The organism is Brucella sp. TWI559 (assembly GCF_039674265.1).
Taxonomy (GTDB): Bacteria; Pseudomonadota; Alphaproteobacteria; order Rhizobiales; family Rhizobiaceae; genus Brucella; species Brucella chromiisoli.
The window spans coordinates 1-57,671 of the sequence record NZ_JBDJNE010000015.1 but is presented as its reverse complement, the minus strand read 5'-3'; the positions used below and the strand labels follow the sequence as shown (position 1 = coordinate 57,671).

Genomic DNA, 57,671 nt, shown 5'->3' with positions numbered 1-57,671 from the left:
TTTTTGATGTAAAGCGTGTTGCTGACAGGTTCCATTCATGGTCGATACTGCCGGTCGCAAGCTCACCACGCAAGCCGATTTCACCGGAATATTGCGTACCATCAGACACCTGACGATTGCCTGAAATAGCCATAGTTCCATTATCATCCATAAGAACATTACGGGTGATCAGGGAATCGTAACCACCGCTGCGCCGCCCCCATGAAGCATAGGCAGTAATGGCATCCGTAATATCATATTCGCCCTTCAGCACCACGGTATCCGTGTCATTTTTATTGAATGACCACGGGGCTGCCAACGAGTGCTTGCCATTGAGCGGCCGAGGCAATCTCTTAACACCTGGGGCAATGGACAAACCGAAATAATTCACGCCATCCATATCTTCGCGCTGCTTGTAATAATCAACCGAGAAGCGTGCCCTCTCACCGCGCCAGTCCAGCGCAACAGAGCCGATTTTCATGCCGTGTTTTTCATTTTCAATGGCAGTATTGCCGTCACGTAGCACACCATTAAAACGGATACCCCATTCATTATTCGCGCCAAAGCGTCTGCCAAAATCAGCATGCACGCCCCATTGGCTGTCGGAAGCATAAGTGGTTGTAAGACGCGTAATAGGATCATCCTGCGCACGTTTCGGCACAATATTTACACTGCCGCCGACACTGCCGCCCGGAGGCATGCCATTCAGAAAAGCAGACGGGCCTTTGAGCACTTCAATACGCTCGGCAAATTCTGTTGAGCCGCGCATATTCGGCGCCATACCGATCAAGCCATTATAGCTCACATCATCCGCCGCACCCGCAAATCCGCGAATATAGAATGTTTCATAAATATTGGATGTATTGGAAACATAGATCGAAGGATCAGTCGCGCCGATCACCGAGCCAATATCCTTGGCCTGCCGGTTTTCCATATAATCTTTCGTATAGGAAACCGTGCTGAACGGCGTGGACATCACATCCTTATTGCCCAGCAAACCAACGCGGCTGCCCGTGGCAACCTGCCCACCCGCATAAGCCGACGGAACATCACCTTTACTACCGCCTGTATCAATCAGAATTGGGGCAAGCACCACAGAGCCATCAGCAGCAATACCGCCACCCGCATTAACATGACCGATTACAGCCTGACCGTTTGGCGTAACGCGTACCGGAATATCGGTGCCCGCCAGCATTGTCTGTAAAGCCTGCGCGGAAGAGAAATTTCCCTTGACAGGTCTTGACCGGAGACTACGCGCCACATCCGGCGCAAGCGTAACAGACAAACCTGACTGACCGGCAAAAACATCCAGTGCTGAGGACAAAGACTGCGCCGGAATATCAAAACTCTTTGTGCCCTGAGCCGTTTGGGCAAATGCGGGCATCGTATCGGGGCTGAGCACCACCAAACCGGCAAGCGCACTGGACAACATAAGTTGGGAGAATGTGGCAACCCTCACAGATGAGACTGACCGGATATTCACAGGAAAAACCATAAACTTGACCTCGGCAATAAATTATTATCATACCCCTAAAATAATTTACATATTTAGTCAACAATACGGAATCTGGGCAAATTCATATTAAAAAATATAATAATTACAGTTATTTAAGATAAGTTGCTCTATAACATGAATATAAAATACAAGATTTAGACAATGCAGCGAAAAATTCACAAGCAATTATTAAAATAGCACCACTGAATTTGCTATAATATAGTTGAGTTTTTTAATCATGATTTCGCAAAATTGCCTGCTTTTGGCCATATTTTATTGTTGTTCTAAACAGGCTTTCCTCATTATTAGGCTAAAGTTCTATACGAAACCAAAGAGAACCGGGCATCGATAAGTCGAAAAATATAAAATTTACGCCCGTTAGCAGCTATTTTCTGCCGCACAAAGACGACTATTCAGCATTTTTGCCAACTTGATTCGCGGCCGGTGCGGAGCATCACAAGACAATAATCGGCGCAGATGCTTCTCATAATTAACCACCACTCTGCCACGCGAACTAAGTGAAATCTCTTTTCACTAAAATTCAACTGTTGACGATTTTATTTAACTTGATAAATTGACTCATGATTTAAATCTTCGTTTTCAGTAAGGCTTTCACTGCTCTGCTGATGCGATTCTGCTGGGTGAGAACCCGCAATCTCTATTCGCGTTTACACTAGGAAACGATGCCTTGTGCCTCTGGCGAGAGGCCTGCGGATTAAAGCGAAAACACTTCTTTGTCGCCTGAAAATCATGCTTTCCCAAGAGCATGTTATTGACCGGAGTATGCCCAATGGATGCAATTTCTATTCGAGATAACAGCTACTATCTGCAAAGGCAGGCGCGGCGGGAATCGAATGCCCGCAGCTATCCGCGCCGCTTCCCGATTGCGGTTCAGTCCGCCAGCGGCTGTACCCTGACCGATAGCAACGGCAAAACCTATATTGATTGTCTGGCCGGTGCAGGCACGCTCGCTATCGGGCATAATCATCCTGAAGTGTTGGATACATTGCGCAATGTGCTGAATTCCGGCCTGCCGCTGCACACACTTGATCTGGCAACATCAGTCAAAGACAATTTCATCACCGATCTTATGGATACGCTGCCGGCCGGCTTAAACGGTGAGGCAAAAATCCAGTTCTGCTCTCCCAGCGGTTCCGATGCCATTGAGGCCGCGATCAAACTGGCAAAAACCGTTACCGGCCGCAGTGATATTATCAGTTTCCGCGGGGCCTATCACGGGATGTCGCAAGGCTCGCTGTCGCTAATGGGCTCGCTGTCGCCCAAAGCCGCTATCGGTGCCTTGCTCCCCGGTTCGCATTTCTTCCCATATCCCTATTCCTACCGCTGTCCGTTCGGGCGTGGCGGTGCGGAAACCACTGGGCTTGCCATTGAATATCTGGAACGCGCACTGCTTGATCCGGAAGGCGGCATCAACCGCCCCGCTGCCATTATTCTGGAGGTCATACAAGGCGAAGGCGGTGTAATTGAAGCTCCCGCAGAATGGTTGCAGGCCGTGCGCCGCCTCACTACGGAACTCGGCATTTTGCTAATCATTGACGAGGTACAGACCGGCGCGGGCAGAACCGGAACTTTCTATGCTTTTGAAAAATCGGGAATTGTTCCCGATATCATCGCTCTGTCGAAAGCCATTGGTGGTGGCCTGCCTCTTGCGGTGATCATCTATCATGAAAAATTTGATCTCTGGCAGCCGGGAGCCCATGCCGGCACCTTCCGCGGCAATCAGCTGGCTATGGCAGCCGGTTCCAAAACACTGGAAATCATCGAGCGCGACCACCTCGCCAGCCATGCAGCCATTATCGGCGCTGAACTCAAAGCCGCATTGCAGCATATTGCAACCCAAACGCCCTATATCGGTGATGTGCGAGGGCGCGGCCTGATGCTGGGGCTGGAAATTGTTGATCCGCAAGGTGCTGCCGACCAGCTCGGCCATCATCCGCACGGCCCCGAACTCGCCTCGCTCGTGCAACGTGAAGCTTTTTATCGCGGATTGATTGTTGAAACCGGCGGACGCTACGGCAGCGTGCTGCGCATCTTGCCACCGCTCATAATGACACGGGAAGAAGCGACACGCGTAGCCACCATCTTCTCCGATATTTTCGCCTCACTGGAACGACAGGTTGCATGATGCTTGATACAAAACCCGCCGATAGCGGTCGCTGCAGCACCCACCGCTGTGACGGCAATTACCTCGATTACGTATTTTCTTCCGACATTAAATCGAGCGTCTTTTACAAAAGCATCATGCATTATTCGATTGATCTGCTGCAAACCTGCAATAATGACGCCAAAACCTATTCCGGCGCGACTATTGCCGATATTCGCAAGCTTTTGCAGGATATTGAAATGCTGCCGCAAAACGGCACCGGTGTGATGAAGGCGCTCAGAGAACTTGGCAAACCGTCAGTGGAACATGCGCTGAAAGTGAGCTCAGCGGCAGCTGTGGCGCATCTGCATTGCCCTGTGGCAATTCCTGCCCTTGCTGCTGAAACCCTGATCAGCGCCACCAATCAGTCGCTGGATTCATGGGATCAGTCACCTTTTGCAACTTTGCTTGAGGAACGTGTTATCCAATGGCTGCTTGAGCTGGCCGGCGCATCAGATCAGGCCAGCGGCTGCTTCAACAGCGGCGGCAGCCAGTCCAATATGACGGCGCTTTATCTTGCCATTGAACAGATGCCGGAAATTGAACGCAAAAATTTTGTCATCTTTACCTCTGAAAATGCTCATTTCAGCATCCTCAAAAGTGCACGTATTCTCGGCCTTGCCGCCGATGCGGTTATTCCGGTGCCAACAGACGAAAACGGTCGCATGTCTGCCGCGCAACTGCATCCGGCCATTATCAAAAGCAGGCAGGATCATAAAGTACCGCTTGCAGTTGTCGCCACCGCAGGCACCACCGATCTGGGTGCGATTGATCCTCTGTCCGAGATTGCCGATATAGCGAAATTGCATAATCTCTGGCTTCATGTTGATGCAGCCTATGGCGGCGGACTGCTTTTCACCCCGCACCGCGACCAGCTTAAAGGCATCGAATGCGCGCATTCTGTGACAATTGATTTCCATAAAATGCTATTTCAGCCAATCAGTTGCGGTGTGTTGCTAGTAAAGGATAAGACATTCTTTTCGCCGCTCGCATCAAAGGCTGATTATCTTAATCCGGAAGAGGAAGTCTTTGCCCATGCGCCCAATCTTGTGGAGCGCTCCCTGCAAACCACAAGGCGCGGCGATGCGCTGAAAGTGGCCATCACCATGCGCTCCGTGGGGCGTGACGGGATCAGCGAAATGGTGTGCAAGACGCTGGAAAATGCCAAGGCTGCGGCAATGGCCATCAGAGCACGCGACCAGCTGGAACTGATACAAAACCCGCCGCTCTCCACTGTTATGTTCCGCTATGTGCCGCGTGACAGCAGCCAATGTGGCAACCGCATTGCCCTCAAAATACGCGAGCAGCTTTTCAATGAAGGGACAGCCGCCATTGCTACCACGGTGTATCAGGGGCGTGTCTGCTTCAAGCTCACAATGCTGAACCCGTTTTCCGATGCGCATATCGTCAACCGCATCCTCAACCGCATAGTGGCATTGGCTGAAGAACTGCAACAATCCCCAGACTTTGCGCAGTCACAGCAGGCTTCCGCCTGAATGCTCTGACCCACAAAACATTCTGCATGGAGAAGATATCCATGGATATTTTTCAACCCGACACCACGGAATATGCATATTCCCGCTTTGATCCCCTGATCTGGAAAACCGTCAGTTTTCGCTTATTGGATAAGAACAAAGACATAGAACTGCTCTGGCGCTGGATGAACATGCCCCACGTCGTCACCCAGTGGAAAATGAATGTGCCGATTGAGGAGATTGCCGCCTATATCGACAAGAACTTCGCCGATCCGCATCAGGACCCGTATATTGGTTTCATCGACGGCATAGCAATGAGCTATTGGGAAGCCTACTGGGCGAAAGACGATATTCTCGGACGCTATTATGATGCGCTGGAGAATGATCGCGGCTGGCATATGCTGGTGGGCGAAAAGGCCTATTTCGGTCGCAATACCGCCCGCGCTGTGATTACAGGTTTCACTCGTTTTCTGTTTCTGGACAATCCCGCAACGGAAAAAATTGTCGGTGAGCCCAGCGTGAAGGCGCGCAGTTTGCTGCGCTATGCAGCGGATTGCGCCTTTGAAGAACAAGGCGAAATCGACCTGCCCGACAAACGCGCCAAGCTGATGTTCTGCCACCGCAAGCACTTTACCGAGAAATGTGGACTATAAAAAATGACAGCCTGTAATCTCATCGGCATCGGCCTCGGGCCGTTTAATCTCGGTCTGGCGGCGCTGTTATCTTCCCATGACAGTCTCAGCAGCGTCTTTCTTGAGCGTAAACCGGAATTTCGCTGGCATGACGGCCTGCTCATGGAAGGCACTACATTGCAGGTGCCTTTTCTGGCAGATCTCGTCACAATGACCGACCCCACCCATCCGCTCAGCTATCTCAATTATCTGCGCCGGCATCACCGGCTCTATAATTTCTATTTCTATGAGCGTTTTTTAATTCCTCGTCTGGAATATGATGATTATTGCCGCTGGGCATCACAGCAGCTTGCCTCCTGCCGTTTTGGCGAGACGGTAGAGAATGTGTCTTACGACGACAGACAAAACCTTTTCAGAACAGAAACCGTGCTGACGGATGGCAGCAGCCGTTCCTATCTCGCGCATAATCTTGCGCTCGGCATCGGCACAGTGCCTTATTATCCGGCATGGGCGCAGCAAAATTCCGGCCTGATACTGCACAGCTCGCAATTCAACCATTACCGCGAACAATTGCAAAAATGCAAAACCGTCACTGTCGTCGGTTCCGGCCAGAGTGCGGCAGAATGTGTGCTGGCGCTCTATAGCGCTTTGACACCGGATATGATCAGCAATGGCGCTTCCATTCAGTGGATATCGCGCTCTGCTGGTTTTTTCCCGATGGAATATTCCAAACTCGGGCTGGAATATTTTTCGCCGGATTATATGCAATATTTCCACACAGTGCCGCGCGAAAAACGTCGCGACATTACCCGAAAACAGGGCCTGCTTTATAAAGGCATCAGCATATCAACCATCGCGGAAATCTTTGATCTACTTTATGAACGCTCTGTCGGCGGTGCGACAACCGGCCTGACACTGATCGCCAATTGCAATGTCAATAATGCTGAATACAGCCCACAAAACGGCGTGTTCCGTCTGTCTGTCAATAATCCGGAAAGTGGTGCCACCGGCATTTATGAAGCCGATGCTGTCATTCTTGGCACCGGCTATCATCATGTCTGGCCGAAATGGTTCACCCGTTTGAAAGATACAGTGCTGGCAACGGATGAAGACGGCGACATGCTTGTGGATGAAAATTTCTGCGCCGCACGCTGCGATGACGGCACAGGAAAAATCTTCATCCAAAATGCCGAAACATTTCACCACGGTGTGGGTGCACCGGATCTCGGCCTTGGTGCCTATCGTAATGCCACCATTATCAACCAGCTTTTAGGACAAATTCATTATCCGGTGCCGGTAAATTCATCATTCCAGCAATTCGGCCTTTGATAAGACCATAATTTCAGAGTCCAAAAACAGCGCCGCATTTTTATGCGGCGCTGTTTTAATAATTATCAGGCCTTCAGCAACGCCGACACATCCTGCACATTGCGGCAGCGCATCAATTGTGCCGGCGACAGAGACACAGAGAAACTTTCACTCAGCCGTGCCGCAATCAGTATCAGATGCTGCGGGCGCAATCCCAGCCCGATAAAATCTGCAGTCGCACAGACGGGTTGCGCCGCTTCCGGTTTCAGTACATCCAGATAAATCTCCAGTACCTTGCGCTGTGCTGGCGATATTTCCGGCACGGCCGGTTTTGTCTTCTCTGCTGGTTGCACCGCTTCGAGAATTTTACGGGCAGCAACACGATCCGGCTTGCCATTACGCGAAAACGGCAATTCATCAAGTTGCATAAAATGGGATGGCACATGAGATTGCGGCAGGCGTTCACGGGCAAAATCCCGCAAGGCGACTGACGATAATTGCGCCCCGCTCTCCACCACATAAACTGCGCCCAGCGTCGCCTCGCCCTGTTTTTGATCACCTATATCAACCACTATAATCTGCCGAAGCTGCGGATGTGTGATCAGCTCATTCTCCACATCTGGCAGCGACACGCGCACACCGCGTATCTTCACATAGCCATTGACGCGGCTGTCAAAAACAATCACGCCGTCATGGCGGTAGCGCCCGCGATCTCCGGTTTTAAAGGCCCGCAACTCTGTGCCCTTTTCATCGCTAATCGTCACAAAATCCGTCTGGATAATTTCGCCGCTTTCCAGATAGCCCAACGCCACATTCACACCGGCAGTGTGGATCCGCCCAGCAACACCGGCAGGGCAATGTTCGCCTTGTTCATCCAGTACGAAATAACTGTTTTCAGGCAGCGGGATACCATAAGGAATAATGTGCACATCCTCTGCTCTGATCTCATGCCAGATGCTCCAGATCGTCGTTTCCGTCGGCCCGCCAAGCGATACCAGCCGCGTTTGCGGCAGCAATTCACGTAACCCGGCAATAATCACCGGCTTGATATAATCCCCGCCCTGTGCAATCAGCCTCAGGCTTGTCAATTCATCCCCGCGCCTGCAGGCCAGCAGCATTTCCAAAATTGCCGGCACGGAACACCATAATGTTACCCGATGTTCGGCAACCAGCTGGTTCCAACGGATGGCATTCTTCTCCTCACCGGCTTCCGGTAACACCAATGTGGCACCGACCGTCAATGCGCCCAGAACATCAAAGACCGACATATCATGATGCAGCGGCGTAACAGAAATAAACACATCGCGCTCTGTCGCCTGCCAGTTTTCCAGCGTACAGGTGATTACATTATTGGTGGAGCGGTTGGTCAGCACCACGCATTTCGGCTTGCCAGTGGTACCCGATGTATAAAGATAATAGGCAGGACTTTCACTGAGCGAAAGCGTGGCAGGGCTAAGAGAAGGACTTGCCACAGGCTCTGCCGTCATCAAAACCTCAAACGTGACCACGGGGTGCGCGGTGGTCACATCTTCTGTACTAACCACCAGATCAGGACAGCAATTTTCGAGAAGATAATCCAACCGCTCCTGCGGTGATGCGGCATCAACCGGTACCCAGATTATACCCGATAATGCACAGGCAAGAACCATGGCCGTGTGTTCGGGACTGCGCGGCAGGCAAATAGCAACCACACTGCCCTGCGCCAGCCCCCGCGCCTGCAGACCGCCCGTGATGCGGCGCACAATGCCGCCAAGCTCTGCATAGCTGATACGCTGTTCTCCGCAAATCAGCGCAATCTCGTTGTTATCGGCATTAAAAATATGATCAGCAATACGACGCAGAAAAGGTGCATCCTGCGCTATCACCGACATATTGTTGAAACAATAATGGCTGAGATCAGTTATCGCCCGAATGCTCACTGCAAATTCACCGCTGGCGGCAATCTTATGCGCAGCTTTGCTCAGCGCCTGCAAAATATCCTGCACCATTGCCTGATCCAGCGCTTCACGCGCATAATCAATATCAAATACCAGATCACCGGCAGCATTGACTGAGAAGCGGATATCCATCGCCACCTGCGGCGTTTGCGTCTGTCCGCTATGCAAGTATGCCGAACTATCTTGCCCCAAAACGGGCCAAGATAAACCATTGGTAATCACGACCGGCAAAACCGGCAGGCTTCCGGTATTTTCAAACAATAAACGTGCGATATCTACACCCGAAAATGCGGGATGGCTGAGCCCTTCTAGCACATCCTGCTGTAAAACTGCCGCACGGGTGGCAAAATCGCCCTCTTGTTTCTGCCAGTTTACAGCAATAAAACTGGAATGATTGGCAAGCGTGGCGGTTATTTGTGGCGCAACAGGAATGCCGACACAAAGACTGTTTTCCTCTGTGCGGCAAGACAAAACTTCAAGCACAAGCGCTGTCAGCACCGAGTTTTTAAACAGGCCTTTACGTGCACCGACACGATTCAAGGCACTGAAAATTGCAGCCGGAATGACCATGCTTTCCCGCCTGTAGCGCGACTGCATGACCTGGTCGAGCGGCTTTCTCCAAGGCAGGCGCAGCGGCGCTTCAACCGCTTGCAATTTGTCTTTCCAGTAAGCGGCATCAGCATTGAGCTGCACATCATCATAATGCGCGGCCGCCGTTTCGTCATCCTGATCAGTCCCGCTTCCGCCTTCAAATAATTCACGCATCAGTTGCGCAATTGACCGGCCATCAGCGATCATGGCATCAAACCGCGCAAAGAGAATGTAATCTTCAGCCGCGCCCTCAAGTTTCGGCAGGCGGAACAGCGTGATCTGCCATGGCGCACGCTCCGCCCCTATAATCTCGTGGGCATAAGCTTCCCGTTGCTGCTCAATCCGGCAGATGGCTTCCGCACGGCTCAGACCACGATAATCAATCTCCTCCCAGTTGGCCTGCGCATCAGCCCGTATAGATTGCATGAATACTTGTGGCTCAATCCACGTGCGCAGGCAGGCATGGCGCTCTACCATCTCTTGCAGGCGGCATTTCAGAACTGCCGGATCAAAGATACCGCGATATTCACGAAATTCCTGCATTGCCACGCCGCCGAGCGGTACACTTTCACCCCGTCCCGCCAGATAAGCACGCTGCAATGCAGTCAAAGGCTGATGCTTCTTTTTCGGGGCTACAATCTGCACCGCTTCCAGATAATCAGGCACATCAGCCGCCTTGTCGAGACAGGCAATAAAATCATCAAACAAATCGCTTACCCATTGCGCAGGCAAAGCGTCCAGCCGGATATCCCAATTAACCAGAAGGCCGTCCTCATAAGCGGCCATCTGCACATCCAGCGCCACTTGTGATCCTTGCGAAACTGCCCAATCCATCACCCCGAAGACCTGCCGCACGGTATCGGAAAACAGTGCTCCACCTTCCAGATCAAGGGCTGCGGTAAACACCACCGGCGCCAGTTGCGGCCTGCCGTGATGTCGGGAAAGATCGCGCATCACATTGACACCGGAATAGGCGGAGTGTTCCATCTGGCTGATCAGCCGGGACTGCAGCTGTCGGCATAAATCCGCAAGTGTGGGCGCCGCATCCAGATCAATCTCTGCAATGAGAATATTGGCAAATTCACCGGCAATATTGCCGACATCCTCCACCAGCGGCAAGCGCCAGAACATCGGCACATTGAGACGGAATTGTCGGTCGCCGATCTTACGCCCCAAGGTCGTGGCGAACAGGCCGAGCATCATGGCTGCTGCGGTTACCCGGTAGCGGCGCGCCAGTTTTTGCAAGGACTGCCATTGTACAGCATCGATTTGCCGTGAAAGCCTGTGACTCTGCGGCTGGTCCATATCAGTACGTAAGGGCAAAGTCGGTGCAGGCGGAATGGTCGCAAGTCTGGCACGCCACCAGTTTTTATCACGCTCACGCGTCTTTTTCTGCGCGCTATCCGAACGATACCGGTCAAGCCAGTCAAAATATGTTGCGGCCGGCTGACAGACAGTTTCCGGTGCCTGATAAAGCGCCGCCAGATCATGCATCAACAGACGGAAAGAAGACGGATCAATGGCAATCATATCCGTATCAGCATGAAAGCGAAACTGCCCGTCATCCAGCAAAGTCAGAGAGAATCGTACCACCTGCCCCGAACGCAAATCGAGCTTCTGATGTGTCCAGATCTGCCGCTTTTTCTCCAAAAAGTCTTGCTTTTCGGATAAGGGTTGGCCGCGCAGATCATCAATTTCAAGCACCGGAAATTGTGGCGTGTCAGCGATTGTCTGCTGCCCGTCATCTGTTACGCGAAGTGCCATCATCGGATGCAGTTTTGCAAGGCGCTCAAGCGCCTGTTGCAGTCTGTCCGCATCAATGCCGCAACCGTTAAACTCGGTGTAAAGATGGGAGGCAACACCGCCGAGCATCGTCTGCGGTTCACGGCCGACAAAACAAGCCGCCTGCATCGAATTTAACTCTCTCAACATCGTGCCGTCTGCTGGATGGGTCATGATAATCACACTCGCCTCAAAAACTTGATTGCTTTATTCAAGTTATGAATATATGATGAAAATATTCAAGTTTTAATTTGACCTTTGTGCAGAACAAAACTGAATGGTCTCGCCGGTGCATAGCCTCTTCCAGCCGGAGATTTCCCAATAATGGATATGGGCAGGATATGCATGTCAGCGAAACGAAAACCGCTTATCCGCAAATTCTCAAACCAAAGAACCCGATTGCTTAGCGATAAATTGTGAGGGCGTTTCATTCCGATCTGAAATTTCTGCCCGATACCGCAGCCGGTTCACTCTGCGCTGCAGGTATTTTCCCCTTACATCCGTCACTGGAGTGTAATGAGCATGAGAACAAGTCACCTCAGAACCGATGTGTCTGAAGAACAATCTAATGTTAATGGCGAAAGGTTTTTCTCCTTTACGTCCGGAAATAAACAACTGTGCACCCGCGGTCTACACCGCGAAATTAACACCCCTGCAGAAAACGGTAGCGACACCAACAGTGTTTTTCAACGCACTATAAAAGCCGCATTGGGGGAAGCCCAAAAAAACGGACAGGATAATCCGGTCATTGTCGGCGCTATTCCCTTCAACCCTGCAGAACCATCCTGCCTTTTCATTCCGCAATCCTATGAATGGCACGATCTTGCCCCTGCCGTTTCTGTCGCCGCCCCTCGCATTTTAAAACCCACCGCACAGAAAAGCCTCCCCGATGAAGCCGGTTTCAAACGTGCAGTGGAACAGGCAATTGCCAATTTCCGCCTCAGCGATGTACGCAAAGCCGTGCTTTCCGTGATGCGTGAGATCACGTTCGAACAGGATATCGATACGGAGCAAATGCTCGCCAATCTGCGCGCACAAAACCGCGAGGGCTATCAGTTCAGCTTGTTATTGAATGATGGTGCGGTGCTTGTCGGTGTCAGCCCTGAACTTGTAATCCGGAAAAACGGCCGCAACATCATTTCCAATCCGCTGGCAGGTTCGGCAAAACGCATGCGCGATCCGCTTGCCGATCAGCGCAATGCGCAGCAACTCAACCACTCTGAAAAAGACCTTTATGAACACCGGTTGGTGATCGAGGACATCGCCGCCCATTTGCAACCGGTTTGCGATTGGCTGGATGTGCCGACGCGGCCTTCGCTGATCAGCACAGCCGCGCTCTGGCATCTTTCAACGCGCATTCACGGCACCATTGCCGATCCGTCACTGACAGCCTTGCAGCTTGCCTGTCTGCTGCATCCCACACCGGCGGTTTGCGGCTATCCGACCGAACGTGCCAGACGGCTGATCCATTTTATCGAACCTTTCGAGCGGCGCTTTTTCACCGGCATGGTTGGCTGGTCAGATGCACAGGGCAACGGGGAATGGGTGGTGACCATCCGCTGCGGCAGCGTGCGGCGCAATATTGTGCAGCTTTTTGCCGGTGCGGGCATAGTTGAGGCCTCCGACCCCGCCTCGGAATGGAACGAGGTGCAAACCAAACTCGGCACCATGCTGCGCGCTTGTGGCCTGGATAATTAGAGCACAGTGCAACCAATCGGGCGCACAAACTCACTCTGACGCGTTAAAAGCATAGCATAATTTCACCTTAGACTGGTTCAATTTTAAGGAATTATGCTCTGGTCCAAAACTTTTCGACTGGTAGAATAATGACAATTGAATTCACACGCTGGCCGCAGGAAAGAGCCGATCTTTATCGCCGCAAAGGTTACTGGATTGATCAGCCCCTCACCCGCATTCTCCAGAACCAGAGCCTGACACGACCGGATGCACCGGCCATTCTCTGCGGTGAGCGCTGCATCAGCTATGCCATGCTGGATCAGCTCTCCGGCAACCTGGCGACCCGCCTTCGCCTTGCCGGTATCAGCCAAAGCGATACTGCCTTGGTACAACTGCCCAATATTGCGGAATTTTACATCGTATTTTTCGCATTGCTTAAAGCGGGCATTGTACCGGTTAATGCGATTTACTCCCATCGCAGACTTGAGCTCGCCGCCTATACCAGCCAGATCAAGCCCAAACTGATCATAGGTGCCAAACAGCATGAGCTGTTTAAGGATCACCGCTTTCTGGAAGAACTGGATGCGGAAGGTCTGCGCCCGCAGCTCACACTGCTCGCCGGTGATGACAGCGATGCGCATGAAGCCAACCATCTCGGTAACTGGCTGCAAGAACCGGATGGCGACATCATTGCCCCGACGCTGACACCGACACCGGCGGATGAGGTTGCCTTTTTCCAGCTTTCCGGCGGCAGTACCGGCACACCCAAACTCATCCCCCGCACCCATAATGATTATGATTACAGTGTACGTGCCAGTGCGGATATCTGCGAACTGACACCGCAGACGCGATTTCTCTGCGCGCTGCCCGCAGCCCATAATTATGCCCTCAGCTCTCCCGGCGCACTTGGCGTCTTTCATGCCGGCGGCTGCGTTATTCTGGCGCCAAATCCTGAACCGCTTGGCTGTTTCACCCTGATCGAGCGCCACCGCATTGATATGGCTGCCCTTGTACCGCCAGCCGTGGCACTTTGGTTGCAGGCTGCCCCCGAGCATCAGGAAAAGCTGCATTCGCTCAGGCTGATTCAGGTGGGCGGTGCCAATTTTGCCGAGGTTCTGGCACGCAAAGTTCCGGAAATTCTGCACTGCCGGTTGCAGCAGGTTTTCGGCATGGCGGAAGGTCTGGTGAATTATACCAGAGCGGGGGATCATGACGAATTGGTCTTCACCACACAAGGCAGACCGATCAGTCCCGATGACGAAATCCGCATTACTGATGAAGATGGCAATGTGCTGCCTGATGGTGAGGCCGGTATGCTTGCCACACGCGGGCCCTATACATTTTGCGGCTATTATAACAGCCCTGAACATAATGCCCGTGTCTTTGACACGGAAGGTTTCTATTATTCAGGTGATATCGTTGAACGCAATGCGCAGGGTTATCTGCGTGTTGTCGGCCGTGTGAAAGACCAGATCAATCGCGGCGGTGAGAAAGTCGCCTCAGAAGAAATCGAAAATCTGATCATTCTGCATGATGATGTGACCCATGCTGCCCTTGTGGCGATGGATGACGAGCTTCTGGGCGAAAAGAGCTGCGCCTTTGTCGTCTCCCGTAACCCACAACTGAAAGCACCTGCCCTGCGCCGTCATCTCGCAGCACTGGGTATCGCCGAATATAAATTGCCGGATCGCATTCAGTTCATCGAACATTTGCCGCTCACACCTGTCGGTAAAATCGACAAGAAACATCTGCGTTCGCTTCTCGCACAAAATGCCAGCGCGGTCTGAGCGCTAAGCGTGAAAGCAGCTTAGCGCTGAACTTAAACTTCCCGTATCACTATCAGAAAGCCAGTTATGACAATTCCTAAAATTGCTGATTATGCAATTCCGCTGCCTGCGACCTATCCCGCCAATAAAACTGCATGGACCATCAATCCATCCCGCTCGGTTTTGCTGATCCATGATATGCAGCGCTATTTCCTGCGTTTCTATGATGCGGAAGGCACATTGATGCAGACTTTGGTGCATAATCTGGTGCGCCTGCGCCAATGGGCAAAAAGCCATAACATCCCCGTCATCTATACCGCCCAGCCCCATAATCAGTCCGCTGAAGACCGCGCTTTGCTGAACGATATGTGGGGGCCCGGTCTTACTGTGGCAGAGCCGGAAGCGCAGCAGATTATTGATGAGTTGGCACCGGACAGCAATGATCTGGTGCTGACCAAATGGCGTTACAGCGCTTTTCAGCGCTCCACCCTGAAACAGCAAATGAAAGATTGGAACCGCGACCAGCTGATTATCGGCGGGGTCTATGCCCATATCGGCTGTATGATCACGGCGGTTGAAGCTTTTATGAGCGATATACAGCCTTTTTTGGTGGGCGATGCGGTAGCAGATTTTTCCGAGGATGAGCACCGGCTCGCGCTAAAATATGTCGCCACACGCTGCGGTTGCGTGTTCGGGACCGATAATCTGGTTAAGGAGCCTGCCACAGGCACCACCCGCAACTGGCTGCAGCAGCGTGTACTGCAACTGGTCGAGGATGCCAGCGAGTTTGACGCCGATGAAAACCTGATTTTTTACGGGCTGGACTCGCTCAAAGTCATGAAGTTTTCTGCAGAGCTGAAAGCGCGCAGGCTGGACATCAGCTTTGAGGAACTGGCGCGTAACCCCACCCTGACAGCGTGGTGGGCACTGATTGAAAAGCATCAAAAGGCAGCCTGAAAATGAGCCTTCCGGATATCAGTAAATACGGCTCTTTTGCTGGCAAGCGTGTCATCATCACCGGTGCTGCACAAGGCATCGGGCGCTGTATTGCCGAACAATTTATACGTCAGGGTGCCCGTGTCACCGGCATTGACTGCAAAGCTGCGGATCAGAGCAGCGGCTGCGGTTTCCGGTTGCTGCAAGCCGATATTGCCGATGCGGCAGCGGTGAAAAAACTCTGCGATTATCTGAAAGCAGAAGATGATACGCTGGATATATTGGTCAATGTTGCAGGTGTTTTGAAATCCGGCACCACAGAGAGCCTTTCCGCCGATGACTGGAAAACCTGCATGGATGTGAATGCCAGCGGCGCATTTTACATGCTGCATCACTGGGCGCCGGTCTTTCGCAAGCAAAGACACGGGGCGATTGTCAATGTTGCCTCCAATGCCGCTCATGTGCCGCGCATCAATATGGCGGCCTATTGCGCCTCTAAAGCGGCAATGGCCAGCCTCAGCCATTGCGTCGCTCTGGAACTTGCACCCTATGGTGTGCGCTGCAATGTGGTTTCCCCCGGCTCCACCCGCACGCCGATGCTGGCAGGCATGTTGCAGAACAGTTCCGGTGAGCAGCAGCTGATTGACGGCCTGCCGGCGCAGTTCAAACTTGGCATACCGCTCGGCAAAATTGCGGTACCGGATGACATTGCCAATGTTGTGCTGTTTCTGGCCTCTGATCTGGCAGGGCACGTGACCATGCAGGATATTGTTGTAGACGGAGGAGCAACCCTTGGCTGCTGACGGACATCCCCCTGCTCGACCGGACACGCAACCGTTTAGCCTTGCGCCATGGCCGGAGCTGGCCGGAGATACCAGCCTGTTTATGTGCCGCTATCCCTGCCATGATCTGCCCCTGAACCCGGATTTTCAGGATATGGAAGCCGTGACTTTACCGGATACATTTAAGGCTTTTACCCCGCGCCGCAAAGCAGAATTTATTGCAGGACAATGCTGCGCCCGTGAAGCACTGCGCACAATAACCGGTGTGGTTGCTACCCCGCACCGCGCTGCCAATCATGTGCCGGTATGGCCGAAGGGCGCGACAGGCTCCATCTCCCATTGTGACGGCTATGCCCTTGCCATTGCCGCACAAAATGCCCGCTATTGCGCTATCGGCATTGATATTGAAACACTGCAAACTGAAGACGAGGCAGCAAAAATTGCCGCTCTGGTTTTAACGCCGGACGAAATACAACGCCTGCCACAGCAGGGCAAAGGCCTTGCCGTCACCACAGCCTTTTCAGCCAAAGAGAGTCTTTATAAAGCGCTCTACCCGCAGACAGGCCGTTTCTACGGATTTTATGCGGCCGAAATGACAGCAGATTTCAGCAAGGGCGCAGGCCGGTTAAGGCTCACAAAAGACTGGTCGCAACACTGGCGACGTGGTCAGGAAATTGCTGTACACCTACATTTCATGCAAAATTTTGTGCTGACATGCGTAGCTCTGCCTTCTGGTTCTGTATAAATTATTACAATATTTAAAACATTTATAATCCGGTAGCATATCCTTATGACAGTCATTTTTGCTGGCTTTAATTCATTTCGCACAAAACTGGTATATAAGTTATTCGAATACCACGATGACGCAGTCCTGTGACGGTCATTTGCCTGTTCTAAAAAACTAGAGAATATATGATGAGTGCCATAAAATCAGCCCGTGGCCGGCCACGGCGGGAAATCACGCGGACGCAAATTGCAGATGCCGGAATTGCTATGGGACTGCCAAAGATTTCTATCGTCGGTGTTGCAGCAGCACTTAGCCTCAGTCATATGACGCTTTACACATATGTATCTTCTTTAGATGAACTCAAACAGTTAGTTGCCAGCGAAATTTTCCTACGCTGGCAGCTTCCTGCCCCACATGATGAGCCACTGGAAGAATACATGGAAACTTTCGGTGCTTGTATGTGGCACTTTGTGGAAAGACATCCGGGCATCGCACCTTATTTACTGCGTGAAGATTTGATCACATCAGATATGATTTCAAAAATTCAAAACCACCAAAAATTATTAGTGCAATCCTATAATCTTACAAATGAGCAAGCTCAGTGGCTTTTCCAAACTGTCGCGCATGTGTGTGTTTCTGTTGCTGATACGCTTATTCCCAAAGAAGAAATGAACCAAAACAGTGCTCATAGAGAAAACAGCGAAATTAAAAATAAATACACGCTAGGTGTCAAAGCTTTAATTATTGGTTCTTTATCCATGATATCGGAAAATTAATGCACTCTTATTCGGCATCAACACCTTTGAAACAAACGTAGCTTATTTCGGCTCATCCTAGGTCGTGCACTCATAAATAGTCTAGCTATTTGAATGGATTAGTGATTCAAAGGTCTCGGATTTGGAGATCTTTGATGTCACGTCGCCGCTATGAACTTACAGAACGCGAATGGTCGATTATTGCGCCGCTGTTGCCATGCAAACCGCGTGGTTTACCCCGCGTCGATGATCGCATGGTACTCAATGGCATTCTATGGCGCTTCCGCACAGGATCGTCATGGTCTGAAATCCGTGAGCGCTATGGTGTTGCAACGACTTGCTACAACCGGTTCGTTCGTTGGCGACGTGCTGGTGTCTGGGGTCGACTGCTGGAGGCCGTCTCTCAAGCCTATGACGGTGATATCGTGATGATCGACAGTACCTGTGTCCGCGTTCACCAGCACGGAGCCACAGGAAAAAAGGGGATGCCAACGATGGTTGCATGGGACGTTCCCGTGGCGGTTGTGTTACAAAAATTCGATTTGAACGAAGTGCGGCTTAACTCTGGACACAGTTATGCCGCGAGTGCTTCGAACTGTTGTTTGATAGAGAGTGCTTTTGCAGCTGAAAAGATGCCTTGTTGCTTGTGCATCATGTGAATGAGTTCGATGCCAGAGAGCGTGATGTTGGCTGAGATTTCTGACTTGAAACCAAGCACGGAGCGTGTGCGTCGTTTGATGCGGCGATGATCCTGCTCAATGCTGTTGTTCATGTATTTGCTGGAGCGAATGGCAATCGGTTTGCCAGCCTGTCGAAGCCGGCTCTCTGTATCCCATTGCAATATAGCTATTCTGTTGGTCTGGCTTCCATCGATGGTAATTCGCTCTGGTCTGCGGTGACGGGCCAGAGCTTTGCGCAGAAATCGCTTGGCAGCGCTCAAATCACGTTCCTTGCTGAAATAGAATTCAACCGTATCACCGTTGCTGTCTATCGCACGGTACAGATACAACCAATCGCCTTTCACCTTGAGTAGAGTGAGAAGCGCAATTGCGCTTCTCCTCTCCGAACCGTACGTGCACCTTTCAACGCATACGGCTCTCCATTCAGCCTTGGCCCATGGCTATAGCAACATCATGATAGCATGAGGTGATGGTGTTACGAGTTTCAATCCGGAAGATGTATGGAGTTATCTCCGGATTCCGCTACCGGAACTCCGCCTTTGGACTTGAGACCAGACGGCGCAGTGCCTTGCCAACACGGCTCCCTAGACTTCCCCTTCAAAAGTGGAGGGCTTCTGTTAGACAAGACTGACAGGAGACTTAGAATTGAAGCAGCGAGAATTTACAGAAGATTTCAAGCGCGAAGCCGTTCGGATTTTAACGACGAGTGGTCGAAGCATGTCGTCGGTTGCTGAGGAGCTTGGGATTGGTAAGTCAACGCTTGACCGTTGGCGGCGCAATTTTGCTGAGAAATATCTGCTCTCCGATCCGCATGAAGACATGGGCCAGGAGCTTGCCCGGCTTCGTAAAGAAAACGAACTTCTGCGACACGAACGTGACCTACTAAAAAAAGCGACAGCCTTCTTCGCTCGAGTTGAGGCGGATAAGAAAACAGTCCGGTGAACTGTTTTCCCACCGAACAGTCGATGACGTTTGCGTTCATCGACACGGAGAAGGCCCATATGTCTCTGTCACGGCTGTGCGCTTTCACCGGCGTCAGCATCAGCGGTTATTATGCATGGAAGCATCGTTTGCCCAGTCGTCGCCAACTCGACGATATGATCATCCTGGCTCACATTCGTAATCAGTTTGAGCTGTCACGTGAAACTTATGGCAGCCCTCGAATGCATGTTGAACTGAATGAAGAAGGATCTGGCGATAAGTGCTTTAAAGAGAGCTATTGCAATCCGGCAACCAAAGCCGGGGCTGATCCAGCACTCGGACAGGGGAAGCCAATATGCCAGTTATGAGTATCGCAAAATCCTCAAAGCTCACAAAATGCTTCCATCCATGAGCGGCAAAGGAAATTGCTATGACAATGCAATGGTGGAAACCGTCTTCAAGACCATCAAATCAGAACTGATCTGGCGCACTGTATTCCAGACCAGAAATGACGCAATCAAAGCCATTGGCGAATACATTGACGGACTCTCAAATCCTGTGCGCAGACATTCTGCACTCGGGTATAAATCGCCGATCAAGTTCGAGATGATAGAACGTAAATTATTGGCAGAACCTCTCCACTAAATCGGGGTAAGTCCATTCTGCAACAGACCGGATTATGATAGGATATGAACAAGTGCGCAATTGCCCGGCAAAATGACACTGCCAACAAATCTGACCCGCTTATGATGAAAACTCGAAAAAAACTATCAGTATGAAACGATAGGGTTTATTCAGCGTTTTGAAAATTAAACCCAGTTTTTATTTCACTGGTGTGACTGACTCTAAAAGCCATCTCTCGCGGTATCTTCCGCTTTATAAGAAGCAAATAATACTTTGCCTTCCATTCGCAATCATATGTTGATTTGGTTACGATTGTCTAGTCCTAGAGCCGTTTTGACCCGAATTCCATTGCCCAAGGCAAAAAACATTCGGCCCCTGTTTGTGAGACGTATCGTTGAGTGCCCGGATACAAGCTCAGGCAAAAAGCCGCCTCCAAAGACCGACCAGCTTTGGTGATAATTCGCACCTCCTTTGAAGGCAGGGCCTACCCTATAGATCTGACCGTCGTTCTTTATCTTGCCCCCAACCCAATTCTTAAACGTCCTCCTGTTGCTGCAGCGTCGCGCCTTTTTCGATATCGTTATCGCATAATGGCAATATGTTCGATGGATGAGATTGGTTCAGCATTCGCACAGGCAATGAAGTCGGTCCTCTTCGCACAGCTTACGTTTTGAATGCGCTGACACAATGTTGTCGGAGGAGATGACCCGCAAAATACGCTTTCACAGCAAGACGTCAGGAAACGCATTGCTAAAGAGCCCCAATCGAAGCGTTCCAATATCTTAACCAAAACCGATTGGCTGGTGATTCCTCCACAGCGGAACCGCAGAGCAGAGCTTGAGATTTGCTCAAACAAACGCCCATAAACGGGTATGCGTTGAACTGATTCCGATAGACTGCCGTCTATTTTCGACAAAACTCATAAGTTTCAATGTGATAGATGAAAACCGATTCGTAGGAAGGCAAACAATGAAATGCCTAAATTGCGTGGAGTAACGCTTTGTTAACAGAGCCTCTTGCGACAAAATAAGAATCGGACATAATGACGGTATTCAGGCGGTATTAGTTCCAGTGCCGTCACTAGGGACCTTAAGGTAATGAATATCGCAAATTCGACAGCACCGATGTCGTTCGACGACATGATATTGATGCAAGGGCGCGAAATATCGCACAAGCTCAATTTGCTGCGCCATGAAAACTTCCCTCCGGATGCGCGCAAGCAGTTGCGGCAATTTTCTATGGCTGAAGCTGCGTATTTTCTTGGTGTATCTCCGAGCAATCTCAAAAAGCTTCATCTGGAAGGCAAGGGCGTTGAGCCTACCATCCTTTCCGGCGGACGCAGAGCCTATTCTATCCAGCAGATGCAGGAACTGCGCCATTGGCTTGATCGAAATGGTCGTGCTGAGGTTAAGCGTTATGTACCGCATCGGCGCGGTGATGAGAAGCTCCAGGTCATTGGTGTTGTGAATTTCAAGGGCGGCTCGGGTAAAACAACGACTGCCGCGCATCTGGCGCAGCATCTTGCCCTCACCGGCCATCGTGTTCTGGCTATTGATCTTGATCCGCAGGCATCAATGTCAGCCTTGCATGGCATTCAGCCGGAACTCGACAATTTCCCATCGCTCTATGAGGCCATTCGTTACGACTCCGAGCGCAAGCCGATCCGTGACATCATTCGTCAAACGAACTTTCCGGGGCTTGATATCATTCCTGCAATGCTTGAGCTGCAGGAATATGAGTATGATACACCGCTTGCCATGCAAAACGGCGGGGAGGGTAAAACCTTTTTTAGCCGTATTGCCATGGCGCTGGCGGAGGTCGATCAGGATTACGACGTCGTTGTGATCGATTGTCCGCCGCAGCTTGGTTATCTCACGCTCACCGCCCTTTCAGCGGCAACATCGGTTCTGATTACGGTTCATCCGCAAATGCTCGACCTCATGTCGATGTCGCAGTTTTTGCTGATGCTTGGCGATATTCTCAAGACCGTCCGTCAAGCAGGTGGTGCCGTGCATCTCGACTGGTTCCGATATCTGATCACCCGCTATGAGCCAACAGATGTGCCTCAGGCGCAGATGGTTGGCTTCATGCAAAGCATGCTGGCATCCCATATGCTCAAGCATCAAATGCTCAAATCAACGGCAATCTCGGATGCAGGCCTTACCAAGCAAACGCTTTACGAAGTTGAGCGCTCGTCCATGAACCGCGGAACTTATGATCGCGCCATGGAAGCCATGGAGCTGGTAAACTCGGAGATACGTGGGCTTATACATGAAGCCTGGGGACGTTAGACTGCCGTCTAATTTTGAAATAATGAAGTAAAATCAGTCTTATGCCTGGTTTGAGGATATGAGAATGGCACGAAAGAACATATTTGAAAGCGTCATGCGCCCGGAAGCAACGGAAGAACAGCCCGAAGCCCCCGTAGAAAGCGTGACTCGTCGTTTCGGTGCCGCAAAGTCTCTCTCCGCGTCTATTAACGAACTCGCAAAGCAGGCTGCACAGAAGCTGGATGGTGAAACGATCGTTGAACTGGACCCGGCAGTTCTTGATGTTTCTTTTATAGCGGACCGTCTGCAAGAAGCGAACGATCAGGAATATGCCGAGCTGCTGGAAGCCATTCGGGAAAGAGGGCAGGACAGTCCAATTCTTGTTCGCCCTCACCCGCAGACCAGCGGCCGCTATATGATCGTTTTCGGTCATCGTCGCGCCCGTGTCGCTCAAGAGCTCGGTATCAAGGTCAAGGCCGTCATCAAGCCACTGGAAGATCTTGAACATATTCTGAGCCAGGGGCAGGAAAATTCAGCCCGTGCCAATCTCAGCTTCATTGAACGCGTACTGTTTGCAGCGCGCCTTGAAGCGATGAATTTTGATCGCGAAGCGATACAGGCAGCCTTGTCGGTAGATTATCAGACCTTGTCGAAGATGCTGACAATCCCGCGGTCTATTCCCGAAGATATGCTGGTGGCCATTGGGCCTGCAAAGGGTATTGGACGGGATCGCTGGCTGGAATTGCGCAAGCTGATCGAAATGCCCGGCAAAGCGGATGCCGCGCGTGAACTGATCGCAACAGATGCTTTTAAAAATGCGCAGTCTGCCACACGCTTTGAGCAGCTCTATGGCTATTTGAAAGGGGCACGGCAAAACAAGCCTGTCACAAAGGCTGCTTCGCGCGCTGGAATCACATGGGCACCAGACGACAAGAGCATCAGTGTCGTGGTCAAAAAAACAGGTAAAACGGCCACACTGGCGCTTGGTGCCGCAAATGGACAACGTTTTGCTGAATGGATTTCCCGTAATCTCGATACGCTTTATGCGTCATTTCGGGATGAGGAAAAGTGAGTGCGTAAGCGTAATCCCAGTTCGGACAAGCACATAACCTATTTCAGAACTGGCCAGTATAAAGTTTTCATCGCATCGCCCAGATATCAAGAGGCAGTGCATTTAAAAAATTCAGGGAAACTTATCCCTGTCTTCTGAGTAGCGGGTAAGATTGAGTTGGATGCAAGTGATGGTCATTTGCACGAACGATCGAAAAGGAAACCGAAGCAAAAGAAAAAGGCCCCCAAACGTCGCCGCGTGGAAGCCCTTCTCATTGGTTTAGCAGCTAGAGAATCGCAAATCTACGAATCACTGTCAAGTGTAATTAGCGTCATTTTGGCGGTTGAATTTCTTTTGCCTTGTGGAAGGTGGAAGAAAATGGAGTCTCAATTCGGCTTGACGCCCTTTGGTCGTCAAAGGATGACTCATGCCTTGCTGACAATGCAGCAAAAGGCACGGGAAATTCCTGAAGGTTCAGCTGTCGATAAATGGCAGCTTCATCGTTGGCTCTGCGAAGGCAAGAGCATTCTTGGTATCAGTGACCGCACGCTTGCAGTTCTTGCAGCGCTGCTATCCTTTTATCCTGAGAATATTTTGAGCGAAACCAATGGCCTCATTGTGTTTCCTTCCAACAAACAACTCGCCTTGCGCGCCCATGGCATGGCCGATGCAACCTTACGCAGACATCTTGCAGCGCTGGTCGATGCAGGTCTTGTTGCGCGCCAGGACAGCCCCAATGGCAAACGCTATGCCCGCCGTACGAAAACAGGCGATGTCAAACTTGCTTTTGGTTTCTCTCTTGCCCCACTGCTTGCACGCAAAGACGAAATTGAAGCTGCCGCCGAAAAAGTCAAAGCCGATAAGACCCTGCTACGCGAATTGCGTGAGCAGCTAACTTTGCTACGCCGCGATATAGCCAAAACACTTGAATATGCCGTCGAACAAAAACTGGACGGATCATGGACTGATATCAGTACAGTTTTCAGAACTGTCGTGGACACAATTCCGCGCCGTGCCAGTGCACAAGAACTGCTTGTTTTAATCAAGAAGCTGAATGAAATTTACGCCACTGTTGATAACGCTCTGAAAAACAACGAAAAAAATCAAAATATGAGCGGCAGAGAGTCTCAAAATGAGCGGCAATATTATGAATCAAAACCAGATTCCTATATTGATAGAACCGTTGCAAACATGAGAACTAAACAGTGTTCCTCAACTGACAAACCGTTACCAGAAAGGACTGTCTCGCTTGATTTCGTCCTACGAGCCTGTCCTGAAATAACATCCTATACTCAACAACCGATTACTCAATGGCAGCATCTTGTAGATGCAACCGATAAAGTTCACGGGTTTATCGGCATCGATACCCGACTGCATCAATTCGCTCTGAAAATTTTAGGAAGAGAAAACACAGCCATTGTTATTGCTTATCTCCTACAGCGATATGGCGAAATTCGCTCCATCAGCGGTTATCTGCGTATCCTGGTGGAAAAGGCCGCTGAAGACGGATTTTCTGTAAGAGCTTTGATGAGCAGCGCTCTGCACGGCAAACATCGTGATATGCAAGCACAACTGCAATGAAAAAGGCGTCAGAGTTCTCCCTGACGCCCGAAATAGACAAAAAAACTGCTTAAGACTGTGTGTCTATAACAGCCTTGTTATCGTCCTTGGTTTTGACCAGCGAAACCACAATACCAGCGCCCAGAATGGCAAAGGTAATACCAAGCGACCATGCTGGCGGGAATTTCTCCCAGCCCATCAGGTCTGCAATGAACATCTTGGAGCCAATGAAGATCAGCAGAATGGACAGTGCATATTTGAGATAGGCAAAACGATGCAGAATAGCCGACAAGGCAAAGAACAGCGCTCTGAGGCCAAGGATTGCAAAGATATTGGAGGTATAGACGATGAACGGATCGGTGGTGATTGTGAACACAGCTGGCACTGAATCGACTGCAAAAATCAGATCGGCAAATTCGATCATGACCAGCGCCAGAAAAAGCGGCGTTGCAAAGCGCAGCATCTTACCCGTTTTGCTATCCTTGATGCGCACGAAAAATGCATTGCCATGCAGCTCATCCGTCACACGCATGTGTTTGCGGGCAAAGTGAAGAAGCGGGTTACGGCTTAGATCAGGCTCTTCATCATCACCAGAGAAGAGCATCTTGATCCCTGTGCCAATCAGGAAGATCGCAAAGAGATAAAGAACCCAGTGATAATTTGCGACAATTGTGGCACCCAGACCGATCATGATGCCGCGCAGGATGATAACGCCAAGAATACCCCAGAACAGCACGCGATGCTGATATTTTCTCGGGATTGCAAAGAAGCTGAAGATCAGCGCAATGACAAAGATATTATCAAGCGCCAGCGTCTTTTCGACCACAAAGGCCGTGAGATACTGTGCTGTCGCCTCGCTGGTCATCTGCCACCAGACGAAACCGGAGAAAGCCAGGCCAAGCGTTATATAGAACGCTGACATTTTGAGGCTTTCGCCAATCTCGATCTCATGGTCTTCTTTGTTGAAGACACCAAGATCCAGCACCAGAAGTGCAAGAACAATGCCGATGAACACCAGCCACATCCAGAGCGGTGTTCCCATAAAGAGTGTTGTGAAAATTTCCATTTCCGACCTCTGTTTCATTTAACAAGGTCGGCGAGGATATGACCGGGCTGACCTCGAGCTTACTCGAAGTGGTCCGACATCACGGTTTCAAGGAAACCGCCAGAGGGGCCCGGTCCACACTGTTTAAATAGAAATCGAAAGTTTGGTTTCAAGTCTCAAGAGATTTTTTTTCAGATTGAGTGCCCAGCCGAAAATCCTCATCGTCAAAAGCTTTGACGATCAGCTCTTTCGGGCATGTGTTCGCTATCATGCTGGCCAATAGAATTCGTGCCTGTCCGGGGCGCAGGGTTTGCGAATGGATCGCACCGGCTGTAACCAGATCAAAACCACCGCCACCGCCGCCATAGCCTGCCACCAGCACACCTGTTGGAACGCGGCTTGAAACCACGACCGGAATATTATGCTTTGAGCATTGCTTCACGGCTTCAACGATAGCCGCGTTGGCATTGCCTGAACCAAGCGCTGCAAGGATGATGCCATCTGTGCCTGCTTGTATGCTGGCCTGAATATGCAGATCATCACAGCCGGGATGAATGGCAACGATGTCGATACGTTTGCCAGCGACCGGCGCGGGGAGGTGAATGCCGTCGGGTGTTTTAAGCGCGCGCACCGATCTGAAAGCGTCAGCGTGGTCACTGCTGTATTTGAAAGCACCCCATGCAGGAACAATCCGGCCACCAAAGGCAATCACCACGCCCTTATCCCTGCTGGCAGGATCAGCGGCAAGGCGGATTGCTGTGGCCAGATTGGCAGGACCGTCAGCATCGGGATGATCAGCTGTAAATTGTGCGCCTGTGAAAATGACTGGCTTGGAAATATGCCGTTGCAGATGAACAAGAAGGGCGGTCTCTTCCATGGAATCCGTGCCATGAAGCACAACAATGCCGCTGATTTGCGGGTCGTCGAGCTGCACTTGAACGGCATCGCTAATGGCCTGCATATCGATGAGCGTCAGGCTTGAAGAATCCTTGGCCATCAGATCAATTGCACGCAGGCTGGCATCACGCCCTGCAAGAGTTGCGAGCAGATCTCCGCCGTTCAGCGTCGGTGTGCTTGCCCCGTCTTCCCCGCGCTTGCTTGCAATAGTTCCACCGGTGGCGATAATCGCCACCAATGGTTGGAATTGCGTCTTATTCACTCTGCCCCTCACTTGTCAGCATGGCCCGCCTCGGCTGCGCGTTCGGCTGCCAGACGATAGATTCGGTCACGCAGACAATACCAGCCAATAACCAGCGCAGGTACAATGATAATCATCGAACCGATGGTATATGAGCCAATAGGATAATCGAAGGCCATCAGCACCAGAACGCCGAACAAAAACAAAAGCGTGAGAATGCCGGTGTAAGGTGCGCCGAACATGCGGAAGTCCGGACGGGCGATTTCACCCTTGCGCGAAAGAGACCAAAGCTTGAGCTGGCACAGGATAATCACGCCCCAGGCGGTGATAATCCCCAGTGAAGCCAGATTAAGTGCAATCTCGAACGCTGCCGCCGGAACAAAGGCGTTGAGCACCACACCAAGCGCGGTCACTGCGGCGGTGACAGCGATGCCGCCATAGGGCACGCCATTTTTGTTCATTTTGGCAAGAGACGCAGGTGCTGAACCGGAAACAGCCATCGAGTGGAGAATGCGTCCGGTTGAGTAGAGACCGGCATTGAGGGATGACAGAACCGCAGTGAGAACCACAAGGTTCATGATAATATCAGCACCCTCGACGCCAATTTTACTGAAGAAGGTGACAAACGGGCTTTCTCCGCCCGAATAAAGCGTGTGAGGAAGCAGCATGGTGAGAAGCAGGACAGAACCGACATAGAAAACCAGCAAGCGGAAAACGACTGTTTTAATCGCGCCTGGCATGATCTTGCGTGGATCTTCTGTTTCGCCAGCCGTGGTGCCAATCAGCTCAATCGAGGCATAGGCGAACACGACACCTTGTATAATGACAAGTGCAGGCAATATCCCGTTGGGGAAGAAGCCGCCGCTCTCACGAATAAGATGGAAACCCGGCTGATGACCATCAATTGGTGTGCCGGTCACGACAAAATAAATGCCGACAATCAGGAAAATGACAAGCGAGAGCACTTTGACAAGGCTGAACCAGAATTCCAGCTCTCCAAAGACTTTGACCGAGAGCAGGTTCATCGAGAGCACAATGATGAGCGCGGTCATCGCAAACACCCACTGGTCAATGCCTTCGAGCCATGGAACATAATGCTTGAAGAAATTCATGTAGAGCGCGACAGCGGTCACGTCCGCAATTGATGTCATGGCCCAGTTGAGCCAGTACATCCACCCCGCTGCAAAAGCCATTTTTTCGCCGTAGAACTCGCGTGCATAGGAGACAAAAGAGCCGGAGCTCGGGCGATGCATGATCAACTCGCCAAGGGCGCGCAGTACCAGAAATGCGAAAAAGCCGCACACAGCATAAACAAGCACCAGTGAAGGGCCGGCCTGTTCCAGCCGTCCGCCCGCGCCAAGAAACAGACCCGTACCAATGGCACCGCCAATGGCAATCATCTGGATCTGACGTGGTTTAAGCGCTTTGTGATAGCCGCTGTCTTCTTCTTTGTAGACTTCACATTCAGATGGCGTCGCCTTGATAAATTCCGTTGTCATCGCTCCTCCCTGAGAGCCAGATTTTCTATGAAGAAATAGCTTTGATGAAATGCTTTCGACGATGGACCGTTGCGTTTTTGATATTCTGTAATGCTGTATGACAAATTTCTGAAGCTCTTAACGCATATCAGAAATCGGCAGTCAAGCAGGCGCGGGAGCGGATGTTTTTGATGAATTGCAGGGCGTGGGGCAGCTGGAACTTAGGGTCCACTGCGTCACTGCTATAAAAATTATACAGTAGATTCAGAATTTTAAATTCGGTTTTATGCCTTGGTATGCTCTGTCAGAACACGGCATAAATCACTCCGAGAACGAGCTGTTTTACATTATTTTTCTTTTGCAATAATCGTGGTCACAGCCAGTTCGACCTGTCCGAGATGGTTTTGCATGGCAAGCCGTGCCCGCTCCTGAGAGCCGGATTTGATCGCTTCAGCGATCTGGCGATGTTCAATATTGGACGCGGTGCGCCGACCAGCCATCAGATTGACGAGTTCCGACTGGCGCGAAAGGGCATCGCGCGCATCTGCTACGATATTGGCGAAAACCGTATTGCCGGAAGCTGTAGCAATCATGCTGTGAAATTCGGTGTCGAGAAGAACCCATTTATGAAGGTCCGTCTGTCTGTCCATGCGCTCACAAATATCGAGGATTTTTTCGATCTGATCCTGCGTATGGCGTGTTGCGGCCCAGCCTGCTGCGGGCACTTCAATAAACGGACGCGCCTCAATAAGATCACTCGCCGAATAGCCGCCATAACTTAATTCCGGGCCCGGTGAAGATTTCAGCACATAAGTGCCGCTTCCGGTGCGGGTGTGGGTGAGGCCCAGCGTTTGAAGCGAGCGCAGTGCTTCGCGCACGATTGGACGACTGACGCTGTATTTTTCCGCGAGCTTGGCTTCAGAGGGAAGGCGTATTCCGATCTGCAGGCGTCCGGTCGTTATGGCTGACCGTATATCCTCAAATACGATTTCAGCAGCATTTTTTCGGTTAACCGGCGTACTATTGGATACCCAGTCAATCATGATGCTCACTCCTCCGCTTTCACGCAACTTGTCTAACAGCTAGGCAATTTGTGAAATCAAGGCAACAGCTGTTTTAGGTATAATGCGGGTTGGCAAGCACATGTACAAAGGCGCAAAGCGGTTTTCGGGTAAGATGCAGGCTCATAGCGCGCTGCGATCTGATTGAAACGAAGTCGCACGTCATCTCGATAGAGCCTATGCGTTAAGAAAATATCAGCGTTGTAAGCTGTGATAGCGTCCTTGATGATAGATCAGAGGTTCGCCACTGCCGGTCACGATTTTGAGTGCACGACCAATAACAATCGCATGGGTATGGCGCGTGATGACGTCTTCAACTTCGCAATCAATGGAAGCGAGTGCACCTTTGAGCGCCAATGCACCGCTTGCAAGCCTGTACCATTCGGCGCCTTCATAGCGGCGTGCACCCTTTTCACCGTTCCGGCCTGCAAAACGATCGGCGATGGCCTGTTGCGCATCGGATAAAATATTGAGGCAGAAGCAACCTTCAGCATTGATTACCGGCCAGACAGATGCAGTGAGATTGATATTGACGATGATGGTGGGCGGTTCAACGGACAGTGCTGTCGCAGATGTCACCGTTGCCCCCGTTTTGGCTTCGCCGGTGCCAACACTCACAACACAGATGCCGGCAGCAAGCTGCCGCATCGCAGCTTTGAGTTCATCCGCTGTGGCCATTGCGCCGGGCGCATCGGGCGTTTCGAAATTCAGTCTGTCTGGATGTGCCATTATTCATGCCAACCGGAAAACCTGCGGGGCAGGCTTTCTGGCCTTTGTTTTGGGGGAGGCGTATCGTGTCTATCTTATACCGGGTATCGGTGAGTATGGCTCATGGATACCCGGTTAAACTTGTGTGCTGCGTGAGCACCTTAGTGCCTTGGTGTCATGCCTGGCCGCGCAATATTGAGATGTTCGCGTAATGTCGAGCCACCATACTTTGTGCGGAAAAGCCCACGCTCCTGAAGGATCGGCACGACCTTTGTGTTGAAATCTTCAAGACCGCCGGGGAAATATGGAGGCATCACATTGAAGCCATCGGCAGCTTTGCCTTCAAACCATTCCTGCATGCGGTCGGCAATCTGCTCGGGCGTTCCAAGCACAATATGGTGGCCACGACCGGCCGCGACGCGAAGCGCAAGGTCACGGATGGTGAGATTCTCGCGGCGCGCCAGATCACGCAGAAGTTCTGCTCGGCTGCGAAGCTGATCAGAAATCGGCAGGTCGGGCAGGGGGCCGTCCAGATCATATTCGGCAAGGCTGTGGCCGATACGCTCTTCGAGAAGCGGCATGGCACTCTTGATATCTGTCCAGCGATTGAGTTCTTTCAGCTTTTCGGCAGCATCCTCGAAACTTTCGCCAATGATCGGCATGAAGCCCGGCATCACGGCAACGCTGTCGGCGTCCCGGCCTGCTTTGACCACGCGTTCTTTCAGGCCTGTATAGAATGCCTGTGCTTCCGGCAGGCTCTGCTGTGCTGTGAAAACAATATCCGCGATACGTGCCGCCAGATCCTGGCCTGGGCCGGACGATCCAGCCTGAATGAGCACCGGATGACCTTGCGGAGAACGCGGAATATTGAGCGGGCCCTGCACCGTGTAATATTTGCCGGCGTGATTGAGCACATGCAGCTTGTTCGGATCGGCATAGACGCCTTTTTCCTTGTCTTTGGGAAAAGCATCATCATCCCAGCTATCCCAAAGACCGCGCACGACATCGACGAATTCTTCAGCGACCGCATAGCGCTCATCATGTTCAGGATGGCTTTTGGAGAAGTTGTTTGCCGTTCGGGCGTAGGATGTGGTGACGATGTTCCACGCGGCCCGTCCATGGCTCAAATGGTCAATGGACGCAAAGGCGCGGGCTGTGTGATAAGGCTCGCCATAGGTGGTCGAAGCGGTGGCTGCCAGCCCGATCTTGTCTGTGACCATGGCAAGTGCGGATAGCAAGGTCAGCGGCTCAAACCGCGCTACCATCGACGGATGCGCATCGACGCCGCTGGTCAGGCCATCGGCCAGAAATACCATGTCGAATTTCGCTTTTTCCGCTTCTTGTGCCACACGGCGCAGCAGATCAAAATTCTCGCTGCCCGCTTCCGCATCCGGGTGACGCCAGCCGGAAACATGGTGGCCAGCACCTTGCAGGAAAAGGCCGAGATGCATTTGTTTCTTGGTCATGTCTTTTACTCCGGGGATTGGTTGAGCCACGCGATAAGCTTTTGCAAGTCGTCTGCGCTGGTCATGGATTGGACGAGATCGGGTATGCCTGCAAAGCGCAGATCATCCTTTGTCGCATCTTTGAATTTGCCGGTTGGATCGCTGATACTCGGCAGACCATCGACACGCTTGGAAAGCATCGAGCCGACTTTCAGCGTTACATCGATCATGACGAAGCGTGTTTTGGGATCGGGCGAGAGCCGCGCTGCGCGCTCGTCATGGTGTCGCGTCACTTTCGCTGCGAGCTGCGCGAGATCGGCATCGACCGGCCGCTCATCGAAATGCGCAATTGTCAGTTTTCCGTCCCGCAAAGCAGCCGCAAAAATATATTCCGGGCTGAACCGCGCATCAATGCCCGTCACAGGCTTGGTTGTCACCAGTGCGGCATCGCCTCCGGGGGGGAAGGTGATGGAAACGGAGGCGATCTGATCGGGTTGCAGCGCGTTTTCATGGCGCAAGGCTAAAGCGCCGACAGCAACCGGATGCGCCGCTGTACAGCAGGGGAACGCTTTCAGCGTCAGGCCCGGAACGATAATCTGCCATGGCGCACCCCAACCTTGGCTCACGCGGGATAGATCTTGCGCACCAAAGGCAAAGGCTTTGAAAAAGCCGTTTGCGTTGTCGATGAAATCCGGTGCACCGTGAAAGCCAGCTTCGGCCAGTCGGGCGGCCGTGAGACCGGCGCGCGCGGCAAATCCTGCATGAAGCGGCTTTGCGTCAAAGCCGAATTGCAGGCGAAGCCCTGCTGATTGTGTGGCCGCGAGACCAAGAGCAATGGCTGTGGTCGTCGCATCGAATTTGAGAAGATGCGCAATGGCTGCCGCAGCCCCGATGGTGCCGAGCGTTGCGGTCGCGTGAAAGCCGGTTTCATAGTGTTTTGTGCCCATGGCAAGGCCAAGGCGTGCCATGGTTTCCAGTCCGACAATATAGGCGGCAATGAATCCGTGCGCGCTGACATTGCTTTCTGCGGCCACCGAAAGGAGTGCGGGAATGATTGCAATTGTCGGATGTCCGCGCACACTGCCATGCACATCGTCATAATCAAGCACATGGGCTGCATGACCATTGATCAGTGCTGCCGAAAAAGGATCGGCTTTTCCGCTCTGACCAATGAGCGCGACAGTGCCGCCCACACCCAGAACCTTGCTGACCAGAAGCGTGCTGCGATCATTTGCACCGCCAAGTGCGCAGGCAAGAAAATCAACAATTGCCGTGCGGGCAATCGCGATTGCATCGGGCGATGGTTTAGAGCCAACAATCGCCTGGCTTAAGGCTTTCGTTACATGATCTGTCATATCAGATGCCTTCACCGCCTTCATTGATGCGGTTTGCATTGCCACCAAGACCGTTCACGAACGCGCGGATGCGCGGGTTTGTGGACTTGTAGAAAAGCTGCTCCGGCGTGCCGTGTTCGATGATGCGACCATTTTCCGTAAATACGATCGTGTCGCTGATTTCTTCGGCAAAACGCATCTCGTGGGTTACAAGAATGCTCGTCATGCCTTCATTGACAAGATCGCGAATGACCGACAGCACTTCGCCGACGGTTTCCGGATCAAGCGCGGAGGTGACTTCATCAAACAGCACCAGCTCCGGGCGCATGGCAAGCGCACGGGCAATGGCGACACGCTGTTGCTGACCACCGGAAAGTTCGCCCGGATAGGCGTCGGTCTTATGTTCGAGCCGCACTTTTTTCAGCAGTTCTTTTGCGTGGCGCTCGGCTTCGGCTTTGGGCGTGCGCAGGATTTTGACCGGCGCAAGCGTGATGTTTTCAAGAACTGTCAGATGCGGGAACAGATTGAACTGTTGGAACACAATGCCGATGCGCTTGCGCAATTTAATGCGCTCGGCTTCGGTTTTAAGCGCATCCACGCGGGTTGCACCTACGGTGATCTTGCCTGATTGTGGGATCAGCAGACCATTGATGCAGCGCAGAATGGTCGATTTTCCCGAGCCTGATGGGCCGATAATCGAGACCGCATCGCCCTTGTTGATCTTGAGGTCGATGCCCTTGAGCACTTCATTCTGCCCGAAAGACAGATGAACGTTCTCCAGTTCGACCAATGTAGTTTTGGTGGTGTCGCTCATGTGAATTCCAGATCCTTGTCAGCGGGAGGAGAGCCGCTTTTCGAGCCGCTGTGTGAAGCGCGACACGGGATAGCAAAAGAGAAAGAACGCCATCAGCACACTCAGATAGATGATGACGGTGAAATCATTGCGCTGCACAGCGGTGCTGGCATCGGTTGCCGAATGCAGCAATTCATGCACGCCGACAAGCGAAGCGAGGGCCGTCCCCATGGTGATGGACGTATAAAGATTCATCCACGGTGGCAGCGAGCGCTTGATGCATTGTGGCAGAATGATCCAGCGCAGCGATTGCAGGCGCGAAAAGCCCAAGCCCTGTGCCGCTTCCCATTGCGCGGTCGGGATTGACTGGATAGAGCCGCGCGTAATTTCTGCAATATGTGCGCTTGCCGGGATCGCCAGACCAACGACCGCCTTGATCCAGTCGGGGAACGGGACATAATTGCCGAAAACCACCAGCTCGAACGGGAAAATATAGGTGGCGGCAAAGATCAGCACGAGAAGCGGTGCATTGCGGAAAATCTGCACATAGGTGATTGCCGGTGCGCGGATGATTTTATAGGGCGCAAGCTCCATGATGCCGAGAATAATCCCTGCCAGCGAGCCAAGCGTGATGGCACAGATGCTGATGAGCACATTCATGGCAAAGCCTTTGCCAAGATAAGGCAGCCAGCTGAGCCAAATTTGTCCGAGCGACGGATCAATATAGAACCAGAACGCAACCGCAAGAATAATGGCCGTGAATGTGAGCGTTGCTGGCGAAAGCCTGAGGCCGGGCTTTTGTTCAATTGCGATCGTCATTGGCCATATCCCGGAATTGCAAGGCGTTTTTCGAACCAGTAGCCAAGGCGTGCGACGAAGAGATTGATGATGCTGAAAAACAAAAGAATGACCAGCATCAGTTCGACCACATTGTCACGCTGGGTCCAGATCAGGATCGACGCATAGGTGATTTCGCCCACGGCAATGGCCGACCCGACGGTGGACAGCTTGACCAGATTGACGAGATTATTGACGATTGCAGGCAGTGCGGTGCGGATTGCAAGCGGCAGTTCCACATAGATCAGCACCTGCAAAGAATTAAAACCGATGGCTCTGGCTGCTTCAATTGTTGTGCCGGGCACGGCTTCAATACCGCCGCGCAATGCTTCGGCGTGAAGAGCGGCACTATGCAGAGCCGTGATTGTTATCAGCCAGAAAAACGGTGTCAGGGGATTGTTCTGCGCGCCGCCAATTGCATTGGAAATCAGCATGTTGAGCACGAGAAATCCACACATGAGCTGAACGAGTGTCGGCGTATTGCGGGTGAGTTCGACATAGCCGCGCACTGGCACCGAAAGCCAGCGTTTGTTGGAGGTTAGCGCCCCTGCAAACAAAAAGCCGAAAAACAGACTGAGCGGAATCGTAATGATGACCAGTTCAAGCGTGGTGACCATGCCATGAAACCAGATCCCGCGTTCATAACTGCTGTTGAGAAATTCATAATTGAGGCCGATTGCGCCTGTCAGTTCGATAAAGCGCGAAATCAGAGCTTCTTCCATTGAAACTATCCGGTAATTTTCCGCAAACGCTCTGGAGATGCGGACGGATCGACCGCCCGCAAATCGTCTGGCCTGATAAAGTCGAAACTCACTGAGACTTGAGCTTGTTGTGCTCTTCTTCCAGATAGCTGAGGTTTGGCAGTCGGTTAGCCTTGGCGATCTCAATCATTTTTCCCGACGCATGCAGATCGCGGACGATCTTGTCGAGAGCTGCTTCGGTATCGTTTTCATCCTTCTTGAGCCAGATGACAGAATCCGATGGAATGAGGTCGGTTGGGGTTAGAAGACCGTAATCCTTCCATTCATCGGCGCGATCCTGAAGCAACAGGCCGAGTGTGCCGCTTACGTGCACCGAAACATCGCAATTGCCGCCCTTGAGTGCCAGAAGTGATTCCGGCTGGCTTGGCAGTGCTTTAACATTGGCACCATATTCCTCGGCCAGCGGCTGTGCATAATTGGAGCCTTGCGAAACGCAGGCGACCTTACCCTTGAGGTCTTTCCAGTCTTTGATACCACTGTCTTTACGACCAATGGCGGCACCACCCATGCGATCATAAGGCGTCTTTACATAACCCAGTGTTTTGGCGCGCTCTTCTGTATATTGCATGTTGGCGATCAGAATATCGACCTTGCCCTGCTGCAGAAATTGCACCCGGTTGGGCGGCGTGACAGTCTGCGTTGCAAGCTCTACGCCCAGCCCCTTTGCGAGTTCTTTGGCAATATCGATGTTGAGGCCCTTTTGTTCCTGCGTCTTGGGATCAATATAGCCAAAGGGCGCGCCCGAAAGGATGACGCCAACGGTTAGTTTGCCTTTGGCTTTGATACGATCCAGCGTTGCGTCAGCATGGGCGGAGACGGAGGTCGCAAGCGCCATGAGCGAGCCTGCAATGAGAGCTTTGGTAATGTTTTGGACGCTGAGGCGCATGGGGGAATTCCTTGGTTTAAGCTGGTGCGAATTTAAGGAAGCCACCCTCTCTTTACGACGAACAGAATTCCATTCCTGAAAACCAGGTTAGAATATCATTCTAATAAAGCGGAAACATGGAACGAAATTCTTGGACGCTATTCGATAGCGTCCTTTGTGAGAACTTATTGATATGTTCGGGCATAAATTCAGTTACCCGGCCTTTGAGAAATTGCTAAGGTTTCATCTGGAGAGCATGCGGATCTTCGTTTGGAGACTGCCGCGTAGGATGAGCGACAACCATAGAAGAGAGACATTCATGTCTGTTCGGTTCAATCGGCTGTTACTGGCCTTTACGACTGCGTTTTGCTTTGCGACATCATTGAGTGCCAATGCCACCGAAACCCGGCGCATTGAAACGACGCAGGATGCCGATTATTTCGGCTTTGATATGCGAACCGAAAAGAATGTCTCGCTCGCGCAATGCAAAAGCATCTGTCTTGGCGATAATGCCTGTCTGGCCTTCACCTATAATCCAAAGGTCAAATGGTGCTTTCTGAAAGCCGATTTCAATAAGCTCAACGAGTCTGTCGGTTCCATCGCGGGCAAGGTCGTGACGGAAACGCCTGCCGCGGTTGCCGTTGAAGATATTGGTGCGCCTCCCGCAATCTCGTTCTTTGCCGCCAATCTGGTTGACGAAGCCCGGCGTCTAAAGCGTGAAATGGCAAGCCTTGAAAACTCTGAAGGCCTGCGTACATTGCGCAATGAGGCGAGCACTGCCAGCATGAATGGCGATCCGCGAACGGCGATGGAAAAATTCCGCTTAGCTGCAAGCATGGCGCCGGACGACAGCCAATTATGGGCCGGATACGCACTTTCCGTCCTTGCTATCGAACCATCGAATTATCAGGAACGTTCCAAGTTTCAGCGCGATGCGACATCGGCCTCATGGTTCGCTTACCAGACATCCCGCACCAAGGATGACCGTGCGCAAGCGCTCGCCATCATGGCGCAGGCGCTGGAAAAGCGCGATGCGTCGCGCCCGGCTTTGCAGGCCTATGAAGCAAGCCTTGATCTCGTCAATTCCGCATCGGTTCGCGCCGCCTATGAAGATCTCAAAGCCCGCAAAGGCTTCCGCATCGTCAATAACACGGTCGATAATGATAATGCCGCGCCGCGCATCTGCGCGCAGTTCTCAGAAGATCTGGTAAAAAGCGGTGTCGATTATTCGAGCTTCGTTACGCTCGATAATGGTGCGCCAAAAGCCGTTGATGCCAAGGGTCGCCAGATCTGCGTCGAAGGTCTGGAACATGGCCGCAATTATAATGTGACGTTCCGTCAGGGTCTGCCATCCTCTGTTGGCGAAGTGCTGCCAGCACCGGTTACGCTTTCGATCTATGTGCAGGATCGCGCGCCATCGGTGCGCTTTACCGGCGATAGTTTTGTGCTGCCGGCGAAAGCCCGTCGCGGCATTCCGCTGGTCAGCGTCAATCTGGATGCAGCGAAAGTGAAGCTCTACCGGGTTGGCGACCGTTCGCTGGCACAGCTTCTCTCCGGCTATCAGTTCCTGCGGCAGTTGGACAGCTACGACATCAGCACGATTTCCGATCAGATGGGTGCGCCTGTCTGGCAAGGCGAAATCGATGTTGCTGGCAATGAGCTGAACAAGGAAGCGACGACCAGTTTCCCGGTTGATGAAGCGTTGCCAGAACGCAAGCCCGGCGTCTATGTGCTGACCGCCGAGCCGCTGGTGCAGAAATCCGATGATGAATATGGCACCAAGGCCACGCAATGGTTTGTCGTTTCCGACATCGGCCTTTCGACCTATACCGGACAGGACGGCATCAATGTGTTTGCCCGGTCGCTTGAAAGCGCAGAGCCGCTTAAAGGCGTGAAGCTGACGCTGCTGGCCCGCAACAATGAAGTGCTCGGCGAAGCGATCACTGACCGCGATGGCCGTGCAACGTTCACGCCTGGCCTGACACGCGGCACGGACGGTATGGTGCCAGCGGTGCTGATGGCGAGCGGAGATGATGAAGACTTCACATTCCTCGATATGGCGCGCGCCGGTTTCGATCTTTCCGATCGTGGTGTGACGGGCCGTGCCGTGCCGAAAGCGCTTGATCTTTATGCATGGACAGAGCGCGGTATCTATCGTGCTGGCGAAGTTGTGCATGTGGGGGCGCTTGCGCGTGACGACACCGCAACCGCAATCGATGATCTGCCGCTCACCTTCATCTTCACGCGCCCCGATGGCGTAGAAGATCGCCGTCTTGTTTCCGATAGCAAATTGGCGGGTGGTCATGCCATCGACCTGACCTTGCCGTCGAACGCCATGCGCGGCACCTGGACGGTGGCGATCTACACCGATCCCAAGCAGCCAGCGATTGCCACACAGATGTTCCTGGTTGAAGATTTCGTGCCGGACCGGATCGAATTCGATCTGACGTCCGACAAGCCGGAAATCGCCGTGGGTGAAACCGCCAATATCACCGTGGACGGTCGTTTCCTCTATGGTGCGCCTGCCGCCGGTCTTGCGCTTGAAGGAGAAGTCACGCTTTCGACCAAGCGTCAGTGGGACCGCTTCAAGGGCTATTATTTCGGCCTCGCTGATGAAGATCAGGGCGAAGCCACACGGCTTCCGCTCGATGGCCTGTCAAAAGTCGATGACAATGGCAAGGCGACTTTCCCGGTTACAGTCGATGAAATGCCGTCAACGACGCGTCTCGTCAATGCAGCCGTCACGGTTCGTATGCGTGAAACAGGCGGTCGTGCGGTTGAGCGCAAGATTGATCTTGCTATTCAGCCGGAAACCGATCTCATCGGCATTCGTCCTGAGTTCTCCGGCGATGAAGTCCCACAGGGCGGAACCGCGAAGTTCAGCCTGATCGCCTCTGACAGCAAGGGTGATCGCAAGGCGCTTGATGGCGCACAATGGTCGCTGGTCAAGATCGAGCGTAATTATCAGTGGTATCGCAGTGGCAACAGCTGGAACTACGAACCAGTGACTTTCACCAAGGCGATTGCCAACGGCAAGATTGACCTTACAACCGATAGCGAGGCTGAAATCAGTCTGCCGGTCGATTGGGGCCGTTACCGTCTGGAAATCGAAACTGCCGATGCTTCAGGTCCGGCCACAAGCTATGAGTTTGATGCAGGCTGGTTTGTCAGCTCCACTTCGACCGAAACGCCGGACGGGCTCGAAATCGCGCTCGACAAGGAACATTATGCGGCAGGTGACACGGCAGAATTGAAAGTGTCCCCGCGTTTTGCCGGTGAACTGCTCATCACCATTGGTGCTGAAAAGCTGCTCAAGACCATCACGGCCAGCGTGCCGGAAGGTGGCACGACCATCGATATTCCGGTGGGCGAGGATTGGGGTGCTGGTGCCTATGTCACGGCCACGCTGTTCCGTCCGGGTGAGGCTATTGAAAGCCGTATGCCTGCGCGTGCGATTGGCCTGAAATGGCTCAAGGTCGATCCTGCCGACAAGCAGCTTGCAGTCAAGCTGGCCCCGCCTGAAAAGATCGCGCCACGCTCCACATTGTCCATCCCTGTTTCGGTTGAAAATGCGGGTGGCGAAGAGGCCTATGTTATGCTCGCGGCGGTCGATGTCGGCATTCTCAATCTCACACGCTATCAGCCGCCGAACCCTGAAAATTGGTTCTTCGGTCAGCGTCAGCTGGGCCTTGAAATGCGCGACATGTATGGTCGCCTGATCGACGGTTCGCTCGGTGTCTCGGGCAAGCTGCGCACAGGTGGCGACGGTGGCAATATGGCAGCGGAAGGCAGCCCGCCAACCGAAAAGCTGGTTGCGTTGTTCTCCGGCCCAGTTGAACTCGATAGCGACGGCAAGGCAGTGATCGATTTCGACATACCGCAGTTCAACGGGACCGCGCGTGTCATGGCTGTCGCATGGACCAAAAAGGCTGTCGGTCACGCGGTGACCGATGTGATCATCCGCGATCCTGTGGTCATCACCGCTGGTCTGCCACGTTTCATGGCTCCCGGCGATCAGGCCAATATGCGCTTCGATATTGCCAATACAGATGCGCCGGATGGCGATTATCGTGTGAGCCTTGAGACCACCGATAATCTCGGCGTCGAGGTTGGCTCCTATCCTGAAAGCATTGCGCTCGCGGGTGGCAAACGACAGTCGATCACCGTGCCGCTCAATGCAATCGCTACGGGTGCTGGCGGCGTCACGATCCGGCTTTCCAATGATGAAGGCCTCAATGTTGAACAGGCGCTTGCATTGCCGGTGCGTCCGGTTGATCTGCCGGTCACGACCCGTCATGTTGTCAATCTCGCTGCCAATGGCGGAAGTGTGAGAGTCGATGGCGGTCTTCTGTCTGAAAGCCTGCTTGATGGTGCTTTTGTCAGCGTTGGTGTGACGCGAAGTGCCGCATTTGATGTGCCAGCTTTGTTGATGGCGCTCGACCGTTATCCTTATGGCTGCACAGAGCAAACCACCAGCCGCGCACTGCCGCTGCTTTATTTGAGCGAAATGGCGGCAGGTACGGAAGCGGCTGCGGGACTGGAAAGCCCGGACGAACTCAAGAAGCGTGTACAGGATTCCATCTTCCGTGTGCTCAACAACCAGTCTTCAAGCGGTTCGTTTGGCCTCTGGTCGCCGGGATCGGGTGATCTCTGGATGGACGCCTATGTGACTGACTTCCTCACGCGTGCGCGTGAAAAGGGCTATGACGTGCCGCAGCAGGCAATGCTGTCAGCGCTTTCTAACCTGCAAAATGCGCTCGGCTACACCACCGACGTCAAGGAACGCGGCAACGACATTGCCTATGCGCTTTATGTTCTGGCACGCAACAAGAAGGCTTCAGTTGGCGATCTGCGTTACTTTGCCGATACCCAGCTCGAAAACTTTGCAAGCCCGATGGCCGTTGCCCAGCTTGGTGCAGCACTTGCTCTTTATGGTGACCAGCCGCGTTCGGAACGCGTGTTCAATGCGTCGCTCCAGCTTGCAACCAGCCAGTCGAGCTTTGACTATAATCGCTCCGATTATGGCTCGCCGCTGCGTGATGGCGCGGCAATGCTGGCTCTGGCTGCGGAAACCAAGCCTGCGCCGAAAGTGCTTCCCGCTCTTATTACGCTGGTCGAGTTCCAGCGCGAAAAGGCGCGTTACTTAAGCACGCAGGATCAGGCATGGATGCTGCTTGCAGCCCGCGGGCTTCAGGATGACAATGGCGCAATCAGCCTCGACATCAATGGCACAGCGCATCAGGGCGCGTTCTCCGAGCGTCTCAATGGTGCAAGCCTTGAAGCGCAGCCGCTGGTCGTCACCAACAAAGGTCAGGGTTCAGTTGATGCTGTTGTGACAGCCGTTGCGCCACCTGCGCAGTCGCTGCCTGCGGGCGGCGAAGGTTTCAACATCGAGCGCACTTATTATACGCTTGATGGTGAACCGGCCAATGTCACCGGGGTCAATCAGAATGAGCGCTATGTGGTCGTTCTGAAAATTGACGATCTGCAGGAATGGCAGTCGCGTCTGCTTGTGACCGATCTGCTGCCAGCCGGCTTCGAGATCGATAATCCGGGCATTGTTTCCAGTGCAGACCTTGGAAACTTCCCATGGCTCGACAGCACACAGGCAGCGCATCTTGAGTTCCGCAATGATCGTTTTGTGGCCGCTTTCGACCGTTCGGCAGGCGAGAAGAAGCCGATTACGCTGGCTTATGTGGTGCGTGCAGTGACGCCGGGTCTTTACACCCATCCGGCAGCAACGGTTGAGGATATGTATCGTCCGCAATTTGCAGCGCGCACGGCAACCGGCATGATGGAGGTGGCAGCGCCGTAAGCCATGATCCCGAAAAGTGGGAACCGGTTTTCGGACAAGATCATGGCTCGACAAATGAAAAGGCGTTGGAAAATAGCGATTGGCGGTGCCGCATTTCTTGGCATCGCCGCTGTCGGAGCCGTGGTCGGGCTTGATTGGCTCGACCGTGCTTATCCGCCGCCTTTGCCGGAACGGCTGACTATTTCCACCGAAGTTATGGATCGCGACGGCGCTTTGCTGCGTGCCTATGCAACGCCGGACGGCTATTGGCGTTTGAATACCCGCATCGAAGATGTCGACCCAAAATTCGTGAAAATGCTGATCGCCTATGAGGACAAGCGTTTTTACGATCATGGCGGCATTGATTTCACCGCGCTTCTGCGGGCCGCGTATCAGCTTGCAGGCAGTGGCCGTATTGTTTCCGGCGGTTCCACACTTTCCATGCAGCTTGCACGCCTTATCGAGCCGCGCGAAAGCCGGAGTTTTGGCTCAAAATTCCGGCAGCTGGCGCGTGCAGTCCAGATCGAACGGCGCCTCAGCAAGTCTGAAATTCTCGAACGTTATCTGACACTCGCACCCTATGGCGGAAATCTGGAAGGCGTGCGCTCGGCTTCACTCGCCTATTTCGGCAAGGAGCCGCTGCGCCTTACGACCTCAGAAGCAGCATTGCTTGTGGCTCTGCCGCAATTGCCCGAACGCCGCCGCCCGGATCGGGAGCTGAAAAACGCGGTTGCGGCGCGGGATCGTGTTTTAAAACGCATGGTTTCGTCGGATGTTTTCACAAGCGAAGAAGGCGAGCGCGCATCGCGTGAGCGCATATCCGCTACGCGTCATCCCTTGCCTTCATTGGCCGCTCATTTTGCCGATCTCGCATTGAAGCGGGCACCGACCGAGGCCCGGCATCATCTGACGCTTAAAAAGTCGGTGCAGGCTGGGCTTGAAGTTGTGGCGCGCGAAGCTGCCGCAAAGCTTGGGCCAAAAGTATCGGTCGCCATGGTGCTGGCCGACAGTCGCAACGGCAATATCTTAGGCGAAGTCGGCTCCGCCGATTATTTCGATGGCAAGCGGCAGGGCTGGATCGATATGACCCGCGCCGTGCGCTCGCCCGGTTCCACGTTAAAACCTTTCATCTATGGGCTGGCCTTCGAGCAGGGACTGATTGCACAGGAAACCATTATTGAGGACCGACCGCAGGATTTTGCAGGCTATCGCCCACGCAATTTCGATATGAGCTATCAGGGCGATGTCAGCATTCGTCAGGCGCTGCAAATGTCGCTGAATGTGCCCACCATCAGCCTGCTTGATGCAGTCGGTCCTGCACGGCTCACCACGCGTATTCGTCAGGCGGCGGTCAATCTGCAATTGCCGAAAGGTGAAGCGCCGGGACTGGCTATCGGCCTTGGTGGTGCGGGTATCAGCCTGCGCGATCTGGTGCAGCTTTATACCGGGCTTGCCAATGGCGGACGAGGGGCAGCCCTTCGTGATGGCACCGAAGGCTCAGAGCCTGTGCAGCCATCGGCTCCTCTTCTCACCGAACAGGCGACATGGCAGATTGGCGATATCCTGGCTGGCGTGGTGCCGCCGCAAGGCGCGAAACGCCTCGGCCTCGCTTACAAGACCGGCACGTCCTATGGCTATCGCGATGCATGGTCGGTCGGTTATGACGGGCGTTATGTGCTGGGGGTCTGGGTCGGGCGTGCCGATGGCGGCTCGGTGCCGGGGCTTGCCGGTTATGTTTCGGCAGCGCCCATTCTGTTTGAAGCCTTTGTGCGTTCAGGCGTTACCTCCGTGCCGCTGCCGCGTGCACCTGCAGGCGCGTTTCGCACGGCACGCGCCGATCTTCCTGTGACGCAGATACGTTTTTCGTCTGCGAGCGATCCTCTGCCGGTTCTCAAAGCCACGATTGAGCCTGCACCGCGCATCGTGTTTCCACCGGATGGCGCGCATGTCGAATTGAAGGCATTGACCGACAATGCCTCGCCGCTGGTGCTGAAATTACAGGGCGGACGCGCACCGTTTCGCTGGCTTGCCAATGGCAAACCCATTGCCGAACCCAATCGCCGCCGCACGGCCACCTGGCTGCCGGATGGCACCGGCTATTCTACGCTGACTGTTGTTGATGCAGGCGGACGCGCTGTAAGCGTGAAAGTTTTTATTGAGTGAACAATTCCAGAAAGGGGGCGTATAACCCTTTGAGAGAATTGGTCCAGTTGGACGCCCGGTTGGTGAACAGCCACCAGGCTTTAAAGTGCGTTCATAAAGGTGTTCCCATGCGGCAGGGGCAGGTTTGGTCCTCTCAGCAGCGTAGATGCGCGTGTTCAAGTCCTCAATGAGACGGGCGCTTTTTCAGATCTTTGCCTCTTCTGAAATCTGATGCTCTATGCGCCGCGCAATCGCAATTAAGTCCATGTCGCGTCCAGCAAGTCTTTCGATGGCTGCAACAACAAGCTCTCGCGCCACATAGTCTGACTTGTGCCCCATTCCCTTTATGACAAATATAGATGCTTGTTCGATGTCCTTAGCCAGTTGTTTGGCATGGATATCGGGTGACACAATGTCATCTGTGTCGCCGGTGATGATAATTGTCGGCGCAACGATATGTTTGTAGTTTTTATAAGAATTTTCTGCCCATTCGCATAATGCGCCAAGCTCGCGTGCATTATGTCGGAATGTGCGGGGGCGCAGCGCCTGCCATGCCTTTGTTCGTTCTACGTAATCTTCTGGATATGTATTTGGCGTAAAAACTGACCTCATCGCCATTTTGAGGCTCAAAAGGCCGAAGGCTGGAGCGACGAATAAGCTGAACATGGCTCCGACGAATGGCATCCGCGCAACAGTATTGTACCATGCGATACCGCCGATCCAAGGATAGACAGCGGGCGAGATGAAAATCAAACCCGTCACTCTATCGGGGTGGCGAACTGCCAGAGCTGCAGCCACCGCGCCGCCGTAAGAGTGACCAATGATCGTCGCGCTTTCTATCCCGCGTATTTGCATGAGTTTCGCGATCGCATCAGCCTGGGCATCGGGGCAAATGTTTTGCGCGGGGCCAAACTCCGATCTTCCGTGTCCGGGTCGGTCAACAAAAAGCATCTGGATGTTTTCGGGAGACTTGTCGTGAAATGTGTAAAGCGGGTCGAGAAGGCTGGTGCTTGCACCATGGATAAAAACGACCGTACCGCTCGATTGCAATGATTTGGATGGGAGAAGAAGGCTGTTGAGTTTGTAGCCGCCAATGTCAGTAAGAGCAGCGTTGTCGCGATTGTTCATTCAAATCCTCTTATGATGAAGATTGTTTTCCGGCTAAGCCGGGCTTTGTGCGTCTTTGCGATGGCTCCGCTTGAGGGCATCGGTCACGGTTGCGGGAGTTTTGATCGGATCAGCAGGGATTGTGATGTGGTGATGGTGCTGTCTCACATAATCTTAATTGCTTGTTCGACTTATACGCTGCGCGCACTCGATCATAGTTGCAAATGAAATTTATGTGGGTCCCGAAAGCTCGCATCCGTTATTTTGTTTCGGATGCAATCACCCGCAATTTTACGATTTGCAATCTCTGAAAAAATTCGGCTATTATTTAACAAATGTCAAAAAATGAGCGGCCGACAAAATATAGCAACAATCGAACCACGTCAGGCCTCTCAGAAGAATTGATCGGAAACGCTTGATTACAAGGGGTTTCAGGATGCGAACCGAAAAGTGTTGACAAACGATAGTGACTACTGACAAATGTCAGAGTCAAGTGGCATATAGCCTATGAGCTTGGTAGCACCAGTTCATTTGAGGGTGGGAGCCCTCGATATTGGGAGGAGATGACGTGTCATCGAATAGCGTGGACAGGCAGACGCTTTTTCTGCTTTTGATCAATATTGCTGTGCTCGCTGCCGGGGCCATTTTTGCTGGCGCGAATTTTATGGACAGCTATAATTTGCAGTCCATGGCATCGCAGGTTCCCGAACTCGGGCTTCTGGCGCTCGGTGTCATGCTCGCCATGATTTCGGGAAATGGCGGCATTGATCTGTCGGGCATCGCACTTGCCAATCTGGCAGGTATCATCGCTTTTTTGCTCACACGTAATTTCATTCCGGTCGCGGATGCACCGCTTCTCTTTTCATGGGTCTTCGCTGGTCTGGCGTTGTGCGTGGGACTGCTGGGCGGATTTATCAACGGCATCATGATTGCCTATGCGCGTCTCACGCCGCTGATTGCCACGCTTGGAACACAGCTTGTTTTTACCGGATTTGCGGTATTCCTCACCAATGGTTCTGCGATCAGCCTGGGCTATATCGAGCCGCTCGATAATTTCGGCAATATGCCAATTCTGAGCATCCCGATGTGCTTTGCCCTGTTTCTGGCTATCGCTGCATTGCTGGCATTTTTGCTCAAATATACCCCGTTCGGTGTCAAGTTGATGCTGTTGGGCAGCAATTCCAAGGCGGCACGCTATGGTGGCATCAACGAAAAGCGTATGCTGCTTGTCACCTATACGCTCTGCGGTGTGCTGGCTTCGGTTGCAGGTATTATCATTGCGGCCCGTAACTCTTCGGTAAAATGGGATTACGGCGGCTCTTATGTGCTTATTGCAATCCTGATCGCGGTGCTTGGCGGCGTAAAGCCTGAAGGTGGTTACGGCAAAGTGCTGTGCGTGCTTCTCGCTGCAACAGCCCTTCAGATTCTCTCAAGCCTGTTCAATTTCATGAACATTTCCAATTTTTTCCGCGATTTGGCGTGGGGCGTTTTGCTTTTGGTTTTGCTGGCATCGGCCCGTGTGCACCTCGGTTACTGGTTTCGGCTGAGACGATGATCAATTCTCTTATGGGTTTAGCCGGGAGGAAACGTGCTGGCCCAAAGGAGTGACGTTCGAGAATAAGCATCTTTTATCATTGGAGGAGAAATATGCGTACACTTTCAAAACTTATGGCGTGCACAATGCTCGCAGGCGCAATGATGGCCGGAACTGCCATCGCGCAAGACAAGCCGACGATTACAACGGTTGTGAAGGTTACCGGCGAAAACTGGTTTACCCGTATGAACGAAGGCGTCGATGCTTATGGCAAAGACAACCCCAATGTCATCACAAACCAGGTCGGCCCTGCAAAGGCCGATGCGGCTCAGCAGGCACGCATTCTTGAAGACCTTGTCGCCAAGAATGTCTCTGCGATTGCGGTCGTGCCAATGGACCCATCTGCCCTTGAAGGCGTTCTGCGTCGTGCAGCGCAGCGTGGTATCAAGGTTATTGCCCATGAAGGCGATAGCCTGACCAATGTCGATGTCGACATTGAAGCGTTTGACAACAAGGCTTTTGGCAAACGCATCAATGAAGCGCTTGCAAACTGCATGGGCAAGTCTGGCAAGTGGACTTCATTTGTGGGTTCGCTGGGTAGTCTGACCCACAACCAGTGGGTGGATGCGGGTGCTGAAAATGCAAAGCAGTATCCGGAAATGGAACTGGTTGCCGAAAAGAATGAGTCCTTCAACGATGCCAACAAGGCCTATGAGAAGGCCAAGGAAATTCTGCGTAAATATCCCGACATCAAGGGCTTTCAGGGATCGTCTGCGATTGACGTGATCGGTATTGGCCGCGCGGTTGAAGAAGCAGGGCTTCAGGATAAGACCTGCGTTTATGGCCTTGGTTTGCCAAAAGATAGCGGTCCTTATCTTGATACCGGCGCGGTGGATCAAATCTTCTTTTGGGACCCCAAGGATGCCGGTTATGTGATGAACAAGGTCGCTGATCTGGTTCTGCAGGGTCAGGAAATCAAGGACGGAATGGACCTTGGTGTTCCCGGCTATGAGAAGGTGACCGTGGTAAAGGGGCCTGGTAAGGGCGTCATCATTCAGGGTCAGGCTTGGGTGGATGTCGATAAGTCCAACTATAAGGACTATCCGTTTTAATATCGCATAAGCCCAATCGATAGCGTTCCGGGGCTGTTTTGCACCACGACAGCCCCGGACCGGTGCACTGGTCTGATAAAATCAGCGTGACCAGCGCTCCAAGGTGAGCGTTTGAAGCGATTGCACATCTTAAAAAGTCTGAGAGTTTCAGGAATTTTTCATGCACGCCACAAATTCAAAAACTGCATCAGTGCCGCCATTTCTTGAAATCAGAAACGTCAAGAAATCCTTTGGCGGGGTCAAGGCACTTAAAGAAGTCAGCCTGGTGATTGAAGCAGGCCAGATCTACCATCTTATGGGTGAGAATGGCTGTGGCAAGAGCACGTTGATTAAGATTCTATCCGGCGCTCAACCCGCTGATGAAGGACAGATTTTCATTGATGGCGAGCCAACTGGCGCCCGTGCTGGCGACATTGGTGCTATCGGTTCTTTGCGGGCGGGAATTGAGACAGTTTATCAGGACCTGTCTTTGCTGCCCAACCTTTCAGTGGCGGAAAATGTTGCCTTCACCGAACAGCTTGTCGAAGCCTCCGGCAAGCTTGCGCGCAGGCTTGATATCAAGGCATTGCAGGAAACGGCACGCCGCGCGCTGGCAGAAGTTCACCTGCCGACAGATGCCGCCTTCTTAAAGCGCCGTACCGATACGTTGCCGCTTGCCACGCGCCAGTTGATGCAATTGCCCGTGCCGTTGCTTCGGAAGCGCGTCTGGTTATCATGGATGAACCGACCACCTCGCTGACACGACAGGAAGTCGTCAATCTTTTGCAGGTGGTGGAAAAGCTGCTGCGCAAAGGCGTTGCCGTGCTCTTTGTGACGCACAAGCTTGATGAGTGTAAATCCCTTGGTGGCCGTGCGATTATCATGCGCGATGGTTTGAAGGTGGCTGAACTTGACGTTGCTACCCACACCAAGGCTGAATTCAGTCACTGGATGACAGGCCGCGAGATCAGCGAAATGCGCTATCGCACGGAACCGAAACTTGGCGCGGTGATGCTTGATGTCGATCAGCTTGGCGACGGACAGAATTTTCGATCTGTTTCATTCAGCTTGAAAAAAGGGGAAATTCTGGGCGTTACGGGGCTGCTTGATTCAGGGCGCAATGAACTTGCTTTAGCCCTGTCCGGCGTCGTGCCTGCGCAGTCGGGAAAGATAACGCTCAACGGCAAGGAAATCGCGCCCCAGTCTGCCGCTGACGCTATCAAATACGGTATTGGCTATGTTCCCGAAGACCGGCTGACGGAAGGGCTTTTTCTCGAAAAGCCGATTGAAGAGAATATAACGCTGCCAATTCTGGACCGCCTGCGCAATGCGCTGGGCGTGATCAGTGCGCGCAGAGCGCGAAAAGTTGCGGAAGACAGCGTTGCCGATCTTCAGATTGTAGCTCCCGATGTTTCCATCCCTGTGCAATCGCTTTCTGGCGGCAACCAACAGCGCGTGCTGATTGGCCGCTGGCTGACAATCAATCCGCAACTGCTTATCCTGCACGGGCCGACCGTTGGCGTGGATGTGGGATCAAAAGACACGATTTTTCGCATCATCCAGCGTCTTGCGGACGATGGCATGGGTGTGATCATCATCAGCGACGACTTGCCCGAACTCTTGCAGAACTGTGATCGTATTCTGGTCATGCGCCAGGGCAGGATCGTTGCGCAACACAATGCCGATGGACTGACTGAAGACGCGATCTATGCATCCATGGCCAGCCCTGCAAAGGAGATCGCGCAATGACCGATAGCGTATCGGCAGAAAAATCCGGTGTTCAGAACCGGGGCATTTTGCTCCGAGCATGGGATTTAATGGGAACAAGGCCAGAGCTCTTCACGCTGTTGCTGGTGGTTGTTACCTGTCTGGTTGTTATTGCTGCCAACCCTGATTTTCTTCAGATGAGCAATATGGTCGATATTCTGCGTGCTTCTGTGGTGCGTGGTCTTTTTGCCATGGGTGTTCTTGTGGTGCTTGCATCTGGCGGTATCGACGTATCCTTTACTGCAATCGCTGCCTTCGTGATGTATGCTTTGACCATGCTGGTGACAAACTGGTTTCCGGACATGCCCATGGCGGTCATTCTGGTGCTGGCTGCGATGGGCGGCGCTTGTTTTGGCGCGCTCAATGGCTTTCTCGTGCAGAAGCTGAATGCGCCATCGCTGATTGTCACCATCGGCACGCAATATGTCATCAGAAGCTTTCTGCTAACCTTCGTTGGCACAGCACTTTTCATGAATATTCCAGCGGCAATGGATGCTTTCGGCAAGGCGTCCTTGTTTACACATCAGGCATCAAACGGTGTCGTTTCGGTGCTGCCTGCCACGGTGCTGGTGCTGGTTGTTGCGGATTTTGTGACGTGGTTCATTCTTGAGCGCACGCTGATGGGCCGCGCGATCTTCGCGGTTGGTGGCAATCCGTCGATTGCTGAACGCCTTGGTATCAACCTGTTTCGTGTGCGTATTTTCGTCTTTGCCTATGCAGGCCTTTTGGCTGGTATTGCAGGCGTTGTGCATGTTTCGAGCAATCGTCTGGCCAACCCCTTTGATCTTGCGGGGATGGAGCTTGAGATCATTGCTGCGGTTGTGCTTGGCGGTGCGCGCATTACCGGCGGCTCCGGCTCGGTTATCGGCACGTTGCTCGGCGTTTTTCTGATCACATTGGTGAGCAATGTGCTGATTTTCGTCGGCATCCCCAGCACGCTGCAACTTGCCATTATCGGCATCTTCATTCTGCTTGCGGGCACAATTTTCGCGCTGCGCAATCGCAGCTAATCGATAAAATTATGCGCTTTGCTGCTCGTAATCTGGGAGGATTTTATGTCTCACGATGTGTCTGTTATCGGACTTTATATTCTCGACGTTCTCGGACGTCCTGTTGATGCAATTCCGCAGGGTGGCAATGTGGATTTCATTGATGAAATCCGGTTGACCGTTGCCGGAACTGCAGGTGGAACCGTTGTCGATCTCGCAAAGCTTGGCCTCAATTGTCTGGCGGTTGGTGCGGTGGGTGATGATGAAAAGGCTGATTTTGTGCTGGCAACCCTGCAACGTTTTGGTGTCGATACAGCACAGATGCAGCGTCTCAAAGGTGTTCCGACATCGGCGTCAATTCTGAATATCCGCCGCAATGGTGATCGTCCTGCGCTTCATGCGCGTGGCGCCTCGGATCATTTTGAAGTTGCCGATGAAGCGCTGGATGTCGTTCTTGCACCGCCCATTATTCATCTGGGTGGTACGGGTCTTCTGGCAAAACTCGATGGTGAGCCCAGCCGTAAATTGCTTGCCGAGGCAAAAGCACGTGGTCGCACCACGACTTTCGATCTTCTGGGTGCCAATGAAGGCACGCTTGATCTGATTGCACCGCTTTTCCCTTATATTGATTATTTTATGCCCTCGATTGAGGAAGCCAAGCAGATTTCAGGTGCTGACGATGTGGAAGGAGCAGGCCGCTTTTTCCTTGATCAGGGTGTTAAGCACTGTGTCTTCACGCTTGGTGGAGAGGGTGTTTGTTATATGGCCGCTTCTGGCGAAATCTTACATCAGCCTGCATTCGAGATCGAAGTTGTCGATACAACCGGCTGCGGCGATGCTTTTGATGCAGGGTTTATCACAGCGCTTCATCGCAAGATGGATGTAAAAACTGCGCTGAATTTCGCGCAGTCATCGGCAGCACTGGTTGCCACCGGGCTTGGTTCTGATGCGGGCATTCGCTCTTTTGAAGATACGCTTGCCTTTATGAACACAACACCGATCAAGCATTAAACCTGAAGGGTGCGGATGTCGGTTTCCAATCCGCACCTGTTTAATCAAAGCGATGCTCTAACCAGATTTTTGAACGCGCATCTTACCCGAAAACCGTCTTAAACTTTTCGGGATGCGCTCTATCTCGAAAGTAAAAGTCTGGCGGCCTCGAAATCTGTCACCAGATGCGTGGCATAGCCGCCTGTCAGGACGGCATGGATGGCCTCGACTTTGCTGGCGCCGCCTGCAACACAAAGCCTGCGTGGAACCCCGCGCAATTCATCAAGCTCAATCCCGATCACACGCTTGTCCAGCGCGCGAACAACCTGTTTGCCGGCTTCATCGAGAAAGCGGCAGATCAGAACGGCAACCGCTCCATCTTTTGCATAAGCGTCTATTTCTTCATTGCTGGTTACATCGGCAATGCGCATCGTGCTTTCCGAAGACAGTGTGCCGACGCCAAAAATGATCATATCTGCCTGTGCGATAAGCTCGAACTGTTTGAGCAAAGCGGGCTCGCCCATCAGAGCATCACGCAGGCCGGCACTGCTTAACACAGCGGGAGCGAGCATATTAATACTCGTCGCTCCGATGTTGCGTGCCATGATTGATGCACAGAGCTCCGCCGCAAATTCCCGCTTGCCAATGGATGATCCCGTCACCTGAACCACCTGCAAGCCTTCTAACGGACGCGGCAGACTGATCGCGTCCGCCAAGGCCAGCACAGTGCGGCCCCAGGAAACGCATATTGTATCGCCGGGTTTTACCATGCGCTCAACGAGACGCGCCCCTCCGGTTCCAAGCGCTTGTAAACGCATGTCTGTAGAAGCGCTCTGATCACTTGGAATGACCATCACTTCTTCAAGCCCATATTGCGCGGCCAGTTTATGGGCGATCTCGGTGCGCGCCATTATTTCCGAATTCATCAGAATTCGCACGACACCGCGCTGTCGTGCTTCCTGCAGATAATTGACGATTGTGGCCCGGGATACGCCCATTCTCTTGGCAATATCGTTCTGGGTGAGCTGGTCTTCATAATAGAGCCAGGCAGCCCAGACGATGGCGTCATCAAATTCAGCCGGGATGGCATGCGTAGACGGCGTCAGATCGTCCAATGTCATACTCATTTCCTGTTTTTAGTGTGAATCTGAGTCGCACAGAAAAAGCTTTTAATCAATAAGACAATCAATCAAGTTGACTAATGTCAGCATATAGTGTCAATTGTATACAGTTGAGGAGCTATCTTCATAAATCATTGTTATGCCATGGGAAAACTATTTCCCATGGAAGCTTGTCTATGTCTGCGCTGTTGTGGCCGCAGATTGCCAACTGAGGAGCCTGGCAGATGAAATCGAACTGGTCAGATGCGGATTTTACAGCAATCGTCGGTGCCTATGAAAAAGCAGGCATCAATCGCGATGTTGCCATCCGCACTTATACCACACGTTTGCTGGGTTCCGAACCAAAGCTTGTTTTGCATGGTGGTGGCAACACGTCGGTCAAGACGACGTTGAGCGATCATGATGGCACCCCGGTTGACGTGCTTTGCGTGAAGGGCAGTGGCTGGGATATGGGTAAAATCGAGCCCGCTGGTCTGCCAGCCCTTCACCTTGAGCGTCTGAAAGCCATGGTGAATTATGAAACGCTCAGCGATGATGACATGGTGATGCTGCAGCGCCGGTTGCTGCTTGATCCTTCTTCGCCCAACCCATCGGTTGAAGCCATTCTTCATGCAATTCTGCCATTTAAACATGTCGATCATACGCATGCCAATGCGATTGTCGCACTGACAAACCAGCCCAACGGCGAAGCGCTTATCCGGGAATTGTTCCCCGAAATGATCATTGTGCCCTATGTCATGCCGGGTTTCGATCTCTCAAAGGCTTGCCTTAAGGCATTTTCAGAGCGCCCGGATGCACCGGGCATGATCCTGCTCAAGCATGGCATCTTCACATGGTCTGAAGACCCGCGTATTGCGTATGAGAATATGATCGAGGCGATCGACCGCGCTGAAAAGCGCATTGCGCAGGGCAATCCACATCCTTTTGGTCAGGCCAGTAGCAAAAAACAAGCGCAGGAACTGGCGTCGGTTTCAGATATTGCACCTATCCTGCGTGGCGCGATTGCGCTTGCAGGCAGCCAAGAAGGTCAGCCGCGACGTTTCATTATCGAGCATCGTTCCAATAGTGAAATCCTTGATTTCTGTGGTGCTCCAAACGTTGCTGATCTGGTGCGTCGCGGCAATGCAACGCCTGAACATGTGATCCATATCAAGCGTTACGGCGTGGCTTTACCCGCTCCGCTGGCAAATGATCTTGAGGGATGGGCGGCAAAGGTTAAAGAGGCTGTTGCAGCTTATGTGGCTGACTATACGCGCTATTTTGAGCGCAACAATGCCCGGGTCGGCGGTGGTAAAACCATGCTCGATCCGATGCCACGGGTGTTTTATGTCGATGGGATTGGCGTGTTTGCTGCGGGGCCGACACAAAAGGCAGCCCGTATCGGCGCGGATGTTGCAGAAGCAACCATAGAAGTCATTCGCGGTGCAGAAGGAATTGACCAGTTTGAAGCCTTGAGCGAGGAAGACCTGTTCGACATCGAATACTGGTCGCTTGAGCAGGCAAAGCTTGCCAAACAAACCGAGAAGCCACTGACGCGGCAGGTCGCGGTGATCACCGGGGGTGCCGGTGGTCTGGGTCTTGCGATTGCGCAGCGCCTGAAAGAACAGGGCGCTGAAATCGCACTGATCGATATTGATGCGCAGCGCGTGTCCGCAGAAGCCAGGCGATTGGGTGGCAAGGCTGTGACTTGCGACCTGACGGATCCATTGGCCGCAGAAAAGGCGATGGCCGAAATTGCGGCCTTCTACGGCGGTGTCGATATTCTGGTTTCCAATGCCGGGGCGGCTTTTCAGGGGGCTTTGGAGTCGGTTGATGATGCGCTTTTCAAACGCGCCTTTGATCTCAACTTCTGGAGCCATCACTATATTGCACGCGCGGCAGTCAAAGTTATGAAGCAACAGAAGACCGGCGGTTCCATCGTCTTCAATGTGAGCAAACAGGCGGTCAATCCAGGTCCGGATTTTGGCCCTTATGGCACATCAAAAGCGGCCTTGATGGCGTTGATGCGCCAATATTCTCTCGAACATGCTGTTGACGGAATTACGGTCAATGCCGTTAATCCTGATCGCATCCGCACGGGGTTGATGACTGACGAGATGGTTGAGGAACGTGCACAGGCGCGCGGCGTCACACCGGAGATTTATATGCGTGGCAATCTTCTTAAACGCGAAGTACTGGCGGATGACGTGGCGCAGGCATTTCTGCATCTTATTACCGCACGCACATCAACGGGTGCGGTGATCACAGTCGATGGCGGCAATGTTGCTGCGATGATGCGGTGACCAACGCGATTAAAGCGGCCGAGGCGCTTGAGGACGCGGCTGACTGGTGCCGGTGATACACCTGTCTCCAGGGCGATGTGCTTTGCCGGTCAGGCGCTGGCGGCGAAGCACTGCAATGCATTCGCACAAACCCGCATCTGTCAGCACGAGACCGTTCTTGGGCCGCGACGAACGCTCAGCCATGGTAGTCCCCCACCTTGCCTGAAGCGCTCTACCCAGCGCGCACGATCTTGCGCGAAACGGCATAGACACAAGCTGCTTGCACTTTTTTGAGCGTGCTGTCGATAACAGCCACGGCCATCTCCTCTCGACGCAAAGGCGTCAGTCGGGCATTCTTGCGAATCCTCATTCGGGGCGATCCTGGAAAACTGAGGTCTGGTAACTCCAGTCTCCTCAATCTGCTCAGAATGACAACCTCCTGAGAACCTACAGCTAGAGCGCGTTGAAATCTGCTGGAATCAGATCGGCGCTTTAGGCTCTGTCTGCATTCATTTGAACCATATCATAGCACAAGCGAGATGGACGGATCCGATGAAAGCGCAGAGCGTCTTCTCGCATCACAGTGCGATCCTTCTGAAACGGTTGAGTTTGATGAAGAAGCATTCAATCTGATGGCGCTCCTTGTAGAGCGCCCAATCTTTTGATGTCGTTCTCGAGTGTGTTGGACTGGCCTTGATCTGTGCGGTTGCCTTGAGGTTGTCGGCAATAAAGTTTCGCAGATTGTCCGCATCATAGGCAGCATCCGCAATGACATGACCGACACCGTTTAATCCGGGCAGAAGAGCCTGGGCCTGTGAGCTGTCGCCATATTGGCCGGGCGTTGGATGGATGCGGATCGGCAGGCCGATGGCATCAACGACAGCATGAAGTTTGGTGGTCAACCCTCCACGCGAACGACCGATACAGGCAGCGTCCCCCCCTTTTGTACCAGTCGCATCCGCATGCACTTTCGATATTGTGCTATCGATCAGAACATATTCAAAGTCTGGGCTGTTTGCCAAAGCATGGAAAAGCATTTCCCATACACCAGCGCCGGAGGCGCGCATGAACCGCAGTCCATTTCAACAACCGCCGGCAGACCGCGCCAGTGTGCCGTAATGGCGGCCATCCATAAAATAGCGTCGGCAAACAATCGGTTGTCGACCTCACTCCGCCCCGGCAGTCCAACCCGACCAGGTAAATAACCTTCAATTCGATCCCTTTGCGCGTATGTAAGAATTTGCCCACTCAAGGTGGTTCTTTTTCAACGACCTTGAATCAGAATTTCAACGAAAGGGGAAACCTTAAGTGCAGACAGTGCTTAATCTAGGGCATGTTGACAAAGTTTGGCAGCCGTATTTTGATGGCGGCGATGGCCAGGAATGCCTCGAAAGATTTTTTGGTTTTGTCTTACCGAGTGGCAATGCGACGGAATTGCTTTAACCTATTGAACATACGCTCGAAGCGGTTGCGATCCTTGTAAGCCTGGAAGTCGCAAGCTGGAGGGTTTTTCCGTTTGCTTTGGGCGGAATAACGGGCTTTCTGCCACTGCACAGAAGAGCGTCCCGAATGTTGTCGCCATCATAGCTTTTATCGGCGAGCAATAGTCTGGGCTTTCTCACAGGAATGGACATCAAGGCCTCAACTGCGTTGTAATCCGAAGCCTCTCTGCCTGTGAGGATGAAGCCAGGAGGGCGTTTTTGACCGTCTGTACGGGCATGGGCCTTTGTCGGAAACCCGTCGCGTGATCGACCAAAAGTTTCCTTATGAGTCCCCTTTTGCGCCGGCTGCCTGAGAATGACCACGAACAGTTGCGCTGTCGATCATATGTTGCCAGTCATCATTTAAGCCCAGCTCGATGAGTGTTTCCAAAAGAGCATCCCGTACGCCCTGTTCCGCCAAGCGTCGAAATCAGACATAACCGAATTCCATTTGCCGTAGCGCTCATGCATATCGCGCCAGGGACGGCCAACTCGCAAAACATAAAGCATACCGTTGAGATAACGGCGATTATCCAACGCAGGTCGAGACTTTCGCCCCGTTCAGCAGGCAACAAGCCCTCAATCAGAACCCATCCCTGCTCACTAAGATCCCCGCACGCCATAACTGCCTCCTACGGCGTAGACTCATAAACTGATGCACCAGATGCGGACAGCGATGAGTTTGACAGCAGCCAGGAAATTGGCCGGTTTTTGTCGTAACGTGTTGCAATGCCGCGATAGTGCTTGAGGCGGTTAAAGAAGCGCTCGACCAAGTTTCTCTGGCGATATACCCATGGCGAGAACGCAAATACGTCCT

35 protein-coding genes and 8 pseudogenes (1 of these 43 running past the window's edge) are annotated in these 57,671 nt (G+C 52.7%); 23 read left to right on the top strand and 20 right to left on the bottom strand.

Translation table 11 applies throughout. The features are described 5' to 3' along the window. A protein-coding gene (locus ABE530_RS15945) for a TonB-dependent siderophore receptor (protein ID WP_499695154.1) crosses the window boundary here: on the bottom strand, window positions 1–1,474 show its 5' portion. Its footprint begins 980 nt before the window's first position; the window shows 1,474 of its 2,454 coding nt (coding positions 1–1,474); the start codon lies at window positions 1,472–1,474; its stop codon lies beyond the left edge, outside the window. A gap of 790 nt (window positions 1,475–2,264) precedes the next feature. On the opposite strand from ABE530_RS15945, the gene rhbA reads away from it, so the two are divergent. From rhbA to basC, 4 genes are read left to right on the top strand one after another with little or no spacing between them, the layout of a single operon-like run. Continuing rightward, window positions 2,265–3,620: a diaminobutyrate--2-oxoglutarate transaminase gene (gene rhbA, locus ABE530_RS15940; protein ID WP_499695153.1), complete on the top strand. Its 1,356-nt coding sequence runs from the start codon at window positions 2,265–2,267 to the stop codon at window positions 3,618–3,620. After that, a complete protein-coding gene (locus tag ABE530_RS15935; protein WP_499695152.1) occupies window positions 3,617–5,134 on the top strand; it encodes a pyridoxal phosphate-dependent decarboxylase family protein in 1,518 nt (505 codons plus the stop codon). Before rhbA ends, ABE530_RS15935 begins: the two co-directional genes overlap by 4 nt. 41 nt (window positions 5,135–5,175) lie before the next feature. Continuing rightward, window positions 5,176–5,766: a GNAT family N-acetyltransferase gene (locus ABE530_RS15930; RefSeq protein WP_499695151.1), complete on the top strand. Its 591-nt coding sequence runs from the start codon at window positions 5,176–5,178 to the stop codon at window positions 5,764–5,766. Between the two features lie 3 nt (window positions 5,767–5,769). Further along, entirely contained in the window at window positions 5,770–7,074 is a 1,305-nt protein-coding gene (gene basC, locus ABE530_RS15925) for a putative histamine N-monooxygenase (protein WP_499695150.1), read from the top strand. A 65-nt stretch (window positions 7,075–7,139) separates the two neighbouring features. On the opposite strand, the gene ABE530_RS15920 is transcribed toward basC, so the two are convergent. Then, the gene (locus ABE530_RS15920; protein WP_499695149.1) at window positions 7,140–11,537 is read right to left on the bottom strand and encodes an amino acid adenylation domain-containing protein; all 4,398 of its coding nucleotides are present in this window, start codon (window positions 11,535–11,537) and stop codon (window positions 7,140–7,142) included. Window positions 11,538–11,885: 348 nt separating this feature from the next. Between ABE530_RS15920 and ABE530_RS15915 the strand changes: the two genes are divergently transcribed. From ABE530_RS15915 to ABE530_RS15885, 7 genes and pseudogenes are all read left to right on the top strand, one after another. Next, entirely contained in the window at window positions 11,886–13,061 is a 1,176-nt protein-coding gene (locus ABE530_RS15915) for an isochorismate synthase (RefSeq protein WP_499695148.1), read from the top strand. Window positions 13,062–13,189: 128 nt separating this feature from the next. Beyond that, window positions 13,190–14,827 (top strand): (2,3-dihydroxybenzoyl)adenylate synthase, encoded by a 1,638-nt coding sequence (locus ABE530_RS15910; protein WP_499695147.1) that lies wholly within the window; start codon window positions 13,190–13,192, stop codon window positions 14,825–14,827. A gap of 66 nt (window positions 14,828–14,893) precedes the next feature. Continuing rightward, window positions 14,894–15,763 carry an isochorismatase gene (locus ABE530_RS15905; protein WP_499695146.1) on the top strand — a complete coding sequence of 290 codons (870 nt, stop codon included), beginning with the start codon at window positions 14,894–14,896 and terminating at the stop codon, window positions 15,761–15,763. Between the two features lie 2 nt (window positions 15,764–15,765). Next, window positions 15,766–16,545, top strand: coding sequence for a 2,3-dihydro-2,3-dihydroxybenzoate dehydrogenase (gene dhbA / locus ABE530_RS15900; protein ID WP_499695145.1), 780 nt, complete (start codon window positions 15,766–15,768; stop codon window positions 16,543–16,545). Continuing rightward, window positions 16,535–17,269 (top strand): 4'-phosphopantetheinyl transferase family protein, encoded by a 735-nt coding sequence (locus ABE530_RS15895; RefSeq protein WP_499695144.1) that lies wholly within the window; start codon window positions 16,535–16,537, stop codon window positions 17,267–17,269. Before dhbA ends, ABE530_RS15895 begins: the two co-directional genes overlap by 11 nt. Window positions 17,270–17,436: 167 nt before the next feature. Beyond that, on the top strand, window positions 17,437–18,027 hold the full coding sequence (locus ABE530_RS15890) for a TetR/AcrR family transcriptional regulator (RefSeq protein WP_499695143.1): 591 nt from the start codon (window positions 17,437–17,439) through the stop codon (window positions 18,025–18,027). Window positions 18,028–18,161: 134 nt separating this feature from the next. Further along, a pseudogene (locus ABE530_RS15885) lies at window positions 18,162–18,544 on the top strand (IS5 family transposase); the annotation flags it as partial. Window positions 18,545–18,580: 36 nt separating this feature from the next. Here the strand turns inward: ABE530_RS15885 and ABE530_RS15880 are convergent. Continuing rightward, window positions 18,581–19,042, bottom strand: a pseudogene (locus tag ABE530_RS15880) (IS6 family transposase); the annotation flags it as partial. Between the two features lie 271 nt (window positions 19,043–19,313). On the opposite strand from ABE530_RS15880, the pseudogene ABE530_RS15875 reads away from it, so the two are divergent. The 4 genes and pseudogenes from ABE530_RS15875 to repC all read left to right on the top strand — a co-directional run bounded on the left by ABE530_RS15875 (window position 19,314) and on the right by repC (window position 25,133). Further along, window positions 19,314–20,252 (top strand): annotated as a pseudogene (locus tag ABE530_RS15875) (transposase). 1,076 nt (window positions 20,253–21,328) lie between these two features. Beyond that, on the top strand, window positions 21,329–22,522 hold the full coding sequence (gene repA / locus ABE530_RS15870; protein WP_265984972.1) for a plasmid partitioning protein RepA: 1,194 nt from the start codon (window positions 21,329–21,331) through the stop codon (window positions 22,520–22,522). A 64-nt stretch (window positions 22,523–22,586) separates the two neighbouring features. Next, on the top strand, window positions 22,587–23,573 hold the full coding sequence (repB, locus tag ABE530_RS15865) for a plasmid partitioning protein RepB (RefSeq protein ID WP_499695142.1): 987 nt from the start codon (window positions 22,587–22,589) through the stop codon (window positions 23,571–23,573). A 357-nt stretch (window positions 23,574–23,930) separates the two neighbouring features. Then, window positions 23,931–25,133 carry a plasmid replication protein RepC gene (gene repC / locus ABE530_RS15860; protein ID WP_499695171.1) on the top strand — a complete coding sequence of 401 codons (1,203 nt, stop codon included), beginning with the start codon at window positions 23,931–23,933 and terminating at the stop codon, window positions 25,131–25,133. A 49-nt stretch (window positions 25,134–25,182) separates the two neighbouring features. Here repC and ABE530_RS15855 read toward each other — a convergent pair whose 3' ends face one another. From ABE530_RS15855 to ABE530_RS15805, 11 genes are all read right to left on the bottom strand, one after another. Beyond that, window positions 25,183–26,178, bottom strand: a complete 996-nt coding sequence (locus ABE530_RS15855) for a TerC family protein (RefSeq protein WP_499695141.1) — start codon at window positions 26,176–26,178, stop codon at window positions 25,183–25,185. Window positions 26,179–26,326: 148 nt separating this feature from the next. Continuing rightward, complete coding sequence (locus tag ABE530_RS15850; protein ID WP_499695140.1) at window positions 26,327–27,316, bottom strand: asparaginase; 990 nt, start codon at window positions 27,314–27,316, stop codon at window positions 26,327–26,329. A gap of 8 nt (window positions 27,317–27,324) precedes the next feature. After that, window positions 27,325–28,794 carry an amino acid permease gene (locus ABE530_RS15845; protein ID WP_265984979.1) on the bottom strand — a complete coding sequence of 490 codons (1,470 nt, stop codon included), beginning with the start codon at window positions 28,792–28,794 and terminating at the stop codon, window positions 27,325–27,327. 326 nt (window positions 28,795–29,120) lie between these two features. Beyond that, a complete protein-coding gene (locus ABE530_RS15840; protein ID WP_265984981.1) occupies window positions 29,121–29,816 on the bottom strand; it encodes a FadR/GntR family transcriptional regulator in 696 nt (231 codons plus the stop codon). 213 nt (window positions 29,817–30,029) lie between these two features. Further along, window positions 30,030–30,563 carry a flavin reductase family protein gene (locus ABE530_RS15835; protein WP_499695139.1) on the bottom strand — a complete coding sequence of 178 codons (534 nt, stop codon included), beginning with the start codon at window positions 30,561–30,563 and terminating at the stop codon, window positions 30,030–30,032. A 140-nt stretch (window positions 30,564–30,703) separates the two neighbouring features. Then, on the bottom strand, window positions 30,704–32,008 hold the full coding sequence (locus ABE530_RS15830; RefSeq protein WP_499695138.1) for an LLM class flavin-dependent oxidoreductase: 1,305 nt from the start codon (window positions 32,006–32,008) through the stop codon (window positions 30,704–30,706). Window positions 32,009–32,013: 5 nt separating this feature from the next. Next, window positions 32,014–33,342 carry an MmgE/PrpD family protein gene (locus ABE530_RS15825; RefSeq protein ID WP_499695137.1) on the bottom strand — a complete coding sequence of 443 codons (1,329 nt, stop codon included), beginning with the start codon at window positions 33,340–33,342 and terminating at the stop codon, window positions 32,014–32,016. Between the two features lies 1 nt (window position 33,343). Further along, a complete protein-coding gene (locus ABE530_RS15820) occupies window positions 33,344–34,135 on the bottom strand; it encodes an amino acid ABC transporter ATP-binding protein (protein WP_499695136.1) in 792 nt (263 codons plus the stop codon). An 18-nt stretch (window positions 34,136–34,153) separates the two neighbouring features. Next, on the bottom strand, window positions 34,154–34,933 hold the full coding sequence (locus tag ABE530_RS15815) for an amino acid ABC transporter permease (RefSeq protein ID WP_499695135.1): 780 nt from the start codon (window positions 34,931–34,933) through the stop codon (window positions 34,154–34,156). Further along, window positions 34,930–35,673: an amino acid ABC transporter permease gene (locus tag ABE530_RS15810; protein WP_265984986.1), complete on the bottom strand. Its 744-nt coding sequence runs from the start codon at window positions 35,671–35,673 to the stop codon at window positions 34,930–34,932. Before ABE530_RS15810 ends, ABE530_RS15815 begins: the two co-directional genes overlap by 4 nt. Window positions 35,674–35,761: 88 nt before the next feature. Next, on the bottom strand, window positions 35,762–36,547 hold the full coding sequence (locus ABE530_RS15805) for a transporter substrate-binding domain-containing protein (RefSeq protein WP_396996850.1): 786 nt from the start codon (window positions 36,545–36,547) through the stop codon (window positions 35,762–35,764). 349 nt (window positions 36,548–36,896) lie between these two features. On the opposite strand from ABE530_RS15805, the gene ABE530_RS15800 reads away from it, so the two are divergent. Together ABE530_RS15800 and pbpC are read left to right on the top strand one after the other, a co-directional pair. Further along, the gene (locus ABE530_RS15800; protein WP_499695134.1) at window positions 36,897–42,392 is read left to right on the top strand and encodes an alpha-2-macroglobulin family protein; all 5,496 of its coding nucleotides are present in this window, start codon (window positions 36,897–36,899) and stop codon (window positions 42,390–42,392) included. Between the two features lie 42 nt (window positions 42,393–42,434). Then, window positions 42,435–44,534, top strand: coding sequence for a penicillin-binding protein 1C (gene pbpC / locus ABE530_RS15795; protein ID WP_499695133.1), 2,100 nt, complete (start codon window positions 42,435–42,437; stop codon window positions 44,532–44,534). Between the two features lie 183 nt (window positions 44,535–44,717). Here the strand turns inward: pbpC and ABE530_RS15790 are convergent, their stop codons facing one another. Further along, window positions 44,718–45,641: an alpha/beta fold hydrolase gene (locus ABE530_RS15790; RefSeq protein WP_499695132.1), complete on the bottom strand. Its 924-nt coding sequence runs from the start codon at window positions 45,639–45,641 to the stop codon at window positions 44,718–44,720. A 547-nt stretch (window positions 45,642–46,188) separates the two neighbouring features. On the opposite strand from ABE530_RS15790, the gene ABE530_RS15785 reads away from it, so the two are divergent. The 5 genes and pseudogenes from ABE530_RS15785 to ABE530_RS15765 all read left to right on the top strand — a co-directional run bounded on the left by ABE530_RS15785 (window position 46,189) and on the right by ABE530_RS15765 (window position 52,012). Continuing rightward, entirely contained in the window at window positions 46,189–47,175 is a 987-nt protein-coding gene (locus ABE530_RS15785; protein WP_265986953.1) for an ABC transporter permease, read from the top strand. A gap of 92 nt (window positions 47,176–47,267) precedes the next feature. Then, window positions 47,268–48,266 carry a substrate-binding domain-containing protein gene (locus ABE530_RS15780; RefSeq protein ID WP_265986954.1) on the top strand — a complete coding sequence of 333 codons (999 nt, stop codon included), beginning with the start codon at window positions 47,268–47,270 and terminating at the stop codon, window positions 48,264–48,266. Window positions 48,267–48,426: 160 nt separating this feature from the next. Then, a pseudogene (locus tag ABE530_RS15775) lies at window positions 48,427–49,994 on the top strand (sugar ABC transporter ATP-binding protein). After that, window positions 49,991–51,022, top strand: coding sequence for an ABC transporter permease (locus ABE530_RS15770; protein ID WP_499695131.1), 1,032 nt, complete (start codon window positions 49,991–49,993; stop codon window positions 51,020–51,022). The pseudogene ABE530_RS15775 and the gene ABE530_RS15770 overlap by 4 nt, the downstream one beginning before the upstream one ends. Window positions 51,023–51,067: 45 nt before the next feature. Then, entirely contained in the window at window positions 51,068–52,012 is a 945-nt protein-coding gene (locus ABE530_RS15765; protein ID WP_499695130.1) for a carbohydrate kinase family protein, read from the top strand. Window positions 52,013–52,131: 119 nt separating this feature from the next. Here the strand turns inward: ABE530_RS15765 and ABE530_RS15760 are convergent, their stop codons facing one another. After that, the gene (locus tag ABE530_RS15760) at window positions 52,132–53,112 is read right to left on the bottom strand and encodes a sugar-binding transcriptional regulator (protein ID WP_396998948.1); all 981 of its coding nucleotides are present in this window, start codon (window positions 53,110–53,112) and stop codon (window positions 52,132–52,134) included. A 224-nt stretch (window positions 53,113–53,336) separates the two neighbouring features. Here ABE530_RS15760 and ABE530_RS15755 point away from each other — a divergent pair, with 224 nt between their 5' ends. Continuing rightward, entirely contained in the window at window positions 53,337–55,394 is a 2,058-nt protein-coding gene (locus tag ABE530_RS15755; RefSeq protein WP_499695129.1) for a bifunctional aldolase/short-chain dehydrogenase, read from the top strand. On the opposite strand, the pseudogene ABE530_RS15750 reads toward ABE530_RS15755, so the two are convergent. The 4 pseudogenes from ABE530_RS15750 to ABE530_RS15735 all read right to left on the bottom strand — a co-directional run. Further along, window positions 55,385–55,743, bottom strand: a pseudogene (locus ABE530_RS15750) (leucine zipper domain-containing protein); the annotation flags it as partial. The gene ABE530_RS15755 and the pseudogene ABE530_RS15750 overlap by 10 nt on opposite strands. Before the next feature lie 139 nt (window positions 55,744–55,882). Then, window positions 55,883–56,625: pseudogene (locus tag ABE530_RS15745) on the bottom strand (IS5 family transposase). Between the two features lie 74 nt (window positions 56,626–56,699). Beyond that, window positions 56,700–57,477 (bottom strand): annotated as a pseudogene (locus tag ABE530_RS15740) (IS5 family transposase). A gap of 22 nt (window positions 57,478–57,499) precedes the next feature. Then, a pseudogene (locus ABE530_RS15735) lies at window positions 57,500–57,671 on the bottom strand (IS5/IS1182 family transposase); the annotation flags it as partial.

Excerpts from the sequence above, each read along its gene's own strand:
- rhbA (WP_499695153.1), top strand. The coding sequence starts at position 2,265 with ATGGATGCAATTTCTATTCGAGATAACAGCTACTATCTGCAAAGGCAG.
- ABE530_RS15935 (WP_499695152.1), top strand. The coding sequence starts at position 3,617 with ATGATGCTTGATACAAAACCCGCCGATAGCGGTCGCTGCAGCACCCAC.
- ABE530_RS15930 (WP_499695151.1), top strand. The coding sequence starts at position 5,176 with ATGGATATTTTTCAACCCGACACCACGGAATATGCATATTCCCGCTTT.
- basC (WP_499695150.1), top strand. The coding sequence starts at position 5,770 with ATGACAGCCTGTAATCTCATCGGCATCGGCCTCGGGCCGTTTAATCTC.
- ABE530_RS15920 (WP_499695149.1), bottom strand. The coding sequence starts at position 11,537 with ATGACCCATCCAGCAGACGGCACGATGTTGAGAGAGTTAAATTCGATG.
- ABE530_RS15915 (WP_499695148.1), top strand. The coding sequence starts at position 11,886 with ATGAGAACAAGTCACCTCAGAACCGATGTGTCTGAAGAACAATCTAAT.
- ABE530_RS15910 (WP_499695147.1), top strand. The coding sequence starts at position 13,190 with ATGACAATTGAATTCACACGCTGGCCGCAGGAAAGAGCCGATCTTTAT.
- ABE530_RS15905 (WP_499695146.1), top strand. The coding sequence starts at position 14,894 with ATGACAATTCCTAAAATTGCTGATTATGCAATTCCGCTGCCTGCGACC.
- dhbA (WP_499695145.1), top strand. The coding sequence starts at position 15,766 with ATGAGCCTTCCGGATATCAGTAAATACGGCTCTTTTGCTGGCAAGCGT.
- ABE530_RS15890 (WP_499695143.1), top strand. The coding sequence starts at position 17,437 with ATGATGAGTGCCATAAAATCAGCCCGTGGCCGGCCACGGCGGGAAATC.
- repA (WP_265984972.1), top strand. The coding sequence starts at position 21,329 with ATGAATATCGCAAATTCGACAGCACCGATGTCGTTCGACGACATGATA.
- repB (WP_499695142.1), top strand. The coding sequence starts at position 22,587 with ATGGCACGAAAGAACATATTTGAAAGCGTCATGCGCCCGGAAGCAACG.
- repC (WP_499695171.1), top strand. The coding sequence starts at position 23,931 with ATGGAGTCTCAATTCGGCTTGACGCCCTTTGGTCGTCAAAGGATGACT.
- ABE530_RS15855 (WP_499695141.1), bottom strand. The coding sequence starts at position 26,178 with ATGGAAATTTTCACAACACTCTTTATGGGAACACCGCTCTGGATGTGG.
- ABE530_RS15845 (WP_265984979.1), bottom strand. The coding sequence starts at position 28,794 with ATGACAACGGAATTTATCAAGGCGACGCCATCTGAATGTGAAGTCTAC.
- ABE530_RS15840 (WP_265984981.1), bottom strand. The coding sequence starts at position 29,816 with ATGATTGACTGGGTATCCAATAGTACGCCGGTTAACCGAAAAAATGCT.
- ABE530_RS15835 (WP_499695139.1), bottom strand. The coding sequence starts at position 30,563 with ATGGCACATCCAGACAGACTGAATTTCGAAACGCCCGATGCGCCCGGC.
- ABE530_RS15830 (WP_499695138.1), bottom strand. The coding sequence starts at position 32,008 with ATGACCAAGAAACAAATGCATCTCGGCCTTTTCCTGCAAGGTGCTGGC.
- ABE530_RS15825 (WP_499695137.1), bottom strand. The coding sequence starts at position 33,342 with ATGACAGATCATGTAACGAAAGCCTTAAGCCAGGCGATTGTTGGCTCT.
- ABE530_RS15820 (WP_499695136.1), bottom strand. The coding sequence starts at position 34,135 with ATGAGCGACACCACCAAAACTACATTGGTCGAACTGGAGAACGTTCAT.
- ABE530_RS15815 (WP_499695135.1), bottom strand. The coding sequence starts at position 34,933 with ATGACGATCGCAATTGAACAAAAGCCCGGCCTCAGGCTTTCGCCAGCA.
- ABE530_RS15810 (WP_265984986.1), bottom strand. The coding sequence starts at position 35,673 with ATGGAAGAAGCTCTGATTTCGCGCTTTATCGAACTGACAGGCGCAATC.
- ABE530_RS15805 (WP_396996850.1), bottom strand. The coding sequence starts at position 36,547 with ATGGCGCTTGCGACCTCCGTCTCCGCCCATGCTGACGCAACGCTGGAT.
- ABE530_RS15800 (WP_499695134.1), top strand. The coding sequence starts at position 36,897 with ATGTCTGTTCGGTTCAATCGGCTGTTACTGGCCTTTACGACTGCGTTT.
- pbpC (WP_499695133.1), top strand. The coding sequence starts at position 42,435 with ATGGCTCGACAAATGAAAAGGCGTTGGAAAATAGCGATTGGCGGTGCC.
- ABE530_RS15790 (WP_499695132.1), bottom strand. The coding sequence starts at position 45,641 with ATGAACAATCGCGACAACGCTGCTCTTACTGACATTGGCGGCTACAAA.
- ABE530_RS15780 (WP_265986954.1), top strand. The coding sequence starts at position 47,268 with ATGCGTACACTTTCAAAACTTATGGCGTGCACAATGCTCGCAGGCGCA.
- ABE530_RS15770 (WP_499695131.1), top strand. The coding sequence starts at position 49,991 with ATGACCGATAGCGTATCGGCAGAAAAATCCGGTGTTCAGAACCGGGGC.
- ABE530_RS15765 (WP_499695130.1), top strand. The coding sequence starts at position 51,068 with ATGTCTCACGATGTGTCTGTTATCGGACTTTATATTCTCGACGTTCTC.
- ABE530_RS15760 (WP_396998948.1), bottom strand. The coding sequence starts at position 53,112 with ATGACATTGGACGATCTGACGCCGTCTACGCATGCCATCCCGGCTGAA.
- ABE530_RS15755 (WP_499695129.1), top strand. The coding sequence starts at position 53,337 with ATGAAATCGAACTGGTCAGATGCGGATTTTACAGCAATCGTCGGTGCC.